Source organism: Salinivirga sp., from assembly GCF_055145285.1.
Genome location: NZ_JBSRDC010000070.1, coordinates 1 through 57,671 on the forward strand (window position 1 = coordinate 1; position 57,671 = coordinate 57,671).

A 57,671-nucleotide genomic window follows, 5' to 3' on the forward strand; every position below is an offset into this window, starting at 1 on the left:
TAGAATAACCCATAATTGTAAATTTTAATTAAACATATCTAGTCATATAACTAGATAAAAATAGTAAAAAAAATCACAACTTCCAAAAAAAAGTCGTGATTTTATCTAGTAAAACGCCAAACTCAAGACTCCGATTTTTTCTAAAAAATCGGAGCTCAAACAGCGCAAACTTTGACGCCATAACAAGTAGATTTTCATAACGCATTTTTCTTCATGCGGCTAGCTGGCAAACTTTTTACTGCTTATCAACGACAAGACCCAAGGCGGGTTGGCCAGACCAAATTACTTGTAAACTCGTGAGGGCTAAAGCCGTTGGCGGGCCAGCGCAGGGGTGAATGTTCTACTCGAATTAATCCATAAAATGATTGAAAATCATAATTATGGATTGTATGAGAGTAAATCCGATATAGAAAATATTAGCAACTGTCGAAGGCAGTTGCGCTATATTTTCATAATCGGGGTTCAATGAATATAAAGAACATAAAAGAGGCTTGTCCAGCTTTTATATGTCATTTAATTTATTGAACAGAGCGGGGTGAAGTGTAATTTGATCTTGATTTTTGATCCTTTTCATCAAGGAAAAGGATCAAAGAAATCAATCATCATAAATACCTGGATTTATGTAACACAGTTTAATTATATTGAACGAAACAGAACGAGACACCTAAAATAGAAATATTTAAGTTGCTAATAATCAATCCCTATTTCACCATGTATCGTTTTCATGCACAAAACAGGTGAAAAGCAAAAACACCAATTAAACTTGATCGTAAAGGTCTCGCCCCGTGTGAGACCTTTACTTTTTATTAATACTTTTGAAACAAATACTTTAGCAATGTAATTGACAAACAAATGCGTCAATATCCTGTTTTATCAAGTAAATGAGTTTATTATGACAAAAGAACTAAACAAGACCATAGTTGTTACCGGGGGAACAGGTTATATTGCTTCCTGGGTAGTGAAAAAATTACTGGAATCAGGCCACGATGTCCGCACAACAGTTAGAGATAAATCGAAGAAACAAAAATACGAGCATATTCTAAATCTGGCCAGTGAAAGTACGGGTAACCTCGAGACTTTTGAAGCAGATCTTTTAAACCCAGGCAGTTTTGACGAAGTTGTTCAGGGGGCTGATGCTGTGATTCATATGGCATCACCATTTAAAATATCGGGCATTAAGAATGCGCAAAAAGATTTGATAGAACCCGCAGTGGCAGGTACACGCAATGTGTTGGAGGCTGTAAATAAAACAAACACGGTTACCAGGGTTGTGCTGACGTCCAGTGTTGTTGCAATACACGGGGATGCCATCGACATAGAGCAAACTCCAGAGCAGGTTTTTAATGAGCGTATCTGGAATGAAACAAGCACAGAAAAGCATCAGCCATATGCTTTATCAAAAACGCTTGCTGAGAAAGCTGCCTGGGAAATAAATGAGGCTCAGCAACAGTGGTCATTGGTAGTAATTAACCCTGGGTTTGTACTTGGCCCGTCCTTAACTAAGCGAAAAGATTCCACCAGTATCGATTTTATGTTAAGCCTGCTGAGCGGAAAATACAAAACAGGTGTGCCCGATTTGAGTTTTGGGGTGGTTGATGTGCGCGATGTAGCTCAGGCTCATGTAAATGGCGCATTAAAAGAGCAAGCCAGTGGCCGCCATGTTTTAGTGTCGGATACGCTGGATGCCATTCAGATAGCTAAAAAATTACGACAGGCTTTTCCTGAGAATAATAAAATTCCGAAAAAGGTACTACCTTCATTTTTATTGTATCTGTTAGGGCCTCTGCAAGGTTTTACATGGAAGTTTTTAAAGCGAAACCTTGGTATTAAATTGCGTTTTGATAATAGTTACAGTCAGAAAGATTTGGACATAAATTACACAAAGCCGGATGATACCCTGCGAGATCATGGTAAGCAGTTAGAGGAAGATGGCCTGCTGAAAAAATAATGATTATTTTTCAATGATCATGCTAATAGCTTTTGCCCAGTCATCTGAGTCATTTAAGCTTTCGACCATTTCTAATTTTTCACCGCCATGCTGTTTGAAAAGCTCTTTGTAATCATTTCCGAGCTCGATGGTGGTCTCCAGGCAGTCGGCTACAAATGCAGGGGCTGCGATTAAAATGCGTTTTTTGCCTTCTTTGGCCAGTTCAATTAGTGTTTCGTCGGTAAATGGGCGTAACCAGTTTTTCGATAATCTTGACTGATATGACGTAGTATAGTCTTCTTTGGAAAGATTCAGCTCCCGGGCCATTAGCCTGCTGGTGTGGTAAGTTGTGGCTTTGTAGCAATATTGACCATGTACAGGAAGTTCTTCAACACACGGGCATGTTTCACTTTTTATGCCGGGATGCATTTTATCTACATGTCGCAATGGTAAACCATGGTACGAAAAAATAATATGGTCATATGTTTGTGGTTCGTATGCAGCTATGCGTTTGGTGAAAGACTGAATAAATGCCGCGTGATTGTAGAATTGCCTTACAAAGTGAATATTTGGCTGTTTCTTCCACTTTGGAAGTACCTGATTTACAATATCAGCTACTGATTCGGTAGTAGAAGTGGCATATTGCGGAAAAAGCGGCATGATGACGATTTCTTCATACTTCTTTTCTTGCAGGCTGTTTAATAGTTCCCTGAAGGCGGGGTTTCCATATCGCATGGCACCATACACATCGTATTGTTTACCGATTATTTGCTCTACTTTTTTTGTCAGTTTTTGTAAATGGATGAGTAGCGGTGACCCATTTTCTGTCCATAGCTGTTGGTAAAGTTTAGTCGATTTTGGAGCTCTAAAAGGAACGATGATAAGGTTTACAAGAAGTTTCCGGAACAGCCAGGGGATGTCGATAACTCTTTTGTCGTTCAAAAACTGAAAGAGATATTTGCGTACGGCCGAAACTGTGGGTTTATCAGGTGTGCCGGTATTGACGAGTATCAGGGCTTTGGGTTTTTGATTCATGACACAAGTTTTTTGCTTAGTTCCACTGCTTGTTTTACCCGGTCAGCCATACCAATGCCATCGCGGATATTTCCAGCCAGAATAAGTCCCGGGTATTGTTGTTCAAGGCTTTCAATAGCTTGTATTCTTTCAGGGGTTGTTTCAGTGTATTGAGGTATGGCATGTTCATATCTGAAAATATGCTTCATCTCTGGTTGATTATTGCTGTTTAATGTCTCTTTTACAGTTTTTTGAGCAAGTGCAAAGAGTGCTTCATCCGTTTGTTCAATAATTTCCGGATGCCGCATGCCTCCCATAAAAACTGATAAAAGTGCTCCTGATTCCGGTGCACGGTTTTTAAATATGGATGATGGGAATAGTATTCCAAGTACCTTACGTTCCTCCAACCGAGGAATTAATCCGCCAAAAGCATCAAGTTTTCGCCCATCCCATTTGTTAAAACCAAGGACTACCTGCACAACTTTGGCATATGTGAGCTCTGTAATTGTCTTTAACTTTTGTTTGTCGGCAAAGGCAAAAATCTTATCAATTGAAGGTGCAGGTACTGTTGACACTACCTTGTCAGACGTAATGGTAAGTGTTTGGTTATTTTGGCTCCACGTGGTTTTAAAACCATTTTCAAGGGGAGCAACAGAAACGTTTTTTGCATCAAGTTCTATATTGTCGTAACCAATATTTTTCGCAATGGCTTCTGTGAGGGTTTGTAACCCATTGGTTGCCGAAAAAACTTCTTTGGTAGCCTTTAAATCACGCGCTGTTTTCGGTTCCTTCTTTTTTTGCATTGCACCACGAATAAAGCTGCCATAATTTTGTTCCAGGTTGTATAATTTGGGCAATGCATATTTGGGGATAAGCTTTTCAGGATCGCCGGCATATATTCCTGATATGAATGGGTCTATTGCATAATCGAGAAATGATTTGCCCATTCGACGTCTCACCATATCCGCCAGTGTTTCATGCGGATTTTTTCCGGGTTTGCGCCAGGGTTCTCGCAATATTCTGAATTTATCTTTTAGCGAAAACAAAGGCGTTGTAACTCCCGATGTCAGGCCTGAAGGGAGGGCATAGAAATGGTTGTTTTTGAGTATCCATCTGTTCTTAGCATCGGCATTGGCGGTTTCTAACTCAGCTTCTTCATTGTCTTCGAATAATTCTACCAACTCCGGATTGGTGAGTACGCCGGTATTAGGGCCGCTTTCATAGAGGAATCCATTTTCATGGTGGGTTTGAATAACACCGCCAACATGATTTGCCTGATCTATAACAGCAACATTTTTGCCTGCTTTTTGAAGATAAAAAGCTAATGTGAGGCCGGTAATGCCTGCTCCAATAATTACAATGTCTTTGTGTTTGTTTTCTTTCATACCCTTTGCACTTTTCAGACGATTCATTAAAACAGTAAACCAAATTTTTCTCAGCTACTCGTAATAATACCTTAAACCGATTTGGAATATTTTTGTTTTTGCTCTTTATAGGCTGGGTCTAAAGCGGCTGCAATATTGCGAATAAATAGAGCGCCCATTTCAGTCACCTCAAATCCATTGGCTTTGGGGTTAATAAGTTTGTCTTTTTCAAACATACTGAAAGCAGCTTCATCCGGCTGTACAATGGTTTTCAGTTTTTCTTGTGTAATACCCAGTTTATCAGCCATTTCCTGCCAATCGAACTCTTTGTTGCACATTAAATGGGTAATTACTTCGCGCACTTTAATTTGTTCTGGACTCACATGCATCCCTTTTACTGTGGCATAGTGCCCGGTTTCTATTTTATCAATATAGGTTTTTGTGTCTTTTTCGTTTTGGGCATACCCGTTTTCGGTCTGGCTAATTGCAGACATGCCAAAGGCGTATACCTGGCCTGTGGTGCGACGAGTGGCGTAGCCCTGAAAGTTTCTGTGCAGTTGTTTGTTTTGTAAAGCAATATACAGCTCATCGTTTTCGCGCACATAATGATCGAGGCCGATGGCATGGTATCCCGCATGGATAAGAAAATGGTATGCTGCAAGAAACATCTCCATTTTTGTTTCTGTAGATGGCAAACCTCTCTTTTCCAGTATTTCTTGCTGTTTTTTAATCCACGGCACATGCGCGTATGAAAAAGTCACAAGCCTATCGGGTTGAAGCTTTACTGCTTTTTCCATGGTTTCGACGAAACTTGCCGGATTTTGCAAGGGTAATCCGTATATAAAGTCGAGGTTAATTGCAACTTCCGGGTTATCACTGCGCATCAAGTGCATAAGTTCATGCACGGGCATTCTTGCAGGGTCGCGGTTGACCGCTTTTAAAACATCAGGGTCAAAGTCCTGAATGCCCATACTGAAACGGTTAAAACCAGCTTTTTTAAGGTCTGTTATATATTTTTCATCCAAATGACCAGGGTGTGCTTCTATGGCAATTTCGGGTTTGTCGATAAACTCAAATGTATTGAAAAGGTATTCATTGATTTCTTTTATAAATTCAGAATTAATGGAATTGGGCGTGCCGCCGCCATAATGTATTTGTGCTACTTTGCGGTTTTTTTCCAAATGGGCCGCAACCATGGTGATTTCTTTTTTTAAAGCCTGAATGTAAGGTTTTATAAGATGTTTGTCGCCGGCAAGACACATATTACAACCACAATAATAGCACATCTTGTTGCAAAAAGGGATGTGAATGTATATGGAAATTAGCTCCGGCTGGAGCATATTGGATTCTATCAAGAGATCTCCGTAATTATTGCCATTAAAATCGTCGCTGAAATGATTTGCCGGGGGGTAACTTGTATACCTCGGCACGGGGACGTTATATTTTTTTAGTAAACTATCCGGAACTTGCATAATTCTGATTTTTATAGAGTACGTAAAACACCGTGAGAAGGGCGATACCGGAAAAGGCTGCTTCAATTGAAAACAGACCGGTGTAACCTAGTAAATCGCCTATTTTACCACTAACTACGGCAAAAATGAGGCCACTAAGGTGCGTAATAACGATTTGTACTGTAAAATCGGTTCCTTCATAACCTTTTCTTACCATATCCATTGATGTGGTGTAAATTACTATGGTTGATAGTCCATAACCACCCCAGAGCAATGCTATACCAGTGTATAATGCGGCTAACCCCGGTGTGCTAAGCGACATAAATACAAACCAAATAGCGGTTAATAGATTTATGGAGGCAAATAAAAACAGTGCTTTTCGTCTGCCTATCTTTCGTTGTAAAAAACCTCCGACAAACGCCATCAGGGCGGCTACTGAAGTGCCATATATCCCAGACATGAGACCAATTTCTTTGATTGTATACCCTAAATCGACCATGTAAGGTTTTAGCATGGCAAGTGTGCCAATGATTCCTGAGTAATAGAAGATTAGTAATAATACACGTTTGTGCATGCCTTTTCGGGCAAAGAATCCTTTTATGGCTGCCGGTGTAACGGTTTTAACTTCAGGTTTTTCTACCGGGTTTTTACGCCTGTAAAATGGAAGGGGAATTAGGGCAAAAAGCACAAATGAAGCCAAAAGCCATAGCAATATCTGCCAACCAAAGTAGTAATAGGCAATGAGCAATACACCTGTCCCCATCAGGCTTCCTACAAAACTACCGGCCGATTGCATGCTGTTGCCAAGGCTTCGCTCATTCTTTTTGAGAATGAGAATGGCAAAGGCATCTGTAGCAATATCCTGCGTAGCAGAAGCAGTAAAAGCAACTACCATTAATACAACAATTAAGCTGAATGAGGTTTGTAAATTAAGCCAGCCTATACCAAAGATAATGATGGCATAAAAAATCTCCGAAACAATTATCCATTGCCGGAGTTGCCGGCTGTTATGGGTTTTGCTGTCGATTATGGGTGCCCATAGAAATTTCAGTATCCATGGTAATTTTACGAGTTGGAGCAGGCCTATGGATTCCAATGAATAGTTTTCCTGGCGCATTATTACAGGAACAACCGTGGAAAAAAAGCTCATCGGGATAGATTGAGCTATGTAAAGACTAAAAAGTAATGGGAATTTATGCCAGTTCTGTCCATTCATTGCAATTACTGTTAAAAAACGCTGAAAGTTACAATAAAAGAGAAATCTACAGCAAAAACCCTGCAGATTTCCTCTTTTATGATTGTTAAAAGTTATAAGTCATGCTTACACCGTAACGCGATGGTGTGCCAGGTTGCACATATTGGTTACCCAAAGCGTCGAAAGCAAATGAATGGTATTTTGTTTCCAATAGGTTTTTGCGCCAAAAGTTTAACGCAAATTCATCCTTGATAAATGAGATCTTTGTGGAGAATAGACTGTAAAAATTCTGACTTGTACGGTTGGTTTCGTCCCAGTATATTTTACCAACTCCGGTATAGAGCAGGCTAATTCTGACTTTGTCCAATACATCTGTATGTTGCAATTGATAGCTTTTACTGAAGCGGGCAGAAATAGTGTGTCTTGGGGCATATGGGATAAAATTACCATTGTAATTAACTGAATCGTTAACTACGTAGCTTTCAAACGTGGCATGATTGTACCCATAGGTAATTGTAGTAACATAACCACAGAAAGGGACCGTTTTTAATGTGAGTTCTATCCCTTTACTAATTGATTGTCCGGCATTTGTAAGGTGGCTGCCTCTTCCGCTTGGGTTGGTCTCATAAATTTGTTGCTGATCCCAGTCGATGTAATACAAAGCAAGATCGGCATAAAGCTGCTTGTTAATCAGGCTTGTTTTTACTCCTACTTCATAATTCATGCTGTATTCTGACTTGAATTCCATGTGTTCCGGATAATTTTCATCAAAACTGGAATTAAATCCGCCTGTTTTATATCCCCGGGCAATGGTTGCATAAATATTGGTACCATTAAACCTGTAGTTGGCTGCAATTTTAGGCAAAACCTCAAAGAATTTTCTTTTTGCTGTGGTGTCATCAACAGGGGTAGTTGTTCCAGCCATAACTCTGTCGTAAGTGTAGTCTTGTTTGTCTTTTTCAAAGTCTATACGTACTCCACCTGTTAAAGTCAGGTTCCCCAGGGTTAACTCTGATTGATGGAATATTGCACCACCCATAATCCGATGATCATAATTTTTCAAAACAGTCATGCCGGGATTGTGAATCGTTACATCCACTGTTTTATCAAATTGCTGCGAAAACTGAAATGCCCCAAACAGCCAGTTGTAGGTAGCATTATCCTTTGAGCGTATAATGAGCTCGTTGGACTGCATGTGTTGCAATTCTTCCTGTTCCACAAAATATAAGGAGTCAGGTGTAAAGTCCTGGTCGATCTCTTGCTGGCCATCGAGCATCTGATACGAAGAGGTGAGTTTAATATCGAATTTTTCTGCTTCATAATTAAAAACAAGCGCTTCTGAAAACATATCACGGAGATATGAACTGTATTCGTTGTAGTTTATGGGCATTGCTTCGCCTTCCACGCTGTCATAAATCGCATAAGGATAACCACCCTCGTCGCTGTGCTCGAAAGACGCGATACTGCTTATAGTTAAATTGTCGATAGGTTTCCAAATTAGTTTGTTCCTAAAACCGATTGTTTCTGATTCATCCACCTGATTATCGGTATATTCGTTGGTGTAAAACCCATCTTTTTTATTGTAAATGGCCGTTAAAGAAGCGGCGAATTTTTTATTAAACTGATGATAAAATCCTGCATTGGCTTCATACTGGCCATAAGAACCAATTCCTATTTTGGCCTTCGCACCGTTAAAATCCAAAGGCGAAAGTGTTTTTATATTAATAACCCCACCAATGGTATTACGTCCATATAGCGTACCCTGAGGGCCGCGTAAAATTTCAATTCTCTCAATATCAAAAAAGTTAAAGTTAAAAGCCGATTTTTCAAAGTAAGGTACGTTATCGACATAAAGCCCTACCCCAGGGGCATTGATTCTTGAACCAATACCACGAATATAAATCGGTGAAGTGAGCTTCGATCCGTAATCGGGCATAAAAACTCCCGGAGCAATAGCCGTTACATCTGGCAGGTTGTTGATGTTGTCGTCCTGGATGGTTGTCTGAGTCATTAAAGAAACTGAGGCTGGCAAATTTTTCAATTTCATATTGTTTTTCGACCCGCTTATTACAATTTCGCCCAGTTCAATACTGGGAACGGTTGTGGTATCGGGTTTGCCAATTGACATCAACTGGGAAAATAAAGTCAATGGTGCAATAGTAAGTATGAGTAGTGTAAATATAGTGCGCATAATAGATTAAAATTAATGTTTTACAATGGCAAGCATTGAAACAGTGATTTCTTAAAATACCAGTAATAAAAAAGATTTGGATTAAGCCATTGTAGGAGGAGGGCGCGAAAAATGGAAATTGTATGGGGAATAAAAATAGATTTTTAAGCAAGGCAGAATATTTTTGTGCGCCCTGTTTTTATCAGTGTAAGTGAATCTCTGATGGTCATTATCGACCAATTGAAACTGTTCAGCTGAAATGTCTGAGAAACTTATTGTAGAAGATTCAGCAAAAGCATGCTCAGTATCTTCGGTGGCAGTTATGGTTTTAACTACTTGTGCTTCAGGTTTTGTGTTCTGCACATAATTAAAGCCCAAATAAAACACAGATGCCACGAAGAATAGCAAGTAAGGAATGTAAGATGATAGTATTCCGAAATAAAACATGTATTAATTTCCCTTTGCTCAAAATAAGTTATTGATTTCTTAATAGCCAAATTTGTGCCACATTAAATAATGTTGATTGATTACTATTGGAGAGTTGATGTAAATCATTTTTGTTTTGATCTTATAGTTTTTAGATATCTGTATTCATTTTTAAGGATTTTCAGACACCAGGTGTAAAGATGCTTCCGCGATCATAAAAGAGTGAATTTGAATGAAAAATGCCAATTATTATAAATGTCAGTTAACCAATGCTGTGTTGTATATTTGTTATTCATATAACTTGTTAATTGCTGATTCACAGTTAATTTAGACTTTTTATAAATTAAGGTGTTAAAGTGTGTTTTTTTGTCTCTGGCTCAAATAATTCATATATTTCTTAGAAATTAGTTCTACTTAAAACTTACTAACATGCATAAAATTTTTATTTCTCTCATTGCTATGCTGGTTTTTAGTTTTACCAATTGTATTCAAACCAATTCAAATGACCCTGCAGAAAATGAATCTGCTCAAATAAGTCCAAAAACCGACGGTATGTTTGTGCACATAAGTACAAATGAGGCCAGAAAAGTTTTGATGGGACTCTCGATTGCCGTCAAAATGGAAGAAAGTAAAGATGTTATCGTATCTATCGATGCTGAAGCAATAAATGCAATAATAAAAGGTGGAGATGTGTATGACATGGAGGGGTACGAAGGAACATCTTCAGCAATGATTAATAAACTGGTGCAAAAGGGGGTTATTGTAATGGCTTGTCCAATGTGCCTCAAGTCTTATGGTAAAACTGAAGCCGATTTGCTGGACGGCATTCAAATTGCTCAGAAGGAACAGTTCTTTGGATTTACTGAAGGCAGAATACTTAAGCTTGATTATTAACTATAAAATATTCAAAATGAAAGTACTTAGCATAATTTTACTTACACTTACAATTTTAATTGGCTGTAATAACAAAGAAAAAGACCAAAAAGCCAATGCGCCAGATATTCAGGTAGTTGAAATGAGTATCGATGGAATGACGTGTAATGGCTGCGAGAAAACTATCGAGGCCAATGTAATGAAACTTGATGGTGTAAAAAGCATTAAGGCTAATCATGAAACGGGCAAAGCATCAATGGAATATGATGCTGCCAGCATCGAATTGGAAAAAGTAAAAACAGTGATTACCGAAAAAGGTTATAAGGTAACCGGCATAAATTCAAAAGAAAAAGTTTCAAACGAATAATTTATGGAAAAAGAGCAACCCAAAAACGGCAAAAATCAACAAGAAGATAAGGGAAGACAATCCCGCCGTGACTTTCTCAAGAAACTTGGGTTAATTGGGACTGCATCTGTGGCAGGAGCAGCGGCCATGTATACGGGTTTTCAATATGAACAATCCAAGGAGAAAGGTGATAAGGTAAAAGTGCTAACCTCTGATAATAAGCTTGTAGAGGTCAATAAAAATGAGCTGAAAGATGCAAAACCCAATCTTGAAGCCCTCCAGGAACGAGGGCGGGACGGAATTCCGGGTAAACGTTGGGTCATGGTTATCGATCTCTCAAAATGTCGTAACGCCAGACAATGCGTAAAGGCATGTCAATCTGCTCATCGGCTTCGACCTTATGAATATCATATCAATACCCTGCAAATGCAGGAGACTGAAAATACACCACCTTACCATATGCCCAAGCCTTGTCAGCACTGCGACAATCCACCCTGTGTATCAGTATGTCCGGTTGATGCAACCTATAAACGTCAGGATGGCATTGTGCTTATAGATAATGAACGTTGTATTGGCTGCCGGTTTTGCGTGGCTGCCTGCCCTTATTCTGCCCGTATGGTACAATGGCAAGAGCCGAAATATGCCAAACAGGATAAAGGTAAAACTTACGATGTGGAGCTCAATGTGCCCCAGAAAAAGGGAACCATTTCAAAATGCTTGTTTAGTGCCGACCGCCTAAGAGATGGAGAGTTACCTTATTGTGTCTCGGCGTGTCCTAATGGTGTTTTCTACTTTGGTGATGAAAACGAGGATGCTGTGACAAACGGCACCACCAAGGAAACTGTGCGTTTTAGTAAATTGCTTCGCGATAATGCGGGATATCGCCTCATGCCCGAATTGGGAACTGAGCCAAGAGTTTATTATTTACCTCCTAAGAGTCGTATTTTCGATTTTCCCGAGAAAAGCATCTTAGATGATACCGATCACGCTTAAATTATTGTATTATGTCTTCGAATTCTGAACATCAAATAGCCCGGCAGGAAACAATTGATAAGGTTGCTGCAGATGCTTTGCGACCTGTAAATATTGGCTGGGCTTTTAAGATATGGTTTGCAATTTTAGCAATTGCCCTTGGCGTATGCATTTATGCCTATTCTATCCAATTGCGCGAAGGATTGGGTGTAACGGGTCTCAGAGATTTTATCAGCTGGGGAATGTATATCGCAACTTTTGTGTTTTTTGTGGCTGCCAGCCTTATTGGAATGCTTATTAGTGGTGTACTGGGACTTATTGGTTACGATTGGATAAAACCTATTGGACGAATAGCTGAAATTATCGCAGTTGCATTCGCTGCCATTGCAGGTTTAGTTATTGTTTCCGACATGGGGCGCCCCGACAGGTTGCCGTATGTGTTTATGTACGGACGCTTTCAATCGCCCATACTGTGGGACGTGACTGTTGTAACTACCTATTTTGCCCTCAGTTTATTGCTATACTATGTGACGCTTTTGCCCGATTTGGCCATAAGTAAACACAAGCTCGAAGGACGACCGAAATTTTTACGTAAAGCTTATGACATTCTCTCGATTAAATGGCTGCATAAGAATGAGCAGTATCGCATTTTGTATCGCATAATCCGTATTTTGCTAATTTTAATTATCCCAACAGCTTTTGCGATTCATACGGTTACCTCGTGGTTGCTTGCAGTGAACCCAAGACCAGGTTGGGACAGTACGATTTTTGGCCCTTACTTCCTTTCGGGTGCTTTTGTCGCAGGTGCCGCTGCTCTGGTTATCGCCATGTACTTTTTCCGTCATAATTATAAATTGAAAGAATACTTAACATTTTCACATTTCGATAAAATTGGAAAACTTCTTGTTTTGGTATCCATTGTATATCTTTATTTCAATATCAACGAGTTTTTGGTGCCCGCCTATAAACTGAAAAAATTTGATGCCATTCACTTACATGCATTATTTGTTGGTAAACATGCACTTACATTCTGGTTTACACAAATTGCCGGTTTAATATTACCAATCTTTTTATTGTTCTTCAAGAAAATGCGAAGGCCCCTTCCCTTAACAGCAATATCGGTGTTCGTGTTAATTGGTGCATGGCTGAAGCGCTATCTTATAGTGGTACCAACCCAGGAGCATCCTTATTTACCTATTCAACATGTACCGGAAGTTTTTAAAGTATATACACCAACGCTTATAGAAACTGCTGTTACTGCTGGGTCATTTATTTTGGTAATTATGATTATTACCGTGCTTTCAAAATTGTTTCCAGTGATTCCTATTTGGGAAGTAGCAGAGGATATCGATAAAAAGGCCTTAAAACAAAATGCTGAAAAGGTATAAATTATGAAAATCATTACAACGATATTAGTCACAGTGCTAAGTTTCACAATATTAACAGCCCAGTCAGAGAGTGAATGGGTAGTACCTGCTGAAGATTCTGCCAAATTAAGTACTTTTGCTTTTACAGAGCAATCTGTGGAATCTGGTGAAGAAGTTTATATGGCCAATTGTAAATCGTGCCATGGCAATCCGGGTGAAATGAACTATTTGAAACTACAACCTGAACCGGGCGATATTACCACAGAAAAAATTCAGCGCAACAGCGATGGAGAGATACACTACAAGGTTGTGAATGGTAAAGGTGCCATGCCTGGTTTTGCTAATGCGCTCACGGAAACTGAAATTTGGAATGTGGTAGCATATATCAGAAGCTTCAATGATGCGTATGTGCAAAAAGTGGCCACGAAAGTTGCAGAGTCGGCATTCGAGGGGCAGGGTATCTCAATTGCACTCGAACTTATCAAAGAGAAAATGGAAATTTTGGGCTATGTACAAGGTCTCAAGGAGGGCAATGAGGAAGCGATTGCCGGTGCTGAAGTTAAGCTTTTTGCTAAACGTTATTTTGGGAAACTCCCCATAGAAAGTCCAAAGAAAACAAATAAGGAAGGTGAAGTTGTGTTTGCATTACCCGATGATTTACCCGGAGATTCTTCCGGTCTGGTTAATGTATTCGCAAGTCTGAGTAATCAGGAATTATATGGAGAAGTATCCATTGATACGACATTAGCATTTGGAGTTCCTACACGTAAGCCTGGTTTAACAGAGCAACGGGCTATGTGGAATGTGGCTTCGAAAGCACCCATTTGGCTTATTTTATCCTATTCTTTTGGCGTATTACTGGTTTGGGTTACAATTTTTTATGTGCTGTTGCAATTGCGCCGCATTTATTTGTTGGGAAAGAAACTGGAAGACTCATGAACCATTACTGTTAATTGACTGTTAGTGGCTTAAATACTAACTTAAATCTAATCCTTATGAACAAACTTACAATGATCGGCCGAATCCTTTACGCATTGCCTTTCGCGTTTATGGGCATTAATCATTTTGTAATGATCGATTTTTATGCCGCTATGCTTACATCTTTCATGCCTGGTGGAGGGTTTACTATTATTCTTGTGGGAATTCTATTGCTTGCTGCCAGTATCAGCATAATTACAAAAAAATTCGTGCAATTGTCTTCCTACATCCTGGCTGGGCTCTTGTTCCTTTTTATTGTAACTATCCATATACCACATTTGTTTACTCCCGGGGATTTAGACGTGAACTTTGTCGTTTTTTCTATGGTAAAGGATGTGTCGCTGATGGGAGGTTCGTTAATGATAGCTGGTGCATGTAAATCTTCAAATGAAATCAATGAAGCCGAAAATTAATATAATATACGCTAAGGTTCTAATAATGAGATTTTAATTTGATGTAAAACAAAAGAAAAGTAAAACAGCAATATGAAATATTTATTTTTAATTATATCTGTTTGTGTGTTTTTTGTTAGTAAAACAACTGCACAAGATAAAACCGTAAACATTGAAGTTGGAATCATTGAACATCTTGGAGATACCATTCCCATGGACCTGGAGTTTCTGAACGAGCACAATGATACTGTTACTTTGGGGCAGCTTATTGATAAACCAACGGTCTTTTCATTTGTATATTTTGATTGCCCCGGACTATGCAGCCCCCTTTTAGATGGCCTGGCCGATGTGGTTTCCAAAACCGAATTGCAAATAGGTAAAGACTACAAAGTGATCACTATTAGCTTTAATACTAAAGACACGCCGGAAAAAGCCAAAGAGAAAAAGAAAAATTTTGTGCAAAAAATTGGTGAAGAAAACCGCGATGCATGGAAATACCTGACAGGAAAACAGGAAAATATAAAAACCATAACTGATGCTTTTGGGTTTAAGTATAAACCGCAAGGTGTGGATTTTGCGCACCCTTCAGCAATTATGGTCGTTAGCCCTGATGGTAAGATTACCCGTTACCTCTACGGTATTGATTTTTTACCCTTCGATTTAAAAATGGCTGTTAATGAAGCCCAAAAAGGTGTTGAGCGGCCAACCATTAATAAAGTTTTGCAGTATTGTTTTTCATACGATCCCAAAAGCCAGGGTTATACGCTGCAAATTACAAAGGTGATGGGGATATTTATTATTTTTATTGCCGTACTCACTTTTAGTATTCTTTTAATCCGTCGTAAAAAATCTGATAAAAAATCCTGACATGGAAAGTTCCGAAGTTACAAATCAAAAGAGTTATTTAGAGCACAAACCTTACAAGGGTATACTGAATTGGTTATTATCAACCGATCATAAAAGAATTGGATTACTATATCTCTATTCCATAATGGTGTTTTTTCTGGTAGCAGCTGTTTTTGGCTTGCTCATGCGCATTGAGAAAATTGCACCCGGCGAAACCATAATGGATCCGCAAACCTATAATGGTATATTTACCCTGCATGGTATAATCATGATTTTTATTATTGTGATACCGGGTTTGGCAGCCGTTTTTGGTAATTTTTTCCTGCCCATTTTAATTGGTGCACGAGATGTGGCGTTTCCAAGACTTAATTTACTGTCATGGTACATCTATATTGCCGGAACTATTTTAGCAATATTTAGTCAATTCGTGGGAGGAGGCGCGCCAGATACCGGATGGACCTTCTATGTTCCATATAGTGCCGAATCCTCTACCAGTGTAATATGGGCGCTTACCGCAGCTTTTGTGCTCGGGTTTTCGTCCATTCTTACCGGGCTTAATTTTATTGTAACCATACACCGTTTGCGTGCGCCGGGCATGACATGGTTTAAAATGCCACTCTTTCCCTGGTCACTTTATGCTACTGCCTGGATTCAGGTTTTGGCTACGCCTATAATTGGCATTACCTTACTTATGGTCATTGCGGAGCGAACTTTAAATATTGGCTTTTTCGATCCTGCCCTGGGTGGCGATCCCGTGTTATTTCAACACCTCTTTTGGATATATTCCCACCCGGCTGTGTATGTCATGATTTTGCCTGCCATGGGAGTGGTTACAGAAATATTTCCCACATTTAGTCAAAAACCCGTATTCGGATATACAGCCATTGCATTATCCAGTGTTGCCATTGCTGCCGTTGGATATTTTGTGTGGGGGCACCACATGTTTACTTCGGGCATTGGCTATTGGTCAAGGTGGTTTTTCTCATTCCTGACCTTTATTGTGGCTGTGCCCAGTGCCATTAAGGTATTTAACTGGGTTTCGACCATGTACGGAGGATCCATAGATCTGAAGCCACCGTTGCTCTACGCCATATCATTTATCTTTTTATTTATGATTGGCGGGCTATCAGGGCTGGCTCTTGGAGCGCTTGCAACAAACGTTCATTTGCATGATACCTCATTTGTGGTTGCCCACTTTCATTACATAGTATTTGGCGGGATGGGATTTGGATTTTTTGCCGGACTACACTATTGGTATCCGAAAATTTATGGTCGTATGTACAACATTAAACTGGCCAACATCGCATGGGGAGTAATTTTTGTTGGTTTCAATATTCTATATTTTCCACTTTTTGTGATTGGATTACAGGGAATGCCCAGAAGATACTTCGATTACTTTCCTGAATATCATACCGGACACTTCATTTCTACCATAGGTGCATTTATTTTGATTACAGGTATTGTGATGATGCTGTATAACTTCTTTATCCATGTGAAACGTGGTGAGAAAGCACCGGCCAACCCCTGGAAAGGTGTTACGCTGGAATGGAAAATTGCATCGCCACCACCACACGAAAATTTCGATGAGATACCGGTCATTACCGAGCGACCATATACGTTTAAAACAACTGAATCTGATAGTTAATCCTACTTGCATATGTCACATGATATGAGAGATGATATAGGTTCTAAAATGGGGATGTGGATATTTATTTTCACAGAAATGTTTCTTTTTGGTGGCCTTTTTTTAGTCTATGCTGTTTTCAGAGCAAAGTATTCAGCCGACTTCCATGTTGCCGCTGAGGAACTGAATGTTTTTGTGGGTACCATGAATACTGTAATATTGCTGGCAAGTAGTGCTACGGTAGCTATGTCTATTACCGCTATTCAACGGGGAAATAAAAAGCACGCCATGCGCTTCATTATAGTTACTATTTTACTTGCAGGCATCTTTATGGTGAATAAGTATTTTGAATGGGGGCATAAATTTGAGTATCAGCTTTATCCGGGTTCCGAAGTGATGAAAAATATGGAGCATGGCGAAATTCTTTTTTTTAGCTTATATTATATGATGACCGGCTTGCATGCCCTGCACGTTATTGTAGGTGTAATATTGCTTGCAATTGTATTTTTTAGAGTGAAACAAGGAGTTGTCAATAGCGATAAATTTATTTTTCTCGAAAACAGCGGCCTTTACTGGCACCTTGTCGATTTTATCTGGATATTCCTGTTCCCTTTATTGTATTTGGTAACTTAAAGCACATTCATCATGAGTGATAACAAGAAACATCATATTTCAACATACAATTCCCATTTAATTGTACTAATTGCACTTTTAGTGCTAACCACAATCACAGTACTGATTACGCAAATTAATTTTGGCGCATTTTCAGTAGGAGTTGCCCTGGCAGTTGCCATGATAAAAGGTGGACTTGTATTGACCTATTTCATGCATCTGAAATATGATGAGATGGTTTTCAGGATAATGGTACTGCTTATTTTATTACTGTTTGCTATTGTGGTAGGTATTACGTTTATTGATTATTTATTACGCTAAAAACACTGAATTATGTTTTCAGGAGCTTCAAATTTTGTAGAAGGTGTCGACAAGGCATTTGTATTTATTTTTGCCATATCGTTCTTTTTCATCATTGCCATTACGGCTTTTATGATTTACGTGGTTATTCGTTATAAAAGGAAAAAGAACGACAAACCCCAGCAATTTCGCGGTAGTGTGAAATTGGAACTGTTATGGACCATTGTGCCTCTGATTTTAGTTATCTTAATGTTTTATTACGGTTACATGGGATTTGCCCCTATGCGCAATGTCCCGGACGATGCCATGGAGATTGATGCCGTCGGACGTATGTGGGAATGGGAGTTTGTGTATGAAAATGGCAAATCATCCGGGGATTTGGTGATCCCGGTAAACCGACCGGTAAAACTTAACCTGATTTCGGAGGATGTAAACCATAGTTTGTTTATTCCCGCATTCCGGGTAAAAGAAGACGTGGTTCCGGGATATGATAACTATATGTGGTTCACGCCTTACTATATTGGTGAATATGAAATCTTGTGTGCAGAGTATTGTGGTATGTTACACTCCGCAATGACCACCGAAACCCGTGTGCTCGATTCCGCTGAATTCGATACGTGGTATGCTGACCTTACCCAGCAAAAGGAAGCGGATAGGCCAGAAGGTTTTGACGTAGTCAAATCCAACGGTTGCTTTGCCTGCCATTCCAGGGATGGAAGTAAGCTGGTGGGAAGTAGTTTTAAAGGTTTGTATGGTACTGAAAAAGTTGTAATTACCAATGGTGAGGAGCGGAGAATAACGGTGGATGAAGCATATTTGAAAAATTCTATTCTCAACCCTGATGAAGATGTAGTGAAAGGTTTCAGCAAAGGCCTCATGCAGTCTTACGAAGGTGTGATTGATGATGAGGATATTGATAAGATTGTGGATTATCTGAAAACAATGGAATAAACGATTTGAATAACACACTTTTTATATTGACGCGGCTCATTCGCATTAAGCTTACTCTTGCTGTAGCTCTGTCGGCTATAATCGGTTATGTTTTTTCCGGGGCAGATGAGTTAGGGCTTGCTGCTTTGGTGGCAATGGGAGTAGTGCTCTTATCGGGTGCATCATCGGTTTTGAATCAGATACAGGAACGAGATGAAGATGCTTTGATGGAACGCACAGCCAAACGACCCATACCTGCCGGTCAAATAACCATTAATAAGGCACGGCTGGTTTTTATTGTTTTATTGGTTGCGGGTTCACTATTGCTTTGGTTGGTAAATAATGCATCAGCCATCATTGGTGTGGGAACAATATTGCTGTATAATGGAATATATACACCCCTCAAGAAGCATACTTCACTGGCCATTTTTCCGGGGGGCCTCGTTGGTGCTTTGCCTCCTGTTATTGGTTGGGTTGGTGGCGGGGGAGCCATTACAGACCCTGCTATCACAATGCTGGCCGGTTTTATGTTCTTGTGGCAAATACCGCACTTTCTTTTACTTGCTGTGAAATATCGTGAACAATACCGCCGCGCAGGTTTTAAAGTGTCTGTTGGGGCAGTAGCCTCACGACAAACACGTCTGCTTTTGCTTTTATGGGTAGTTACCACATCATTTGCCGCTTTGTTTTTTCCATTTTTTGGTTTGGTACAAAACCCGGTAATTGTGGCTGCCATCATATTGCTCAATAGTTTGCTTATTTTTGCATTTTTTCGTATTGCTTTTATTAGAAGAGAACAGGTGTTAAAAGATCAATTACAACACTTTGTGAGTATTTATATGGTGATATTTTTATTATTAATAGCAGCCGATAGCCTGTTGTTGGGTTTTTAAGCCTAATTTATAAGGGTAATGGCAAATTTGTGATAATTTTCAAATACGTTATTTTATAGTCTGACCAGATTGTTGTATTTTGCAATGCACAAAATAGATTTAGAAAGGAAATAAAATGAATACACTTCTGACCATATTACTCGGTATTATTGGCGGTCCCGAATTAATCATCGTTGCCATTATTATTTTGGTATTATTTGGTGGACGTAAAATTCCTGAACTGATGCGTGGCCTTGGCAAGGGAGTTAAGGAATTTAAGGATGCCAGTAATGATGGCACTGATAGCACTGAGACTTTCGATAAGGAACAGGAAGATTCAGAAGATTCTGTAAAGGGTAAATCTGACAAAAACAAAAAATCCTGAGACCGCAATAGTTGATCGCTTTTCGCTAAAATCTACATTCTATGTTTGGTCTGTTCTCCCGTAATAAAGCTTCTGATGAGGAAATGTCGTTTTTCGATTATATCGAGTTGTTCCGGGTTACCATTATTCGCTCTATTGTAGCCATTGTCCTATTTGCTGTAATTGCATTTTTATTTAAAGATTTTATTTTCAATACCGTAATACTGGGCCCACAAAACGCCGATTTTATTACAAACGAATTGTTTTGTCGGCTTGGCAACCTAATCGGATCCGAAGCAATTTGTATTAATCAGCAACCTGTCAAAGTAGTTAATTTTGAAATTGCAGGTCAATTTAAGTCGCATTTAGTTATTTCACTGATAGCAGGCGTTGTAATAGCAATGCCATGGATACTCCGGGAAATTTGGAATTTTGTGAAACCTGCTCTAAAACCTGGTAGCCGAATGGGGTATCACTTTTCATTGTTCATGTCTTCATTTCTGTTTTTTCTTGGCGTGAGCTTTGGTTATTTTCTATTGAGTCCAATCACGATAGATTTTTTAAATACATATGAGCTCGATTCCACCATCGAAAATCAAATCCGTATAGGTTCTTATGTGCGTATTATTGCAATGCTATGTCTTGCTACTGGCATTGCTTTTGAAATGCCTTTAGTGGTTTTGTTCTTAACTGCCAACCGGATTGTGACAGCAGCATTTTTAAGAAAATATCGTAAGCATGTGTTGATATTCTTTTTTGTTATATCAGCTGTTATTACGCCACCCGATGTTATTAGCCAATTTTTGGTAGCTATTCCATTGTACCTCCTTTTTGAGCTGTGTATACGTATTGCAGAACGTATGGAACGACGACTGATGCGCAGAAAGCAAGAAGTATAATTATTATATTTTGCCTGACGTTTTTTTGCCCGAGATATAATAATTTTTGTTATAAAAACCGCCTATATTTTATTATCTTTATTGCTGTTCCATTTAGTCTTAACCTAAATTGCTGTTATGAAAAAAATATTCCGTTTCACAATTATTGGGTTTATACTTACCCTTATTATAGCAACTGGTTGTCAAAAAGACACCAAAAACAATACAAATGATCTTTCACTCAACGAAATCACCATTACTGAGATGCAGGATGGATACGAGTCTGGTGCATTTACTGCTCAGGAGGTAGTTAAATATTATCTTGATCGCATAAAACAAGTAGATAAAGATGGACCGGAGTTAAATGCAATTATAACCGTGAATCCCGATGCAATGGATATCGCTGCCCAGTTAGACGAAGAACGGGAAAATGGTAAAACACCTGGTCCTTTGCACGGAATTCCCATTGTGTTGAAAGACAATATCGACACGCATGACAAGATGCCTACAACTGCGGGTTCACTTGCCCTGGAAGATTCATATCCTCCGGATGATAGTTTTTTGGCGCAGAAACTCCGTGAAGCCGGAGCTATTATTTTGGGTAAGGCCAACCTCAGCGAATGGGCCAATTTTCGTGGTGAGCTATCCACAAGCGGTTGGAGCGCTGTGGGCGGACAAACAAAAAATCCTTATGTACTCAGCCGTAATCCATGTGGGTCAAGTTCCGGGCCAGCTGTAGCCGTTTCAGCCAATTTGTCGATGTTGGGCATTGGCACTGAAACCAACGGTTCCATCGTGTGTCCCTCTCATGCCAATGGGGTGGTGGGCATTAAGCCAACCGTCGGACTGGTAAGCCGCGACGGCATTATTCCCATTTCTTTTACGCAGGATATAGCAGGACCTATGGCTCGCACAGTAAAAGATGCGGCCATTTGCCTGGGAGCGCTCACCGGTGTCGATTCGGCAGATAGTAAAACTTATGCTTCTGAAGACAATAACTACAAAGATTATACACAGTTTCTTAATAGCGACGGACTGGATGGTAAACGTATTGGCTTCTACACAGGAGCCAGCGGTAGAAATTTTAAAGTAGATACGCTAATGGCTCAGGCTATTGAATTTATGAAGTCACGAGGAGCCGAAATCATAGAAATTGATAAAATTGAACAAGATGGCACTGGCGCTGCATCTTTTGAGGTGATGCTTATTGAATATAAAGATGGGCTAAACAAATACTTCTCTTCTTTGGGAGATGATACGCCAATTAAAAATCTGAAGGAACTTATTGATTTTAATAAAAATGACTCTGTTGAACTGATGTATTTTAATCAGGCGTATTTAGAAATGGCCAATGAAAAACCCGGATTAAACTCAGCTGCTTATAAAGAGGCATTGGCCAAACTTAACAGAGGCAGCCGTGAAGAGGGAATCGACAGGGTAATGCATGAACACGACCTTGATGCTATAGTGGCCCCAACAGGTTCACCCGCCTGGAAAACCGATCATGTAAACGGCGACAGTTTTCAATTGGGGAGCTCATCGCCGGCAGCGCATGCCGGTTATCCAAATATTACGCTGCCCATGGGTTTTGCCGGGGATTTGCCGGTTGGTATTTCGATTTTTGGTCGCGCATGGAGCGAACCCGTTTTGTTGGAAATTGCCTATGCCTACGAGCAAGGTACAAAACATCGTAAAGCTCCGGAGTTTAAACCTTAGCTATTGGGTAATTTATGTTTAATGTGTGTTTTTACTTGTGTTATTTGAAAAGATTTTATCTTTTTTTCCTGGTTATCTTTTTTTTTCTTGCTTGTAATAATGAAGGTAGTATAATAACTATTGAAGTAACAGGAGATATTATCCTTGACCGTGGAGTTAAAGATCAGATAGAACTTTACGGATCTGATTTACTTGATACCTCGATTGGAAACATTAAGCAGGGGGATTTTTTACTCGTAAATTATGAAGGTACTTTTACTTCCTCCAGGAAAGCGCAGACCGATAAATATAATTTTAGAGCCAAACCCAATATTGCTAAAATCTTATATGCTGCAGGTGTTACTCATATATCTTTAGCCAATAATCATAGTTTTGATTATTGGCAAAGTGGATTTGATGAAACCTTGCGAACAATCAGGGAAAATAAAATGAAACCTGTGGGATATGCCTGCAAGACTGAAATCATCAGTGCGAAAGGCGTGAAAGTGGGGTTAATATCTGCATCTTTAGTGACCTCGAATAAGCACCTTTGTATTACTAACAAAAAAGAGTTGAAAAATCATATTGTGGCATTTATACGTGATAAGCCAAATATTCCTCTGTTATTGTATTTACATTGGGGGCACGAATTACAACCCTCACCGGAACAATGGCAGCGTGACCTTGCTGCTGAGTTTATTGATTTGGGGGTAGATGGCATATTTGGACATCATCCACATATTATTCAAACAATCGAATTTATTGACAATAAGCCTGTTTTTTATAGTCTTGGGAATTTTATCGCTGATGCATATCTCCCAAAGACAACAACCGGACTGGTTGCGCATTTAGAAATTACTCAGGACGCCATTAAGACATATTTAAATTTTATAAAGCTATACAGATACTTTCCACACATCGCTGATAGTTTAAATTTATATATAAAGGCCTATCAGAACAACTACTTTGCTGATAATGTATGTGTTATTCCATGTCAAAACAAGTTGATGTTGAAACCAGTCAATAATGTGAGTTTTAAAGCATCGTTTGACGAATGGTATTTTTATGGCCAAGAAGCACTAGTTATGGTTAAAAAGTTTTCCGAGGATCAATATCTATTTCGGGTTATTCAACAAGATGATGCTTCTAATGCTATAACAGTTTATGGTAAACTGTCTGAGTTGGAAGTAACCGACATTAATAACGATGGTTCTTTAGATATTTTGTTAGGTATAACCAAAAAGGTTAATTTTGATCCTAATTTTAATAAGAGAATACAAATTTATACTTTGAAGAATAATATATTGCAACCACTTTGGTTGGGGACTAAATTTATTGATGAAGTAATTTCTTTTGAGATTGAAGATAATGGAGATATTAAATATCTGAAAATTAAAGAGAAAAACAGAAATGGGCAGATTCTTTTTCGTGATTATATTTGGGAAGAATTTGGGTTTGCTTTAAAAAATTAGCATGATGAAAACGAGCATTATTATTTATTTATTGGTTTCTCTATTGGTAATATTTTTCAGCTGCAATAATGAAAAATCAAGTGCTGAAAAGTCTCACCCTGAGAAGAGTGCAGAATCTGCGAAAACAAAACTAAAAAAGAAAGAAAAAAAGGAACTGGAAATAGTTTTTAGTGAAGACAAAGCTTATTTGGAAGCATATTATGAATTACCTCATATTAAAAAATTCTATCAATGGCAGGGTTTGAAATATATAAATCCCCGAGAATTAAGTATTCCTGAAGATTTGACAAAATTACAATATGATGAACTACGATTACTTAGAAACGAGGTTTTTGCAAGGAACGGCTACCTTTTCGAGGATGGTTTTTTAAGAGGATACTTCAATAGGTTTAAATGGTACTTGCCCATATTTAAGGTAGATTCCTTTAAGGTGAAGTTGAATCAAATGGAAAGGAATTTAATTAATGACATTCTTGAAGAAGAAAAAGCTAGAAAAGATAGACGTGTTGTAGATAAAAAGGGCTTACAATTGTATAATTCGCAATTGGTAGTTAACTATAAACAATTTTCAAATATTTCAGATACCCTCCTTAGAGATCTTGAGGAACGCAATTTTTCTATTCTTGATGCCAATAGAGGAATGCCTTTTTATATATATGATAAAAATGCCTATCAGTATATTCCACATTACATAACGATAGATCTCTATTTGTTTATAATGCATAAATATTTTGCAAGATTTTTAGAAAAGTTAGAAGAAAAGACCATGTTCCCATTATTGGCTGAATTTGTCCAAAAGTTAAGTTTAAAAACAGACAAGTATCGTAACCAAAAAGGTGCTAAAATAGAATCAGCAGCTGAGTGGGCAAGGGTTTATTGTTCTTTAATACAGGCTGCATTAGGAGAAGAAATATTATCTGTTCCACAAAGGTATAGAACTGTTTTCGATAGAGAAAAAGAGCAAATCGAAAAAGAAATAGGGGCGCCATTATTTATTAAAAATCAACTTTTATGGTATAATGACCTAAAACCAAGGGGGCATTATACTAAGAGTGATAGTCTGAAAAAGTATTTTAAGGCACTGAGATGGGTTACTAAGAACGGAATACATTTAGATAATGAGCAGCAACTTCGAGGTATGATTTTAATGGCTTATGTCATTAAAAATGATATAGGCCTAAGAAAAAGGTATAACGAATATATTGGCATAATAGAAAAAATTGCAGGAAGAGAAGATAATTTGTCTTTAAGTGATCTTATGCAATATTTAGAAATTGGTAATATGTCAGATGCATTATCTGATAATAACTTATCACATATTAGAGATGAATTAAAGTCATTAAAAAAGGAAAAGATTAAAGCAAAATTTGGTGAATCATATAATCCAGAAGAGGCGAAAATTAAACGATTGTATCTGTTTTCCAGTACATATTCTATAAGTGGCGAAATTTTTTCTAAACTTATTCATATTGATGAGCGTGATTCAAAAAGGCCTTTCCCCAAGGGCCTGGATATTCCTGCTATATTTGGCAACAAGCAGGCTGAAAAAATTCTTATGGAAGAATATGGCGAGGCAAAGGATTGGTCTGGCTTTAAACCGAAATTTAAAAAATTGCAGAATCAGTTTAATAGTTTTAATGATTGGAATCATAATTATGGATTTAAGGGTTTAGAAACTGCCCTAAATGCTAGTTCAGAAGACGCAAGGTATCCGGATTATATGAAAACAGACTATTACAATCGTAAAGAGTTATCAACAACACTTGCATCGTGGGCACATATAAAGCATGACCTTATATTATACCAAGAAAAACCTTTCGCTGCTGAGGCAGGCCAGGGTGGGGGACCAAAGCCACCTAAACATTACAGTTATGTTGAGCCTAACCTTAAATTCTGGGATTCGTCTATAGAGCTGGTAAAATGGCTTGAGGAATTAGCTGTTCATCAGGATATTTTTATGGACGAATTAAAAAGAATTAAGAAGTTGGGCCTATTATTGAAACAAACAGCTCATGACCAAGTTGATGGCAAAAAGATAAGTGATGATGCTTATAACGAACTTCATTATGTTGGAGGGAAGATTGAATATATTTTATTGGGACTTTTACAAACTGATCATTTACCCGAGCGTGAAAAATCAATGGCCATAGTAGCAGATGTATACGAATATAATGGTACAAATTTAAATGTAGGGATTGGACACGCTGACGATATTTTTGTTGTAGTACCCATGCAAGGTGAATTCTATCTTGCTCGAGGATCTGTTTTTTCTTATTATGAATTTAAGGGAGGTACATTAACAGACGAGCAGTGGAAGCAAAAGATTATTAGTAATGATGAACCGGCGAGACCTAAATGGCTGCAACCAGTAATTCGCTACATTGAAAAACCAAATGGAGTTATGCAATTTAGATAATTAGCTGTTTTTAGGGTTAGGTTACAAAAACACAATCAGCACTACAAAAGTTATAATCGACAACAGAATGCCGATTTTGTTGATCAGACTGACTTTTTCGCGGAAAACCCACAGTGCAATGATTACCGAAGTGAATACCACACCGGTATTGTTTAAGGCAATTACAATTGAGTTATTAATAACCAGTGCGTTGAGGGCATTTATCAGGAAAAACAATGACCCGAAATTTGCCAGTCCCATGAGCGTACCGCTAATAAGCGCTTTAGGTTTTAGAATGGTGATGCGGTTTTTTTGGAAAAAGATAAGCACAATACTCCATAAAGCTGAGAATCCAAAGAGCAGAAACGAAAAAATAGATGAAGCGTTGGGGTTTTTGATGTAAAATGTTTGTGAAAATTTGATTAATGAATCAGCCAACCCTAATAACACAAAGAGCATAACGGGCAGCAGCATAATGAAAAGCGATTCAAGGCTTTTTCTCCGTTTTCTGAATACGGTAAGAAACACAGCTACAATGGCCATAATAAGCAAAATAAGTTTAGTATGTGTGTAATGGTCATTATCGTCGATGAGGATGGAGAAAAACATCGGAAAAACGAACGACATTTTACTGGCCACTGTAGTTAAGGCAATGCCCGCCTTGCGTGTAGTAAGCCCCATGAGAAAGAACGTAAAAACAAAAATGCTCCCGATTATTGCAGCCGGCCAAATCCAGTTCAGTGGAATGTTGGCTACATCGGTTGGTGTGAGACCTGCATTGAAATATCCAAAACCACTGGCAATAAAGTAATTAATGATGATTGGGTGGATGATGGGAATATCATATTTCTCCGTTACCTTGAAAATAATCAGGATTACTACACTGGAGAGTATGCTGAGCAGTAGAAAAAGCATCTTTTTGCCGCAAAGATAACAATGCCTTTTTTATAAATACCAAATCTGGTGATTTTGTTCAGAAACGGACACCCACAACTATCATATCGTCGATTTGCTCGTAATCTTTCATCCAGCTTTCAATGGTGTCTTCCATGGTCATTTGCTGGTTTGGCATGTTCTGATCCTGAACAGACAGAAGTTTTTCCTGTAGTTTTTTACTGGTAAACTTGCGGTTTCTGGGGCCGCCAAACTGGTCGGCATAACCGTCGGAGAATATGTATATGGTGTCTCCCTTTTCAACCTGAATTTTATGGTTGTAAAATGGCTTTTCTGCTTTAAGCTGGCTGCCACCAATAGACCTACGGGTTACTTTATATTTAGTGAGTTCTTTATTTCGGATGTGATAAAGCGGGTTATAGGCTCCTGAAAATGTTAATTCATGGCTTTCTTCGTCAATGGCGCAAAGCGCTATGTCCATACCGTCGAAAGTATCGCTTTTACGCCCTTTTTGGTTCAGACTTTGTTTAATTTTTTCGTCAAGTTCATTCAAAATTTCAGCAGGGTCTGTTATTCCTTCTTCCGATACAATCTGGTTGAGCAGGTTATTCCCAATAATCGACATAAAAGCACCTGGAACCCCGTGTCCAGTACAATCGGCTGCTGTAAATATGCGGGTTTTACCTTTTTTCATATACCAGAAAAAGTCTCCGCTAACTATATCTTTCGGTTTAAACAGCACGAATACATTATTAAATTCTTCTGAAAACTCGGTAATTGAAGGGTAAATAATAGCTTGTTGTATGCGCTGGGCATATTGTATGCTGCTTGTAATATCGAGGTTTTTCTTACGGAGTTCGGCGGTGCGTTCAGCCACTATTTCTTCCAGAATACGCTTTTCACGCTTTAACTTTCTAGTTCGGATTCGTATATATACCAATACGCCAATAACAGGAATAATTATGTACAGAATATACGCCAGCGTAGTGCGCCACCACGGGGGTTTAACCCTGATATGTATGGATACTTCTTTGCTGTCGCCTGATGGCCATACACCTTCACTATTGGTGGCTTGTACTTTAAATGTGTATTCGCCATCCTGTAAGTCCGGGAAAGATGCAAAGGTGCGTGTGCTGGGCTGGCTCCATTTATCACTTTGCCCGATCATTTTATACTTGTATTTGATATTGCCCTGGTGGGCATAATCGAGTCCGACAAATTCAAATGATATGAAGTTCTTGTGCCATGGAATTACTACTTGCCGTTTGCTTGATGGGAGTGTATCACTTTCCAGTTCTTTGTCCATTACTTTAATGGATGTAAGCCTCACCGGAGGTTCATATTGACGGGGTTTTATCTGTTCCGGGTCAAATGCGTAAAATCCTCCAGTGCCTCCAAAATAAAGTGTACCTGTACTGGCATTGCGTAAATAAGCACCCTGACTAAATTCGAGGCTTTTAAGCCCTTCGTTTTTCTGGTAGCTTTTTATGGCAACGATGTTGGAAGCTGAGTCAAGTGTAATCCTCGCAATACCGCTGTTGGTGCTTAACCATAAATTATTTTCTTTGTCCGGCAAAATGGCCCATACGTTGTTGTTGGGTAGCCCATCAGTGATATTGTAATTAAGGAACTTGCCGTTTTGTGGGTTAAACCTCGATATGCCCATTTCTGTGGCAATCCAAAAATATCCGTTTGGGTCTTCGTGTATATATTTTACTACATTGTTTGCTATGGTTGTGGTGTCTTTGGCATCATGCTGGTAAGACGTGGCTTTCATTGATTGAATATTTAGTTTAGCGAGCCCACCACCGCGTGTGCCAAGCCATAAGGTATCCGGATGATTGCTGTATATGAAAAATATGGTATGGCTGTTTAGTCCTTCAATATTTTTATAGCGTTTGAACTTTTCAGTTTTAGAATTAAAATGGTTTAAACCATCGAAAGTACCGATCCAGTAATTGTTGTTTTTTGCCGGTTCCATACAGATAATGGTATTGTTGCTGATTGAATTCGGATCATCGCTTTTTTCTTTGTAATTTTTCACCTCACCTGTTTCTGGATTGAAGTATTGTAACCCGCTTCCCCAGCTACCTAACCATATATTGTTGAATGTCTCTACGTGTATGGCTGTAATTTGACTGCTTAATTTCGAATGGAATATATTGTAATTATAAAATTTTTCTGTCCATGGGTTAAAACCATCGAGACCACCACCAATGGTCCCTATCAGGATTTCATTGCTGTCATATTTAGCAAAGCTGAAAACTAAGTTATTTGATAGTGAATTTTCATTAGCCTTAGTGCCGTAATGCCTGAATTTTTGCTGTTTATTGTGGATTACATTTACGCCATTCTCTTTATTACTGATCCATATGCTTCCTGATTCATCTTCAAATAAATCAACCAGCCAATTGGACCGTAGCGTGTACTCCTTGTCTTTTTCAGCAATAAACCTGTACCAGGTATTTGATTGGTATTTTAGCAATCCGTGGTTGGTCGTTACCCAAATAATTCCATCTCTGTCGCGCAAAAAATCTCTGACCCTGAGCACCTCTTCTTTTTGCTGAAAAAGATGGTCGGGCGTAATATTATTTATTTCACCTTTTGACTGGTCACACTCAAAAATACCATTTTCAGTGCCAACCCATCTGAGTTGATCGCTAATGCGCAGAAAAGCATTTATCTGGTTTACATATTGTGTTTCTTCGTCATGGTCGATGAGCACCTGACGGGCATTCAATGTTTGAGGATTGAGCATATAAAAACTATTGCCATGGGTTCCCAGGAATATTCTCTCGTCGATGCAGGTAATATTTCTTATAAAATCAGGGTTCTCTTCCAACGGCACTTGTTTTATTTTTCGGGTATTAAGGTTCATTACATTTAAACCGCCTCCATGCGTCCCTATAAATAACAGTGAATCCTGACAAATGTCCAGGCTACGTATCTCGTTGTCAGTTAAATTGGTGGATGAGTCTTTAATATAGGTTGTAAATTTGCCGGTTATTAGGTTGTAAGAGTTTAAACCGTAACCAGTAGCAATCCAAAGTCTGTTTTGGTTGTCTTCTGTAATATCCCAGATTTTATTACTGCTTATAGAAGTGGAGTCGTTTTGGCGGTTGCGAAATATTTCAAAATTATACCCATCGAAGCGATTTAGCCCATCTTCGGTTGCCAGCCATATAAATCCCTTGCTGTCCTGAAAAACTTTGCGCACTTTACCAACCGAAATACCATCAGATGTTCCATATCCGAAAAAACGCAGGTCATCGCGCTCAGCAAAAGTGCTATTGCCAATTAGGAGGAATATGATGATTAGGATGGTGCGCATGCCTATTTTTTGTATTATAAAAATAAAAAATTTTATGGAGATAGCTTTTTATTTACAATTGTTTTTTTCAAATAAAAATAAGATAAAGGTCCCTCATTGAACAACAAATCGATTATGCTGAGGTTTTCAATAAAACCAAATTTTTCAGTAAAAAGTTGATGATATGATACAGGTTTATAACAAATATCATTTTTCTTGTGTTGAGGTTTTGGATGTACAATATCTCTCAAATCGGTTTGGTATGAATGTTTATAATCAGCAGATGGCGTAATTTTCGTGTCAATTTCGAGTATCTCCAATGCTTTTTCTAAAGTTCTGATATTAAGTTCAAATAGACCCGGAATTTTAGTGTTAAAAAAGGGCATGAAATCGTCAATGTAGAATTCATAGAATGGCGTATTATGGTAGGCCGTACGAATACTTTTAAATATCTGATCCTGCCAGTCTTTATCGTAATTGATTAAAATATCTTTCATTTTAGTTTTAGATCCGTGTGGTTTTATCACAGGAATACTTAGATTTTGTAACCCGTTGGGGCCTGCTATTTGCAGCCGGTTACGGAAAGTTTGCTTGGCATAAGTGTCATGTTGCTCTACAATCACCTGTTTATATCGCATAATGTGTGAAATTTGCTGAATGGGCGGAAAGTATGTAGATTGAATGGCAACGGTACACATAGCAATTGATTATTGACCAGGGTTTATTGTTTAAAAGTTAAAGACATTTCCGCTTTTGACAAATTTAACCGGCAATTTCTGCCGCATTGTACTGATGACTTCAGGAGCTGTACAATGTGATGGAAATAAAGCTTTTACTTCGCGTTTTTTAAAGAAATTAATGGTTTCCTCAATGCGCGCATCTCCCGGCTTGAGGTGAAACCCGCCCATTACTGCATAAACAGGTTTGTCTGGTAGTATTTCCATTGCTCTTAAAACAATGTTGGTAATACCGCTGTGTGCACAACCACTAATAATAACGAGGCCCTTCTGTGTTTCTATTACCAGGCCTGTGTCGTCTGGTACGGTATCCGGAGATTGGTCTTTGAGCACAAAATCTTCATGGCCTGAATCCCGGGTATTTGTCCGGGGAATTTCTCCCAGGAACCAGGTGTTGTCTGAAAGTTGCAGTGGAGCCTTGCTGTATATTACTTCAAATTTGTCTTCAATATCTTTTTGGGGTATATCAAGCCCTATACTGCGCCCATTGCTTTTCTTATAGCGTTTTCTGTGAATTTCCGGATGGGCTATTAATTTGCCTCCGTTCAGGTGCTCCAATCCATTGCCATGATCATAATGACCATGGCTCAGCACGATCATATCTGCGTCGTTAGGGTCTATTCCTATTTTCTCTGCATTTCGAAATGCAATATCCGAAGGCCCGGTATCAAAAAGTGTTTTTTTGTCTGTATTGATAAACCACGATAAACCATGAGCTGCTTCACATATGCCGCTGGCAATATTGTCGTTTAGAATAGTAATTTTCATAAGCTAAGCTTTATGTACCATTGCAAATGTAGGAAAAAATAAGGTTGCGTATGCGAAAACACCTGATATTAAAGCTTGCGGGAAAATATGAAAAAAGTCCCGGGGCATTACCCCAGGATTTACCTTGTTAGTTTAGACTAAAGCGATAAGTTGCTTTCACAAGAAAAACATTATACGGTGATACATTGAACAGGTCTCCAGTGTTTTGAGAAAAATTAAATATCACTTTATCCAAATATTCACTGCGGTTTTGAGTCCATACTAGATAAACAGAAGAGCCGGGGATGTATTCCCAGCGTATAACCAGGTTAGAAATAAAATCCATTACATTGAAATCGGGCTTATCAAACGAATAATCTGTTGTATTATCCTGATTTTGATCAATTTCATATGTGTCGCCCACTAAGTTAATTTGTTCTTCAGTAAAGCTTTGAAAGCGGTTTTCATATTTATCTGCACGGGCATCCGTAATTCGTTTTAAGTCTGTGTATTTTCCTGCACTGATAAATGGTTGACCCCAATATTGAATAGAAAGTGTAGGGGTTATACTAAAATTAACTCGTAACGACATGCGCAATGTGGTTTGCTCAATATGGCCCATGATGTATTCATTATTATTGTTAAATTCGGTGGTAGCTACATATTGTAAATTGTTTTGTCTTTGCGTAAACCGCGGAAATACCTGTATGTCGAGCATTTTATGCGGTCTGTATGAAATAGAAGTCCATACATTATACATATCTTCTGCATTTTTTGCTGCAAAGAACTGGTTTCCTCCAAAACTGTACCGGAACTTTTTTCTATGGTCACTATTGACTGATATCCAATGGTTCATTCCGGGGTTTAAAAGCAAATAGGGCCCTCCGCGGAGCGCGGAATTTGACATACGAAGGATGTTGCCGTTCATGCCATAATATACACTCCAGTAATTTGTGAAGTCCATGCCGATACTGTAATTGCCACCGGTTAGTAAACGTGTTCCGTTAAAATCATGCACATCCCATTGGTTTACATTGAAGCTAAAACGCCTGAAAATGCCTTTTGGTTCGAGCGTTCGGTACTGTATCCAGAAAAGCTCTGACATGTGATCGGCCTCGCGTTGGTAGCCCATATCGTTCATCTCCAGTTCGGGCGACTTAACATTCAGGAATAATGCATAGACAATGTTACTATTGCCTGTTTTCCCGAGCATCAGGCTGGTGCCTGTGCCTGTAAGTGATTGACGCGTAGAATCATAATATACATGGTTGGCATCGGGCCGGTTGAAATAGTGTGCCGAAGAAAGCTGGGTTTCCGAAATAGCCTCTGTACTACCCTTAACATGGCTGAATACACTATTTACCTGGAAAATATAAGTTTTGTCATCCCACTGGTGTTTAAAGTTGAAACCGCCGGTGTACGCTTCCCTGTGAAGGCTATTGAACTGACTGGCATCCAGTTGCCGGTTTGTAGCAGTTATTATGCCACCAACTACGGTATTCCCATCATTGAAATCGCGTTCTATACGACTGATGAAATAGTTTGTCATAGGTTCTACAGCCACATTTTTGGAGTTATTACCATTGTCTATTTTGGCAAATTCTTTTTGTGTAACTGATTCCAATACGCCGATAGACCAGCCGTGTTTGGTTTTTCCGGTGAGTTTCATTGCCCCAAGAATCGTAGTATTTTGCGGACGATCCATGTACTCATCGTCTGCTAAATCAGGATAATGGTGCGGATTCCTGCCAATTCTTCGAGAATAGAATAGATTGTCTGCCATAAAGTTGCCCATGGGCATCAATCGAAAATTAAGAATGTTGCTTCCTTCGATGAAAAAGGGCCGTTTTTCATCGTAAAAAGTCTCATAAGCGGTAAGGTTTACCTGCGAGGGGTCGGCCTCCACCTGCCCAAAGTCCGGATTGATAGCCAAATCAAGTGTTAAGTTATTGGTAATGCCAAATTTACCGTTCAGTCCGGCATTTAGGCCGGCCTCATAGCCATCTTTCTTAAACGGGTCCGCTGCATCTTTTTCAAACTGATCGACAGACGCTACCACAAAGGGTGTCAGTGAAGCCTCTTTTTTGGGGTCGATATCATCCATGCCGGTCAATAAGCCAAACTGACTCACATAACCGCCGGCATCCTGAGCAATTAGTTTCCACTGGTTGGTTTCCTGCAAACGGTATATGTACCGTTCAATCTGTAACCCCCATTTTTGCTCACCTGCCTTACTGAAGCGTAGTTGCGTTAATGGAATTTTTAATTCTGCTGTCCAGCCCTGCTTGTCGATTTGGGTTTTTACATACCATATGGGATTCCAGTTATTGTCCCGCTCGTCACCATCGTTGCTTATTACCGCGTCTTCTTTTACACCTGCAGCACTAACTGAGAAGCGGAAAGCTGTGCGTTTATCGAAGTAACTGTCGAAAATAATACGAATATAGTCTCCATTTAGGTTGTCACGCCGGGATAGTTGTTTCTCTATTTTTTCTGGCTCGTCGTCATAGGCTCGCACAGCTACGTAAATGAAGTTATCATCATAAATAATTTTAAAAACTGTTTTTTGTGAGGGTGTTTTGCCTTCGTAAGGGGCATGTTGCACAAATTCATTGATCCACCGGGCTTGTTTCCACGCCTTGTCGGTAAGATTCCCATCAATGTGGGGCGCTTTTTCAATGCGGACTGTACGATAGTTTTTTTGAGCTTCCAGACCAATGGACAAAAATATAAAAGTAAATAGCAGTAATGTGAAAATTGGGTTTTTCATGGTTTAAGGGTTATGGGTTATTTATGTTAATTCAATTGGTATGCCATGTATGTGTATCTTTTTGTATGTGAGTTTTTTATGTGTTTGGTCCTTTTTGTTTTTATGTTCGTATGCGTACACAAGGTGTCACAAAACATTTATATTATGACGAAATTTATTCATCATTGTGGCAGACTGGAACCTTTTTTGGAGGGATAGAATTGTTTTATAAGCAATTAATTAACGGCAGGAATTTTGAAGCATCGGGAATTAGTTGTTTATTTGCGCAAGTTAAAATATAAAGATTAACAAATTATGATGATTGAAAAGAACAAGGTAGTTGAACTTACATACGAACTTAAAGACCAGACTGCCAATGGTGAAACAATTGAAAAAGTAACAGAAGAGCGTCCTTTGACATTTATTTTTGGCGCAGGCCTGATGATTCCAACATTTGAATCCAACATCGAAGGTATGAATCCCGGTGAAGATTTTGAATTTGAATTGAAAAGTCAGGAAGCTTACGGTTCCAAATCAGAGGAAATGATCATGGATCTTCCATTGAACGTTTTTGAAGTAGATGGTGCAGTGAATTATGATATCGTTAAAGAGGGAGCCATGATTCCTATGATGGATAAAGCCGGTAACCGCATTAATGGCGTAGTACTGGAAATTGGTGATGAGGCCGTTAAAATGGACTTTAACCACCCCATGGCAGGGAGAGATCTGCATTTTAAAGGCAATGTGCTTAACGTAAGAGAAGCTACAGATGAAGAACTTTCAGCCATACAGCAAGATGAAGATTGCAGCAGCTGTAATGGTGAATGCAGTGAATGCTAATCAAAAGAAATTAGGATAAATGAAGCGTCTTCGGCAGGAGGCGCTTTTTTTATTGGTTGTAATTTCCTATCATTGTTCTCTGATTTTTGAATTAGCGAAGCACTATGAAGAGAAAAAAAGTAGCCTTGCATTGGCAAATACTGGGAGGACTGGCTTTGGGTATTGCCTATGGTTTTCTGGCATCGACAGTCGGCTGGAAAGATTTTACCATGGACTGGATAAAACCCTGGGGCACAATATTCATCAGAATGCTTAAACTTATTGCTGTTCCCCTGATATTCTTTTCATTGGTACAAGGCATCGGAAGCCTTCAAAATATTTCCAAGCTGTCGCGAATGGGACTTAAAACCCTTCTGCTATATGTGGCTTCTACGGTTATAGCCATAACCGTGGGGTTGGGACTGGTAAACTTGATTAAGCCAGGGTCAGATTTTCCCGAAGATAAAAAAGCAGAATTTCAGGAAATTTATGGAGGAGATGCCGACTCAAAAATTAATATTGCTCATGGAAGTGATGAAGGTCCCCTGAAATTTTTGGTTGACATTGTTCCCGATAATATTATTGGCGCGGCTTCGAATAATGTCAATATGTTACAGGTAATCTTTTTTGCCATTCTTTTTGGTATTGCTTTAGTGTTGCTCGAAAGACATAAAGTAGAAACAGTACATAGATTTGTTAGTGGTGTAAACGAGATCATTATTGCTATGGTGCGGCTTATTATGAAATTTGCACCATATGGTGTTTTTGCGCTTATGGGTAGTTTAATGGTAGAACTTGCAGGCGACGATCCGGCGTCGTCACTGGGGTTGCTCCAAAGCCTTGGAATGTATGCCTTGGTAGTTATTGGCGGGCTATTATTCCTGGTTGCTTTTGTTTATCCCAGCTTGCTGGCCATGTTTACCAAACTAAAATATGGACAGTTTTTAAAGGGGGTGCTGCCGGCTCAGCTACTTGCGTTTAGCACAAGCTCGAGTGCAGCAACCTTGCCAGTTACTATGCGGCAGTGCGAAAATGAGCTCGGTGTAAGCCGGGAGGTGAGTAGTTTTGTATTGCCCGTGGGTGCAACCATCAATATGGATGGGACCAGTCTTTATCAGGCTGTGGCTGCAGTGTTTATTGCTATTGTATTTGGTTATGATTTAACGCTTGGGCAACAACTGACCATTATACTCACAGCCACGTTAGCGTCTATTGGATCTGCAGCAGTGCCGAGCGCCGGAATTGTTATGTTGGTCATTGTACTGGAATCTATCGGTATACCCAGTGCCGGTATTGCGCTGATTTTTGCCGTAGACCGCCCATTAGATATGTTCAGAACTGTAGTAAACGTAACTGGTGACTCCACCATTGCTTCTATTATTGCTGCCAGTGAGAAAAAGTTGCATCCGGAAGATCTTGAGGTTAATAAAACCTGATAATCTGTGGATAGACAATGGGGCTATTTTATTATGGCTAAAACAATATTTTATGAACAAAGAAAATCTGGTGCACAAAATTATGCCACTCTGAACGTAGTATTTGTAATATCTGGCAAATTATTTTCTTAACTTAGTAGCTATTTATCACACTTTAAATTTTAGAATCATGTCAAACAAAAGAACAGTAAAAAAGAAGATTAAAGACGAATATCAAAGACTCGAAGAAGATATTCTGCATCACATGTCAGTTAATAAAGCACAAGAAGACACCAAATCGCGTGAGTTGCTGTTGGAAATGAAAGAATCGCGTAAAGCTTTTATCAGTGAATTAAATCATGCAGAAAAAATTAACAGTGAGTTTGTCAACGATTTACAAAAAAAGGTGGTGGATGATGTTGATAAAAAATACAAAGCGCTAAAAGGGCTGGTAACAAAAAAATAAATTGAAATTTCTAACGAGAAATCAATCATTATGCGCTGTGCTCTTTTTTTTATCGGTTTTTTAATTGTTGTTAATGTTCATGGTCAACAAGAGCGGGTTAAAGTTGGTGGATACCAATTGACACCGGTTGTCGACCTTGATGCTACGCCCATTAAAGATCAATATCGTTCGGGTACCTGTTGGAGTTTTAGTGGTATCTCATTTCTGGAAAGCGAAATTTTACGCATGAGAAATCTTGAAGTCGACCTGGCAGAGATGTGGCTCATCCGGCACGATTATCACGAGCGAGCCATTGATTATGTGCGTTTTCATGGAGCCATTTCTTTTGGTCCGGGCGCAGAGTCTAATGATGTGATGGATATGATAAAACTTTATGGTATTGTGCCAGAAACAGTTTATCCGGGACTTAATTATGGCACAGATATGCATGTGCATGGGGAGTTCGACAATGTACTTGATGCCATTGTAAATGCCGTGATTGAAAACAAGAATCGTAAGTTAAGTACCGCATGGATTAGGGCTTTTGATAATGTGCTGGATGCCTATTTGGGTGAAGCGCCTCAAAAGTTTGAAAGGAGAGGAGTGGAGTATACCCCAAAATCTTTCCAGCGTGCTATGAATATTGTACCTGACAATTATATAGAGTTGTCCTCCTTTACGCATCATCCGTTTTATTCGAAGTTTATTATGGAAGTGCCGGATAACTGGGCTTTTGGCGAAGTTTATAATGTGAAGCTGGAAGAATTTTTTAATCAGGCAATTTATGCGCTGGACAATGGTTATACGCTTTTGTGGGGATCAGATGTAAGTGAGGATGGGTTTTCGAATCGGCATGCCATTGCTCTTGTTCCTGCTACTGAAATTGATGAATTGAGTGGTAGTGAAAAAGAGAAGTGGGAGACTATGATTGTTGCAGAGCGTGAACAGAACATGTATAGTTTTTCAAAACCCATTCCCGAAAAACATATTACGCAAGCGATTCGTCAACAGGCTTTCGACGATTACCGTACCCAGGACGATCATGGAATGCATATAGTTGGGTATTATAAAGATGCAGCTGGCGACATCTTTTTCAAAGTAAAAAACACGTGGGGCGAATCCAATGACCAGGGCGGATTTTTCTATGCATCAGAAGCATTTTTTAAATATAAGTCGCTTAGCATTATGCTCCATAAAGATGCCCTTATGCCCGGTATTAAAACCGAACTGGGTATTTGAACATATAGCCGGCCCTGGTTGCTGTAGGGTGATAATTGTTTTATTTTTTATTGCCTGAGATAGCTATTTATCAGCATTTTGGAATCCCATTATATGCCTGATATGATTGACATTTGCTTTTGAAGTCAGCAATTCCAGCAAGAGCAAAGCTACATCAGCTGCTGTTGATGGGTTCCATGAGGTTATGATTTTATCATCCATTACAATGGGTTCATTCACCACATCGACGCCAAATTTTCTTAAAGTATCCTGCCTTTTTGTTCCTATTTTGTAAGTTGTTCCTCTTTTTCCTTTCAAAATGCCGCTTTTGCCAATTGGTAATGCCCCAACACAGACCGAAGCAATAATCTTATGCTGTTTGCTGAATGCGCGTATTAAATCCAGAAAACGGTTATCAAAGGCATCATTATAAAAACCATACTCTTCAAATCCGCCTGGGATGGCCAGGGCATCAAATGATTCAATATCGATTTCATTAAATAGATAGTCGACAATCACCTTTTGACCGAATGAAGTTTTTATTTCTTTTTGCAAACCGCAAGTGTATAATTTAGTTGACCCGTCTCCATCTATGAGATTCCAGCCTATTACATCTATAAAAACGCTGGCCTCATAGGTCTCAAATCCGTTGGCCAATAGTAAAAGTACTTTTTTCATAGTAAGTAAAGTTTGGCACCAGCATGCAAATCTCCCATTCGCCCCTGGTTTAGCATACGGGCTGTGGTTTCTTCTTTTCTGGCAATTTTATCGCTGATTCAGCAATTATAAGGCATTGTTTTACTCAGGCCATATAATGGTTTCTTCATCTTCGAATAGCGGGCCCCACTGGATTTCAGATAATACGCCATCCTCCATCCAGAAATTAATGCTTAGCTTTTCGGAGAAAACTAATTCCTGCTTAATGTGGTCCTCTGTTGCCCAATCTTCAGTTTGTAAATCATCAATTTCTAAGGCTTCGAGCTCTTTAAGCAGGTCTTGTTTCGGCAGTCCAATTAGTTTCTTGCTTTTGAACTCATAGAATTCACCTGATACTGCAATGGAAAAGAGTCTCAGGTCATCTATTTCTTCAAAACTGATGGATAGTTCCAGGTCATCATAATGCCACGATTCAGTTATCCCCTCTTCCTCTTCATTATCGGTGTGGGTGTCAATTTCATCGGGTTCACCAAGAATGTTTTGAAGGTCTTCTCTATCCATTCCAAATTTAATATCATCAAGCCCGACGCCTGCTTTTATTTCTTTTAGTGCTTGTTTCATCTTATTGCGATTTAGTTTTATACAAATCTATAGACTTTATCTGAAAAAAACACATTAGTTGAATTTTTCTATGTTTTAAACTGATGTATAACGTTTTGCGGTATTAAATGGCCGGGGATTTTGGAGCTACTTTGCTATTATCTTAAATGCGCAATAAATAATTAGAGAAAATCGGGAAGCCATGTAAAATAATGTTTGCAAAGCTTGCCCGATTAAATATTTCTCACTTATTTAGATGAAAAACATCACGTTTTATTGTAGCAAAACCATAATCAGTGGTATATCATAGAATTTTTGTGATTATGGTTTAATGTAACAATTTACTATTTCAAGGTCTTACGTTGTGTTCTGAATTGTGAAATAAACCGTGGGCAATGAAGACAGCTGATAAGGTTTAGAAAAGTAATTGAAGCGAAATTGGTGTGGTTTTTTGAAGAAAATTAAATTAAGCAGCAGAAATTTCTTTATTTAATAAAAACCTATTTTTACTGTAACTTAAATGTATAAACGCAAATAGTATATAAACAATAGATATGTCAAAATTTACCTTAACAAAAACAGCTTTTACAACCGGGGATTACTATAAATCGATGAACAAAGCCTTAAAAAAAATTAATGGTGATCATCATATGCTTCATTATCCTCTTTATAAGGATAATAAGGATATTTTTAGTCAGGCTCAGAATAATTTAATAGAATATTGTATCGAAAAGTTTTCTACATTAACAGACAAAGATTTATTAGATGTTGGTTGTGGGAATGGAGTTGTTGCATTATATGTTGCAGATAATTATTCGGTTAATAGTGTAATAGGTGTAGACTTAAATTCCAATAACGTGAAAATCGCCAATGAAGAAAAGAAAAAAAGAAATAAAAACAATGTAAATTTCATTGAAGGGGATGCCCAGAATTTATCGCAGGTTAAAAGCAATAGCATTGACATTATTATAAATATTGAAAGTGCGTTTCATTATCCTCACAAAGAATTATTTATCGACGAAATACATAGAATATTAAAACCCGGGGGGCAATTTGTCATAGCCGATATACTAACCACTGCAAAAGAGAATAAATTACTGAAGAGTTGGAAAAAAAAGATGAATTATTATCATTGGACTTTTGCAAAATATCAGGATGCTTTCAACCGCTCCAATCTGAATTTACATTCTAACGATGATATAACCGACAAGGTAATTTTAGGTTTTAAAATGTATAAGAAATATTTCAACGAGTTCAGTAAAAATGGTTATTTACGCGATACGGTTTTAAAACTATTTTTTATAATTAATGTAAAACTTAACATACGATTATTAAAAAGGAAAAGGAGATATTATATTTTCTTTGGCGAAAAATAATTATAACAGGTTTGCCTGACCAAATATTTCTTATTTAGTGCCTCTAAGAAAAGACAAGATTTTTCTAAGAAGCACTATATAGCCAGCAAGAAAACTACCTTTTTTTAAGTCTTTGATAAGAAAGCGTCAAAGACAAAGCATCGCCTTTGCATAGCTTTAGCGTAACACCTGCGGCAAGCCTTTGGCGACCGAAGGGTGGTGCAGGTTTTTGAATCCAAGGAGTCCCGATTCTCGGGATGACTGATTCAAAAACAAGAATAACGCAGAAATAAGCGAAGCGATTCACGCATGCCATAAATAAAATCTTCATGAGTAATTTGGCGTTTGGATGACGCTTATAATCGTTGTTTCATGTCCCCGGGGCGTTGATGTTCGTTTGCAAATTTACGGTTATTCGAAATCGTTCGCCGCATAAGCAGAGGATTAGAAGTCTTGCATTTTTATACTGGTATTGACTTTTATATTTTTCACCTGGCTCCCTGTCTCATACTGATCTTCTTCAATCATTTTTCGGTATTCTTTAAGCTTGCCTCCTGCCATTTCTTCTACCATTTCTCTTTGCGATTCCGGCATTTCTTTCATTTGTTTTTCAAAATCTTCTAATCCTTTTTTTGCTTGTTTGCGTTCTTCGTCAGAAAGAGTTAAGCCTTTTATTACAGTAACAGTTTCATAGGGAATCAGCATTCCTTCGACATTTTTAAAATCTCTGTTTGTAACTACAGGAGAAATCTCGCGCATTTCTCCATCTTTTGATTGAGATTTTATTGTGAATTCCATTTGTCTAATAACCAATCTGTCAGAGTCAATATACAAAAAGATATCTTTCATCGTATTTTCTGTATTAAAATCCTCTATTTTCATTTGATCGATGTAAATCACATGAACCTCATTGCCATCGACCTTATCAGTTCCCTTGTAAGTTGCTTTTTCTTTTGCCTCGGAAAATTGCGAATAAAGGTCTTTATTCGCTGCTGAGGCTGATTCCATATTTTCACTATACGTTCCCTTAATTTTGGTTTTAAAGTAAGGGCTGCCATCTTCGGTATATGACTTTTTGTAATAGATAGTATGATCTTCTTTTTCCATGATATAGTTATCTATATCCTCAATGGATTGTTCATACTTCTCTCGCATAGATTCTAGTATCTCTACAGCCTTTTGATTCTGGCTGTTGGCTGTATTTGAAAGTAATATTATAATCGTGATAAGTAATAAGGTTAATCGAGTCATAATTATAAAGTTTTTTGATTCTAATTTAACTTTAATTTTCACGAGAAAGCTTATTCTTGCTTAGAAAGCAGCCACAAATCCCACGTTAAATTTGTTGTATTCTCCCAGGTTGTTATCATCCACCAGCGAATATTCCGCGGCCAGGCGCACGTTCCTTCTCAACAGATAACCTGCATGAAATGTGTAGGAGCGATATTTTGCCTGATCAAAGTCACTCTGAACGTCATTAAACATGCCCATCATATACCAGTTGCTGTCATCGCCTTTGGGCATGAACAACAATTCAGCCATTAAGCCGGTGGTTTCAATGTCGCTGATGGTTGCAGTTGCAAGGCTGTCTCCATGGGGGAAAACCTTAGAATCCATACGTGCGAGGTACTGCGCATTGAGTTCAAACATTTCAGTAATCGACAAAGTAAGGTCAGGGCCCCAGATGAAAACATCGTTGGTTATTTCATCCTCAAAAGTATTCCATTGTTTTTCACGGCCTGTGTAGGCAAAAGCACCTATCCGGAGAAAATCCCCGATGTCCTGCGATATTCGCCCCACATAGTTCTTGTACTTGTCCTTGTCATACCAACGCTCGTCGGTTTCTGGTATTCCGTTTCCGTTAACAACTTCCAGTACGAACGAGGTGCCGGTATTCAACCCCAGGGTAACCATAACCCCCTTATCATATTTTAGGTTGATGTCCGAAATCCCGATCTGAGCCCCATAGAGGTGGTAGTCTTCCAGTGTGAGCCGGAGTTCCCGCTTAAACAGGGGGTCTGAAACCTGGTACTGACCGAGGTAAACATCCAGGTCAATGTTGAATAGGTTATTATACATAAGAAAAGCGTCTTCCACACCGGCTACTTCACCTCTTTCATCCATGAAGAAATAAAAGTAATAAGCCAGGTTATCACTCAACTGTCCGCCTGACAGCAGCTTGATGAGGTAAGGCGCCTGGAAGTCACTTTTTCCACCATTGTCAAAGTCGTACCTGATAAAGCCATCCATTCTTACAGCCAGTGGGAAGTTTCGTATCAGCGACAGCTTATCATCACCGGCAGGTACGAAATAGCGCGGCGCTTCTTCATCTGAAAGCTTGAAACCGTTACCGGCAAAAGTATCGCCATAAGGTTTTAGCTTTGGCATAGAAGGAGTATGACAGGTTTTACAGCTAAGCCGGTATTTCCTGGCAAAGGCAGGTATTGCAGAACTTTTTTCAGCGATAAATCCAAATGCAACACACATCAATAAGGTAAAAAGTAGTTTGCGTTTCATACTGATTATTTTTTTATGGTAACACTGTTATTTCTGTAGAATGACGGTTGATTTCATGAATGGCATATTCCTCTTCAGGAACATTCAGCAATTCGCCTACGGGTTTTACGAGCAGCCGGTAGTTCAGCACGGCTGTTACTTTAAGTTTGCCCGGCGCTACTTCAAAGGGCAGGTTGAAAGTAAAAGTCTCCAGCTTGGTTTCCCTCGGGCCGATACGGTAGTCCACGCCCAGCGATTTGGTATTCCACTGCATCAGGGTCATTCTGCCCTGCGGATCGAAATACGGCATACGGAAAATGCGATCTCCTACCGGAACATCCTCACGTTTCACGCCTTTAAAGTCAGGTTTTTGCAATGGAACAGCCATATCCTGATAAGCCAGTTCATCGCTGGCAATGGTATATTCTTCACCTTCAAATTCTTTTTTATCCACTTTTAGATGATATGTATTTCCCTTTTCATCCTCTGCTTCCACGTGCAACCATACAATTCGGTCTTCTACCGAGCCAGTGGGGAATTTGTGCCCGGTTTTCTGGTTGAATAATGCCACGGTAAAAACGGCTACTCCTCCGGGCACTGTTTCCTTCATGTCAGGCTGTACGCGCAGTTCGATTACCCCGTTGAGTTTACCGGGATCGTGAGCGCCGTGGAACAAATGTAGTTTGGCATCAGGATATTTTTCACCCATTCGCGCTGTGCGGGTATTTGCTTTGGTCATATGGCAATCCTGGCACTGTACACCTTCCTTTGAATAAGGGCCTTCTTCCCATTCCAGTTGCGTGGATTTCACCCAGGCACCAAAGCCGCTTTTTTCATTATGGCAAGCGCCGCAGAATTTCGCGGTGCTGTGCAGTTCTGATTTCATGATCTCATGTTCCGGCGAATTTGTAGTTCCTTTGCGGGAGCTGTATTTGGTATTGCCGCTGGTCATGATGAAGTTGTGATTGTAGGCCGTATCGCCATCGATTCCTTTGATGAGATGACATACCTCGCATGAAACCGCCTCGTTGGCTCTTGATCCTTCCTCGGGCTTTGGCGGGGGTACGTCACCGGAGAGAAAGGCCATTGGAGTATGGCAGCCGTTACAACCTTCATGAACTTTGGCCATAGCCGGGTCGTTTTCTGAATGGGCTACCGCGAGCTGAAAGTATTCTATTTCGTCCCAGTTGTGGGTATATGCCTTCGACATCATGGACTGTTTCCATTGCTGGTAAAAGGCATTATGGCAGGTTTTACATTTTGTCGGCTTGTCAAAATCGTCATATTTGAATTCGCCGACCTGATCTACCCTGACTTCGCTGGCCACGAAGCTGGAAATTATGATAAGAAGGGCAGAAAGAAAGAGTATAGGTTTGAGTTTCATAGCAGCAGTAATTAATTAGTTGTTAACTAATGTACAAAAAAAAATGTAGCAACACAAGTCATTAGTCTGTTTTACAGCGTATTTATAATTGTTATAAATTACAGGAAGTATGGAAAAATATTATCCAGGCATAAGTAGGGGAGCTCAGCCTTTTTTGGTTTTGACCCTTGCGTAAAATACCAGAATCAGTAGGGCAGCCACCGTAATATAAAGCATAGCAGGCACCGGTACAGGGTTGCCACCGGCATATGAATGCAGTCCCGACAGGTAGTAGTTCACGCCGAAATAAGTCATCAGGATTGAGCCCAGACCAAGCAATGCCATGGTATTAAAAGCGAAAAATGAACGGAATGCCGGTATTTTATGGGAATGTATGATAAAGCTGTAAACAATAATGCTGATCAAAGACCAGGTTTCTTTCGGATCCCAGGATTCATTGGCCCAAATGGCTCCAAGAAAAGTTCTTCTCCAAAATATCTTGTAATGCCTCCGCCCAGGATGATGATAATGAAAGCCAGGTGAAAAAGCATTACACTGATCTTTTCTTTCCGGTACAACTTGTCAATGATAAGTCTTCCTGCAAGATTGATCATGGTAAGCACCAGCAATCCTTCAAACCATACTGAGCCGTATATCAGCTCGAAAGCAGCCCGGCTGCCGTGATCGTTTTCTATAAAAGTAGCTGTGGCCATAGATGTTACAAAGAGAGCAAACAGCATCCCCATAAACCGGAAAGTAAAAATAAATTGTAGATATTTTCGCATAAGAATTTAGGAATTGCTTTTTGTTTCTCCGCTAAGCTTTTGGCCTAATGGCAGCCAACTCGATTGGCGCCAGTTAATTGTAATTTCCGAATATTTTGACCTGAAAATTATCAACATATGCCTTTTGTTTGTCTATATTCCACAAGAATACTTTTATTTTTGAATTCTCTTTTATATCACTTTTTTTGATGCTTAATTCATGTTTTATATTCCACCAATTTGAATAGGCTTTGATGTATTTATTTATTTCCACACCATCCCAGATATAAGCTCCTTCTTCATTTTCGATGGATATTACAAGCTTTGAAGTTGTTTGATCCTGATAATTACAATAAACGCTACAGCTTATAAATATTCCATTCATATTCTCCAAATCTAATGAATCTATGTAATATTCAAAAGTTGAAGAAAATTCAATAACTTGAAGTGAACTATTTCCCTCATATTTGATTTCACTCGTAAGATTTTCACTATTTTGGTTCCAATTATCCGCTGTGTCCTCAAAGTCGTTCATTGATTGCAACAATAGTTTACCAGTTTGTTCAGGAATGGAAAAATCCTTCATTTCGTAAATTGCAATGTTTAAATCCTTATTTTGATAGAGCAATTTATTTGTTGCTGAAATATTCTTTGCATAATATGGTAAATCATGGTTTTCCATACTAGATAAGTGTCTTGTATACCAATTTAGGAATAAGATTTTCTTTTTGTTTCTAGTCGAATCATATTTAAATTCTTTATAATTTAAAATGGTCGTTCTGCTGTCATTCGTGAAATTATTATAATAATTCCCAAAGCGCTTTTGAACATCATTTGTTATTACAATACTGCTATCATTGGTTTCCAATGCATGCTCACTAAATATTTCTTTTTGCTTCCCATAATCAATTTTTTGTGCATAATTGACCAGTGAAAATGGTTTAATTAACAATATTGCAATAAAAAGAGCTATGAAAATATGTTGATATAATCGGTTATTTCTAACAAACAGGTACGTTATAAGCAGCAAGGATAGAGGAAAATAAAGTAACCAGAAAAAATTCCCCTGTAAAAAAACAGAAATAATGGTTATCAGTGTAGTTAAGACAGTAATTGGTACTTTTAAAGCTTTTGTTTCGATAAAGTCCATAATAATTATTGATGCTGGTATTGAGACAACTGGAATCAAAAACAAATAATGTCTTGGGTCAAGACACATGGGAGAATATGAAGTTAGCGAGATAGACATGAAATTTGAGGTTAACAACAATATTAATGATGATGTTGTCCAAAAGGAGAATGAATCATTCATTTTAAATAAGCGAAATGATTTTACTCTCGTCAAATACGCAAGGACAAAAATAAATCCTATCGCCATTCCCTGATTAATAATCATTTCGAAGAAGCCAAATCCAATCCTTTTAAATAAAATCACAATGGATTGTTTGTCATAACTACAAAGATTTAAATAGCTATTACTTGTAATTGCCTCAAAACGTTTAAGAAAATCCCCTGTAAGCCACCAAATAATTAAAAAGTAAATTGAAAACATTACAATGCCAATAATTACATTGTATGTCCAAAATTTAATATTACGTTTTTGTATAATGTCAACAAAAAAATAATAAATCAATAGTGGAAGAATCAAAACAATTGTTCCCTTGGACATGAAGCCAAAGAGTAATGAAAGATTTAATAATATAGAATACAGAATAATTCTATTGTTTTGTATTCTAAATCTAAATTGATGAATCGCAAATAAAGCAGAAATAACTGCAAGGGCAATATAGATGTCAGGCATCAGTTTATCGGAATAAAAAATAAACCAATTGGATAGAGTTGTTAATGACAAACCTATAATCAATGTCTTTTTGCCTTTTTCTTTTAATACGTTGAAGATAAAGAGTAAAATTACTATAGAAATAAAAATGGTAGGTAAGGACGATGAGAAGTCGGAAATGCCAAAAACCAGATAAGATAATGAAGTTAAAATAATGATTGGTGTTCGAAAAGAGAAATGATCATCTAAATCAATAATTCCATTGTTAAAATCATTAGCCAATTTGGCATAATGTAAATCATCATAACCATAATGACCTATATAGCCAAATATATGATAAGCTATAATTACTCCAATAAAAGCCACTAAGATTAAGATTTGTTTTTTAGTTTTCAACTTCATGTTATGAATAGTTTATAATATTGGTTAGGTATAATTGGTGCCAACGTTTTTCGGCTATGAAGCGTGCGGCCTTTCTTGTAACGGTCTCAAAACTAAAGCATGGCCAAGCTCATGAATCACCGTCAGGTGATGAGTAATTTGCCCCGAAGCCAAAACTACGTTTTACAATATTACAAATTTTATGAGCAAAACGAACTTTTACTCACAATATAATTTATTTTCAATGATGCTCCCCGACAGAATTATCGGGATCGGCTATGAGCTATAGGTAGGAGGGGGAAGAACCTGACAAACTTCACTTAGCCAAAATCTTCAATTTTGTTAGCAATTCGAGGACGCGCGTAAAGTTACACAAATCAAAGATTTGTTATTTTGCGGAGCCCGCGAAAACCACTGGCAGCCTTTGCTTTATTCCCCGCTGTTAGGTTTTGTTTTTAATCAACAAATGTCTCTTTTATCACTCCTTTGACTTCTTTAACTTCTGGTTTTGAAAGTCGTCCTAATTGTCTAATTAATCTTTGTTTGTCAATCGTTCGCACCTGATCCAAAACAACCCAACCAATCCTATTGTCATGTTTAATCTCAACTCGTGTCGGGTAGTTTTTAGAACTTGTAGTCATTGGAGCTATCACGATCGTCTTTAAATATTTATTCATCTCGTTGGGCGATATCACCACGCAAGGTCTTGTCTTTTTTATCTCACTTCCAATTGTCGGGTCGAGATTAACAAGAAAAATATCATATTGATTTATTTCCATTCTTCCAAATTTTCGTCTTCAAAAACGTCGTCAAAATACAACTTGTCATCCCCATTTTCAGCCATTTTTTTGAATGCTTTTTCCCATCCTTTCCGTGGTTTTGAAATCGGCTTTAAGATTATTTGTCCTTTGTCCAGAATCATTTCTACTCTGTCCTTTAAGTTGTATTTCTCAAGAATTGTTTTACTAAGTCGAATCCCTTTAGAATTACCTATTTGTACAATTGATACTTCCATAATTTCAGTTTTTATTTGTAATTACGAAGTTGCCACAGAAATGTTCAAAAAACAAGGGTTTATTTTATTTTTTTTTGCGGATGAATAGCAGTGAATAAAACTTACGTTGCGGTGATGAAGCGAAGGCCTTACTTGAAAAGACCGACCAAACTTCATGGAGCCAAAACTTTGTTTTACAAATGTACAACTTTTGCCGTCAAAACGAAGTTTTGGCGGTGTTAAAATTATACCCCAAACCCACGAAAACGCACGTACTGCCTTTGCTTTATTCACCGCTGTTAGGGCCTGTAAGTTTTAATAATTGATTCTACTCAAAAGCACATATTTTTTTTCTTTCCTGTTTTTTATCAACATATTAGTCCTCGTTTGAGTTCCAATTTCAAATTTATATCCAGATTCAATTAACTTTAAATCGTAACCGTTCTGTTCAAAATCGTCAACTAGAAGGGTGTCATTTTGTTGATTCATCAAGATGAACTTTTTTTCAGGAGTGAATATCCAAATATTATTTAAAATCTTGTCCTTAAATCCCGATTGTTTTATCGTGTCCGGCTCCCAATATCTATATGTTGTATTCCTCCATACCCTATTACGAAACATAATGTTTTGATTTGAGGTAGATTGAGTCAATGTATCAGGAATCTTTAAGTCAGTACAGTTCGATAGTGGTGTTAAATCGGTGAAGAGATAATCCATATTATTGATTATTAGCTCGTCATTTGGTAAGATTTGACATAATGAAACTGCACCAATCTTTAAATCAACGTCAAATACAATCAGGTCATACAAATCTGGTTTCAATTTTACTCCGATGAAATAATTATATGATAAATCATATTTAGAATAAATTGTTGTATCAACAGACACGTCCAAACGAAATACTTTATCTATCGTTAGAGCATCAGAATCAAAATCATAGGGTTTTAAAAACTCATCTATAATATCAATACAATTTTCGTCAAGTTCAGAGTATGAATTAATAAAAGCTCTATCTAACTCTTTATCGGTTGATTTATTATTACAACTAAATAATACAATAAAAAAAATAAAAGCTAAAATGTATCTCATGCGTTTCATTTTATAGGCCCTAACGTCCCGGCTGTATGCGGCGAGCCGCTTTACCTGCATAAAGTTACAAAAAGCACACAAGTTCACAAAAAATCTGTGCCCTTCCACTTTTGCTCTATGCACGGCATGCCGCATCACATGCTGTTACCCAACGTAATGAACTAACTGCTTTGTTTTTAAAAAAAATTCGTCCGCTTCTCGGTAAATAATCAAATAAATCAATCCCTCAAGCAACGGACAGAAAAACCATTTTCCTGATAGTCGTTGTAGCTGTAGACATTGCTGCCATCGTAGTACAGGTACCGGCTCCAGGCAGAGCCGGTACCGAGCTCGGTAGCACTCCACCAGTAGCCGTAGCTCCCAATGGCGTTGAACCCACCAACGATGTTACGGTAGCCTCCCGGAAGGGCTGTAAAGCCATAATCATCTGTCCCATTTCCATCGTTGTTCCAACCAGAAGTAGTTTTTAAAGCAGTGCCTTCAGCTCCACTATTTCCGTGGGAAGCAATATAATCTTCCAGGGCTGTCCACTCTTCATCGGTGGGTACATGCCAGCCGTCGGGGCACAGATTGCCGGTTTCCACGGCGTACCAGTTGTACAAAGCACCATACGTTTCAGCGTACTGAGCCTGGTCATTGTCGTACCAACAGTATGCTCCGGTGGTGTTGTTTGCCCAGTCTGTGTCGTTTTCAACGAGTGCTATGGATGTACCATTGTTGTACGTGGTGGTTTTCAGGTTTTCGGCCATCCATTCCTGGTCACCAATAATTACAGAAGTATAATTATTACCATCAATATCTGTTACTCCATTTCCCCAATTTATTGTTTCGTCATTGGCAAGGTCGTCATCTTCGTCTTTTTCACATGCAGTAAAAATTAATAATGTGCTTGCTAAAGCCAGCATTAAAATGGCTAAAAGTTTTTGTTTTTGTAGCATAATTTGAAATTTTTAAGGTTTATAATTTCTGTTTGTTTCTGTGTTTGCTTTTTCTATTCTGACTAACGTTAAAAATTGTAGTTGGGAGTCAATGAGTTACCAATTCCAATTTCGTCAGGTTTTATGTCAAATTTAGCCATTTGTTTTTTAATTCTTTTTGCCATTCCCATCTTTCTTTTTTGGTCGAGAAACAGGTATTCTGTGGGTGGATTGTAAGGTACATTTTTAGTCACCATTGTCCAAATAACTGTTGCCAGTTTTCTTGCTGTTGCACTTACAGCTGCTTGCCTTCCTTTTCTATAAGCAATACGATTAAAAAAATTAGACATATGCGTATCCTTCAAATTTCCTATGCCATTTGCTGAATGACGAAGTGCTATTTTTAATCTGCCACTCCCTTTGGGTATTCTATTGCTTAGCATTTTTCCACCAGATATCTTATTGTTGGGCGCCAATCTTAACCAGGAGCAGAACTCTTTTGCTGATTTAAACTTTTTAAAGCCATCAATTCCTACTTCACTCATGATTGACATTACTGTTGCATGACTAACTCCTTCTATAGCCATCAAGTCAACTCCACCAAAATATTGAAAAGCAATTTGATTGAAGTTTTTTATATCAACCGCATTTTTATTTATGCGCTTATATGGTTTTTCTGTTGTTTCAAGCTTTTGTTTATCAGGATTCTTCCGGATCTCTTTTTTTATTAATTTCTCAATCTCTTTATCACACGCCTTAATTTTCTTTTGAAAATAATTATAGCTATCAAACTCTTGCTTTAACCCAAACAGATAGTCTTGTCTATTATTTCCATGCAAAGCCTTTGCTATTTCCTCTTTGGGCTTCCTACAATTGTAATGTCGGTGTTCTGCTAAAGAGTATGGATCCAAATTGCCATTACAAATATCGGCAATGATTTTCATTCCGGTAAGTCCGCAAATATCATTTACTACCACATCTAATCGAAAATTCAAAAATTTGAGATATTTTGCCATCTTATGAGATGCGCTTGAAGCCATGTCAATCCAATTGGCTCTTTGACGACAATATGTACGAAGTATTTCTGTTGTTTCATCAGGCAAAAAACTCCCTGATAATAAACCTAATGAATGAAGCTTTTGTATCCAACGACTGTCTTTCACATCGGTCTTTTTACCTTTTGCATTTTTCGTAAACTTTCCATTACATAAAACAACTTCAATGTCATGTTTTTGCAGCTCGACATATAAATTTTGCCAATAATCGCCTGTAGATTCAATTGCTACTGTTGTAATACCATATGATAGCAACCATTCACAAAGTTCTACGAGGTCTTCTGCATAAACACCAAATTCTTTTACGTCATCCAAAGATTGCCCCACGGCAGCAAAGTGTGATTTACTTCCAACATCAATTCCTGCTGCATTGTGATTTACAATTTCCATGTCAATTTTCTTTTTCCTTGCCATAATTTCTTTTTTATAATTAGTAAAAATGACTCTAAGGAAATGTATCTTTGAATCGAGAAATATTCTGAACGGGGTTGCCAAAATTGGCACCACCACTGGATTTATCAACAGGCCTCTGAAATGCATCTTTCAGGGGCTTTTTACATTTCAACCAGAATGCGTCACGGGCTTTTAAAGCACCATTTAAAAAGTCGGCCATGCATAGAGTCGGCTCAAAATTAGCAGAACTTTTAATTCGAAGACGCTCCTCGTTAGCAAGAGGATTTAATCTGAACTGGAGGAATAGATAACTTAATCTTAAATCTATTCTGGAGGTTCTTATGTGGGGAATGATTGGCAACGTACTGCAGCTATCAAGTGTTGGCGGTCTGACGTCACCCAGAAAGCCTTTATATAGCTGAACTTTTGTTTTACAATATACTAATTACACAACAAAAACAAAGTTCAGCGACCCCACTTATTACCCCGAATTCTTCTGGGACTAAAATAACCGCCAATAATTGATCAGGTGCATGTTGACTGCTGTAATTTGTTTTTACGTGAACCGTATTTCTCCATGAAAATGACACGTAAAAACTTCTAAGTCTCGAATTACACCGAATTTCCTTTATCTCTGATATGGGAAGTTCGGGGCGAGCCGTGAAACACTATTGTGCCTGGGCAGGTTTTGGAGCTGCTTTCGGGCCGATAATTATCCTGTCGTTATACAATAAGAATATTTCTGCCGGTGGAGCTTTGGCCGGAATGATTACCGGAGGAGCTACCGCATTAATCTGGAAACAATTAGAAGGCGGACTTTTTGATTTATATGAAATATTACCGGGATTTACTTTTGCTTTAATCGCTATTGCTATTTTTAGCAAACTATTTCCTGTTAAACAAGAGCAAAAAAATCAATATTTAAACATACGGGCAGACATAACAAAAACACCACACGATGCAATCGTGCGGTAGCGGAGTTTTTAGAAAAAAGCTTTAGTTACTTTTGCATAGAATTGTCATAGTTTGGTCATTAGTATTCTGCTTATAATTCTTATATTAAGGATCTCGTGAGCCGATAATTAAAATACCACGCGATATAATCGCGGTAGCGGGGAATTCGAATAAATATGACCCTATCCTCCACAAATAAGCTACACATTTGAAAGGAAAGGTTAAAACTGCTTGCTCTGATAGGATTTTTTTTAATTTTGACACTATTCAAACAAATGTGAAATTAGCAGGATATTAAATGACCAGGATTGTAGAAAAGTTCGCGGAACTGCCAAAATTTTTAAGAAAGCCTTTGTGGCAGTGGTGGCATAGAACAATGAATAAGTACGACAGCGATAATGCGGCCAACTTTATGAACTATGGGTATGAAAGTCTGAATGGGGATCCGCGTCTGGAACTTACAGATGAAGATGAAGTTGACCGTTATTGTATTCAACTTTATGATCATGTTGTAAATAAAGCCGACTTAAAAGGCAAAAAAGTCCTCGAAGTAGGCTGCGGAAGAGGTGGAGGAGCATCTTATATCAGTCGCTACTATAAGCCCGAAATTTATATTGGCATGGATATCTCGGAAAGCAGTATCAACTTTTGCAACGAGCATTACAATGTTGATAATCTAAGCTTTATCCATGGAGTTGCAGAATCGATTCCATATGAAAATAATTCATTTGATTTTATTATTAATGTAGAGTCGGCTCGCGTTTACCGTGATATACAAGCCTTTTTTAATGAAGTATATCGTGTACTTCGGCCCGGAGGGAAACTGCTGCTTGCAGATATGATCTACCCACACGAAATCGAAAACTTTAATAAGCGAATCGATAAAGCGGGGTTTAAGCGTATCTCAGAAAAAAATATCTCGAGTAATGTTGTTGCAGGCCTCGATAAAGACTCAGAAAGAAGGGAATATCTTATAGACACAAAAATACCAAAATTCCTGCGTAAATCATTCAAGACCTTCGCGGGTACGGTTGGGACTTCACGTTACAATAATTTTGCAAGCGGAAGGTTTCAATATTGGAGCTATACACTTGAAAAATAACAGATTAAACTCCTATTCCGCATCTTTTCTCAATTCATTATTCAACCTTTATTCCTGCTCCAACTCTTTGACCGGCGTTGGAGCGGGATGGCCTGAAAGGTTCTTTATTCGTAAAATGATAATTTCCAATGGGCACTGAGCCCGGCTCAGCTCCGGCTGGCAAAGCCTGGTTTTAGTTCAGGTTTTGCGGGCTTTACCAATGGGCATTGCAACAAGCTTCAGTGTATGTTTAGTTGTATACATACATTTTGCTCACCCAATTTTTCAGGAAATCTTTCTCCAGATTCTTTATTCTCTATTATGTGGATTAGATACTACAAGCTTTTTCGTGACCTTGTTAATGCAAAAAGGATGACTAACTGAATCAAATTTTCAATTTGCTTCAGTTAGTCATCCGGCTTTTTGAGTAATTATGCTTGAAGGTTCGTTTTAGTCCATACTTTTCAGGTATTTGTATAGTTCGTTATCGGTTGAAAGAATAATGGTGGTGGTGGAATCGAACGTATTTTCAAAAGTTTCCATACTTTTAATAAAGCTGTACAGTTCTTTTGACCTGCTTGATTTATTGTAGGCGCTGGCATAAATACTGGCAGCTTCAGCGTCTGCTTTCCCTTTAATTGTTTCAGCCTCCTTGTATGCTTCCGATTGTATCTGATTCAACTCACGTTCTTTCTCTCCGTTAATCCTTGAAGCTTCGCCCTCACCTTCGGATCTGAATTTGTCGGCAATACGGATTCGCTCGCTCTTCATACGGTCATAAACCCGTTCTCTGACATCCTCGACATAATTGATTCGTTTAAACCGGAAATCAAGTATTTCGATGCCCAAATCTCTTGTCTCTTCATTAGCTGTTTCCTGAATAATATTCTGGATTCTTTTTCTGCCCACCTCGATCCTGGCAAGAGAATCTTCGATCATTTCACTTATTTTAGCTGTAGTGTCGGCCTCCCGGTTGGTGTTCCTTACAACCTCTTCCAGGCTGTGGCTGGCTACCTGGTCGCGGGTTTCGCCATCAATAATATCATCGAGCCTGCTTTGGGCGCCTCGTTCATTAGTAAGTCGTTTATAAAACTGCAGTGGATCGGTAATATGCCAACGGGCATAGCTGTCAACGAAGATGAATTTTTTTTCCTTCGTAGGAATCTGATTGGGATCGCCGTCCCATTCCATATAACGTTTTTCAAAAAAATTTGCTTTTTGAACAAAAGGCGTTTTGAATTTCAAGCCGGGTTCGGTCACGGCATCGCCGATTGGTTTCCCAAATTGAGTTATTACAACCTGTTGGGTTTCATCTACAACGTAAATACTTTGAGATAAAACAATAATGCCGCCAACGATAATTGCGGCAATCAGTAATATTTTATTTTGCTTTTTCATTGTCATTCGTTTAATAAATTGATGTTTTGCAGCTTATTTAATTGTCTTTTTAAGTAAAGGGATCATGCTGTTGCCATCCTCTGAAGTAATAATCTTATCTCCCAGTTTAGGAAGAACCAGCTGCATAGTTTCAAGGTAAATTCTTCTTTTGGTTACTTCGGGCGCCCTGATGTATTCGTTGTAAAGGGCGTTAAATCTGGCCACTTCTCCCTGGGCATTGTTTACGCGCTGGGTTGCGTATCCCTCTGCCTTTTGAATGGTTTCTTCAGCCTCCCCCCGGGCCCGTGGAATTACTTTGTTGTATTCCGACTTAGCCTCGTTTATCAGGGTTTCTCTTTCCTGTTGTGCTTCGTTTACTGCATTGAATGCCTGTTTTACCGACTCCGGGGGATTGATATCCTGAAGTACTACCTGGGCTATTTCAATACCCAGTGAATATTCTCTGCCCATTTCCTGCAGCAAAACTTTAACCTCACTGGCGATTTCAGCCCGTCCAATAGTCAATACTTCGTTAACAGTCCGGTCGCCAACAATTTGTCTTGTAACAGCTTCGGAAAGATCACGAAGGGTGTTGTCGGGATTGCGCACCTTGAAAAGGTAATTGTAAGGATCGCTTACACGGTATTGCACAACCCACTGAACATTTGCCAGGTTTAGATCGCCGGTTAACATTACGGCCTCGTCTTTAGTGACGGAACCTGTGCGACTGTAAGTTGTTCTTACACCGGCTTGCTGGGTGCGAAAGCCAAATTCTTGCTTTTTTTGTCGTTCTACAGGCACCTTATAAACTTTTTCCATAAAGGGTAATTTCATTTTTAAACCGGGGGTAACCGTCCGTACATGTTTACCAAAACGGGTTACTACAGCCTCTTCTTCTGTACCTACCTGAAAAAATGAACTAAATCCAACAATTAAAAGCACTATTACAATACCTACTGTCTTGTAATGCTTTTTAACTAATTGTTGTATTTCATCTACATTGAATTCTTGATCTTGCATATGTTTATAATTTTGATTTTAGTTGTTAGACCCGCCTGCCTTAGTAGTACTGCGGGCAGGTAAAGCTCGCCATGTTGAGTTTAATACCCGGCCACACATGCTTTTCAGTTTTATTATAATCATGCGGGTGTACTTCGACAGGCTCAGCATCAACTTCGACAGGCTCAGCATTAATGCGTCAAATTTTTAGTCATGGCTCGGTTCATAAACTAATTATTAAATATTATTATTTGTAAATTTACAACTAATAACATGGTTTGGCAATAAATTGCTATTATTTCTTAATATTTCGAAAAATAGTGCAGGGAAACCAAGGGTTGGGCTCCCTTCGGCCGGAAGGTGGAGCTTATTTAAATCTTCGAACTCTATAACTCACCACTGCTGCAGAGCGTATTAATATTTACTTTGTAGTCTTCCGATTCAAAATTAATCATTCCTGGCGGATGAATCTATATTACACACAATATAAATAACAGCACCTGCACTTTCCCATTGTCTTTAGCCGTCTTAATGAAGCGAGATAAGCGCAGGTTTCATGTTCGTTTATAGGATTTTGTAAACGTTTAATAAACGCCTAACGCAATCAATCAAATTTAAC

At 38.5% G+C, this 57,671-nt stretch carries 51 protein-coding genes; 25 read left to right on the forward strand and 26 right to left on the reverse strand.

The features are described from left to right. Positions 1-892 precede the first annotated feature (892 nt). Entirely contained in the window at positions 893-1,948 is a 1,056-nt protein-coding gene (locus ACTB0Y_RS14655) for an SDR family oxidoreductase (protein ID WP_463207577.1), read from the forward strand. Positions 1,949-1,951: 3 nt separating this feature from the next. On the opposite strand, the gene hemH is transcribed toward ACTB0Y_RS14655, so the two are convergent. The 6 genes from hemH to ACTB0Y_RS14685 all read right to left on the reverse strand — a co-directional run bounded on the left by hemH (position 1,952) and on the right by ACTB0Y_RS14685 (position 9,568). Beyond that, positions 1,952-2,962, reverse strand: coding sequence for a ferrochelatase (gene hemH, locus ACTB0Y_RS14660; protein ID WP_463207578.1), 1,011 nt, complete (start codon positions 2,960-2,962; stop codon positions 1,952-1,954). Further along, positions 2,959-4,353, reverse strand: coding sequence for a protoporphyrinogen oxidase (hemG, locus tag ACTB0Y_RS14665; RefSeq protein WP_463207579.1), 1,395 nt, complete (start codon positions 4,351-4,353; stop codon positions 2,959-2,961). The genes hemH and hemG overlap by 4 nt, the downstream gene beginning before the upstream one ends. Positions 4,354-4,397: 44 nt before the next feature. Continuing rightward, a complete protein-coding gene (gene hemN / locus ACTB0Y_RS14670; RefSeq protein WP_463207580.1) occupies positions 4,398-5,777 on the reverse strand; it encodes an oxygen-independent coproporphyrinogen III oxidase in 1,380 nt (459 codons plus the stop codon). Then, a complete protein-coding gene (locus ACTB0Y_RS14675; protein WP_463207581.1) occupies positions 5,761-6,972 on the reverse strand; it encodes an MFS transporter in 1,212 nt (403 codons plus the stop codon). The genes hemN and ACTB0Y_RS14675 overlap by 17 nt, the downstream gene beginning before the upstream one ends. Before the next feature lie 85 nt (positions 6,973-7,057). Beyond that, positions 7,058-9,142, reverse strand: coding sequence for a TonB-dependent receptor (locus tag ACTB0Y_RS14680; RefSeq protein ID WP_463207582.1), 2,085 nt, complete (start codon positions 9,140-9,142; stop codon positions 7,058-7,060). 81 nt (positions 9,143-9,223) lie between these two features. Then, positions 9,224-9,568, reverse strand: coding sequence for a hypothetical protein (locus ACTB0Y_RS14685; protein WP_463207583.1), 345 nt, complete (start codon positions 9,566-9,568; stop codon positions 9,224-9,226). A gap of 408 nt (positions 9,569-9,976) precedes the next feature. Between ACTB0Y_RS14685 and ACTB0Y_RS14690 the strand changes: the two genes are divergently transcribed. The 17 genes from ACTB0Y_RS14690 to ACTB0Y_RS14770 all read left to right on the forward strand — a co-directional run bounded on the left by ACTB0Y_RS14690 (position 9,977) and on the right by ACTB0Y_RS14770 (position 26,484). Further along, on the forward strand, positions 9,977-10,441 hold the full coding sequence (locus ACTB0Y_RS14690; RefSeq protein ID WP_463207584.1) for a hypothetical protein: 465 nt from the start codon (positions 9,977-9,979) through the stop codon (positions 10,439-10,441). 16 nt (positions 10,442-10,457) lie between these two features. Next, positions 10,458-10,787 (forward strand): cation transporter, encoded by a 330-nt coding sequence (locus ACTB0Y_RS14695; protein ID WP_463207585.1) that lies wholly within the window; start codon positions 10,458-10,460, stop codon positions 10,785-10,787. 3 nt (positions 10,788-10,790) lie between these two features. Beyond that, entirely contained in the window at positions 10,791-11,759 is a 969-nt protein-coding gene (locus tag ACTB0Y_RS14700) for a 4Fe-4S dicluster domain-containing protein (protein WP_463207586.1), read from the forward strand. Positions 11,760-11,770: 11 nt separating this feature from the next. Next, a complete protein-coding gene (nrfD, locus tag ACTB0Y_RS14705; RefSeq protein WP_463207587.1) occupies positions 11,771-13,126 on the forward strand; it encodes an NrfD/PsrC family molybdoenzyme membrane anchor subunit in 1,356 nt (451 codons plus the stop codon). Between the two features lie 3 nt (positions 13,127-13,129). After that, positions 13,130-14,044: a c-type cytochrome gene (locus ACTB0Y_RS14710; protein WP_463207588.1), complete on the forward strand. Its 915-nt coding sequence runs from the start codon at positions 13,130-13,132 to the stop codon at positions 14,042-14,044. A 56-nt stretch (positions 14,045-14,100) separates the two neighbouring features. Further along, positions 14,101-14,496, forward strand: coding sequence for a DoxX family protein (locus ACTB0Y_RS14715; protein ID WP_463207589.1), 396 nt, complete (start codon positions 14,101-14,103; stop codon positions 14,494-14,496). A 72-nt stretch (positions 14,497-14,568) separates the two neighbouring features. After that, positions 14,569-15,342 (forward strand): SCO family protein, encoded by a 774-nt coding sequence (locus ACTB0Y_RS14720; protein ID WP_463207590.1) that lies wholly within the window; start codon positions 14,569-14,571, stop codon positions 15,340-15,342. Position 15,343: 1 nt separating this feature from the next. Continuing rightward, complete coding sequence (locus tag ACTB0Y_RS14725; protein WP_463207591.1) at positions 15,344-16,966, forward strand: cytochrome c oxidase subunit I; 1,623 nt, start codon at positions 15,344-15,346, stop codon at positions 16,964-16,966. A 12-nt stretch (positions 16,967-16,978) separates the two neighbouring features. After that, complete coding sequence (locus tag ACTB0Y_RS14730) at positions 16,979-17,578, forward strand: cytochrome c oxidase subunit 3 family protein (RefSeq protein WP_463207592.1); 600 nt, start codon at positions 16,979-16,981, stop codon at positions 17,576-17,578. 12 nt (positions 17,579-17,590) lie between these two features. After that, positions 17,591-17,878 (forward strand): cytochrome C oxidase subunit IV family protein, encoded by a 288-nt coding sequence (locus ACTB0Y_RS14735; RefSeq protein ID WP_463207593.1) that lies wholly within the window; start codon positions 17,591-17,593, stop codon positions 17,876-17,878. A gap of 12 nt (positions 17,879-17,890) precedes the next feature. Next, positions 17,891-18,808, forward strand: a complete 918-nt coding sequence (coxB, locus tag ACTB0Y_RS14740) for a cytochrome c oxidase subunit II (RefSeq protein ID WP_463207594.1) — start codon at positions 17,891-17,893, stop codon at positions 18,806-18,808. 5 nt (positions 18,809-18,813) lie between these two features. Further along, positions 18,814-19,680: a UbiA family prenyltransferase gene (locus ACTB0Y_RS14745; RefSeq protein ID WP_463207595.1), complete on the forward strand. Its 867-nt coding sequence runs from the start codon at positions 18,814-18,816 to the stop codon at positions 19,678-19,680. A 115-nt stretch (positions 19,681-19,795) separates the two neighbouring features. Then, positions 19,796-20,044, forward strand: a complete 249-nt coding sequence (locus tag ACTB0Y_RS14750; RefSeq protein WP_463207596.1) for a Sec-independent protein translocase subunit TatA/TatB — start codon at positions 19,796-19,798, stop codon at positions 20,042-20,044. A 41-nt stretch (positions 20,045-20,085) separates the two neighbouring features. Further along, positions 20,086-20,922, forward strand: a complete 837-nt coding sequence (gene tatC, locus ACTB0Y_RS14755) for a twin-arginine translocase subunit TatC (protein WP_463207597.1) — start codon at positions 20,086-20,088, stop codon at positions 20,920-20,922. Between the two features lie 117 nt (positions 20,923-21,039). Beyond that, positions 21,040-22,617, forward strand: a complete 1,578-nt coding sequence (locus ACTB0Y_RS14760) for an amidase (RefSeq protein ID WP_463207598.1) — start codon at positions 21,040-21,042, stop codon at positions 22,615-22,617. Between the two features lie 44 nt (positions 22,618-22,661). Beyond that, positions 22,662-24,068, forward strand: coding sequence for a CapA family protein (locus ACTB0Y_RS14765; protein ID WP_463207599.1), 1,407 nt, complete (start codon positions 22,662-22,664; stop codon positions 24,066-24,068). Between the two features lie 4 nt (positions 24,069-24,072). After that, a complete protein-coding gene (locus tag ACTB0Y_RS14770) occupies positions 24,073-26,484 on the forward strand; it encodes a DUF3160 domain-containing protein (RefSeq protein ID WP_463207600.1) in 2,412 nt (803 codons plus the stop codon). 21 nt (positions 26,485-26,505) lie between these two features. Here the strand turns inward: ACTB0Y_RS14770 and ACTB0Y_RS14775 are convergent, their stop codons facing one another. The 5 genes from ACTB0Y_RS14775 to ACTB0Y_RS14795 form a co-directional block, all read right to left on the reverse strand. Then, positions 26,506-27,378, reverse strand: coding sequence for a hypothetical protein (locus ACTB0Y_RS14775; RefSeq protein ID WP_463207601.1), 873 nt, complete (start codon positions 27,376-27,378; stop codon positions 26,506-26,508). Positions 27,379-27,436: 58 nt separating this feature from the next. Continuing rightward, entirely contained in the window at positions 27,437-30,688 is a 3,252-nt protein-coding gene (locus ACTB0Y_RS14780; RefSeq protein WP_463207602.1) for a ligand-binding sensor domain-containing protein, read from the reverse strand. 32 nt (positions 30,689-30,720) lie between these two features. Further along, positions 30,721-31,365: a WbqC family protein gene (locus ACTB0Y_RS14785; RefSeq protein WP_463207603.1), complete on the reverse strand. Its 645-nt coding sequence runs from the start codon at positions 31,363-31,365 to the stop codon at positions 30,721-30,723. 30 nt (positions 31,366-31,395) lie between these two features. Next, complete coding sequence (locus ACTB0Y_RS14790; RefSeq protein ID WP_463207604.1) at positions 31,396-32,172, reverse strand: MBL fold metallo-hydrolase; 777 nt, start codon at positions 32,170-32,172, stop codon at positions 31,396-31,398. Positions 32,173-32,299: 127 nt separating this feature from the next. Beyond that, on the reverse strand, positions 32,300-34,921 hold the full coding sequence (locus ACTB0Y_RS14795) for a DUF5916 domain-containing protein (RefSeq protein WP_463207605.1): 2,622 nt from the start codon (positions 34,919-34,921) through the stop codon (positions 32,300-32,302). A 294-nt stretch (positions 34,922-35,215) separates the two neighbouring features. Here ACTB0Y_RS14795 and ACTB0Y_RS14800 point away from each other — a divergent pair, with 294 nt between their 5' ends. The 4 genes from ACTB0Y_RS14800 to ACTB0Y_RS14815 all read left to right on the forward strand — a co-directional run bounded on the left by ACTB0Y_RS14800 (position 35,216) and on the right by ACTB0Y_RS14815 (position 38,818). Then, positions 35,216-35,740: an FKBP-type peptidyl-prolyl cis-trans isomerase gene (locus ACTB0Y_RS14800; RefSeq protein WP_463207606.1), complete on the forward strand. Its 525-nt coding sequence runs from the start codon at positions 35,216-35,218 to the stop codon at positions 35,738-35,740. A gap of 104 nt (positions 35,741-35,844) precedes the next feature. Beyond that, positions 35,845-37,155 carry a dicarboxylate/amino acid:cation symporter gene (locus ACTB0Y_RS14805; protein WP_463207607.1) on the forward strand — a complete coding sequence of 437 codons (1,311 nt, stop codon included), beginning with the start codon at positions 35,845-35,847 and terminating at the stop codon, positions 37,153-37,155. Positions 37,156-37,324: 169 nt separating this feature from the next. Next, positions 37,325-37,600 carry a hypothetical protein gene (locus tag ACTB0Y_RS14810; RefSeq protein WP_463207608.1) on the forward strand — a complete coding sequence of 92 codons (276 nt, stop codon included), beginning with the start codon at positions 37,325-37,327 and terminating at the stop codon, positions 37,598-37,600. Positions 37,601-37,630: 30 nt separating this feature from the next. After that, positions 37,631-38,818 (forward strand): C1 family peptidase, encoded by a 1,188-nt coding sequence (locus ACTB0Y_RS14815; protein WP_463207609.1) that lies wholly within the window; start codon positions 37,631-37,633, stop codon positions 38,816-38,818. 63 nt (positions 38,819-38,881) lie between these two features. Here ACTB0Y_RS14815 and ACTB0Y_RS14820 read toward each other — a convergent pair whose 3' ends face one another. Continuing rightward, positions 38,882-39,475 (reverse strand): DJ-1/PfpI family protein, encoded by a 594-nt coding sequence (locus ACTB0Y_RS14820; RefSeq protein WP_463207610.1) that lies wholly within the window; start codon positions 39,473-39,475, stop codon positions 38,882-38,884. Positions 39,476-39,595: 120 nt separating this feature from the next. After that, on the reverse strand, positions 39,596-40,075 hold the full coding sequence (locus tag ACTB0Y_RS14825; protein ID WP_463207611.1) for a hypothetical protein: 480 nt from the start codon (positions 40,073-40,075) through the stop codon (positions 39,596-39,598). Positions 40,076-40,665: 590 nt separating this feature from the next. Between ACTB0Y_RS14825 and ACTB0Y_RS14830 the strand changes: the two genes are divergently transcribed. After that, positions 40,666-41,430: a class I SAM-dependent methyltransferase gene (locus tag ACTB0Y_RS14830; RefSeq protein WP_463207612.1), complete on the forward strand. Its 765-nt coding sequence runs from the start codon at positions 40,666-40,668 to the stop codon at positions 41,428-41,430. A 423-nt stretch (positions 41,431-41,853) separates the two neighbouring features. On the opposite strand, the gene ACTB0Y_RS14835 is transcribed toward ACTB0Y_RS14830, so the two are convergent. The 11 genes from ACTB0Y_RS14835 to ACTB0Y_RS14885 all read right to left on the reverse strand — a co-directional run bounded on the left by ACTB0Y_RS14835 (position 41,854) and on the right by ACTB0Y_RS14885 (position 52,662). After that, positions 41,854-42,660, reverse strand: coding sequence for a hypothetical protein (locus ACTB0Y_RS14835; RefSeq protein ID WP_463207613.1), 807 nt, complete (start codon positions 42,658-42,660; stop codon positions 41,854-41,856). 60 nt (positions 42,661-42,720) lie between these two features. Beyond that, complete coding sequence (locus ACTB0Y_RS14840) at positions 42,721-43,926, reverse strand: hypothetical protein (protein ID WP_463207614.1); 1,206 nt, start codon at positions 43,924-43,926, stop codon at positions 42,721-42,723. Between the two features lie 13 nt (positions 43,927-43,939). Beyond that, complete coding sequence (locus tag ACTB0Y_RS14845; RefSeq protein ID WP_463207615.1) at positions 43,940-45,289, reverse strand: multiheme c-type cytochrome; 1,350 nt, start codon at positions 45,287-45,289, stop codon at positions 43,940-43,942. Between the two features lie 144 nt (positions 45,290-45,433). After that, on the reverse strand, positions 45,434-45,694 hold the full coding sequence (locus ACTB0Y_RS14850) for a hypothetical protein (protein ID WP_463207616.1): 261 nt from the start codon (positions 45,692-45,694) through the stop codon (positions 45,434-45,436). Next, complete coding sequence (locus tag ACTB0Y_RS14855; protein WP_463207617.1) at positions 45,691-46,053, reverse strand: hypothetical protein; 363 nt, start codon at positions 46,051-46,053, stop codon at positions 45,691-45,693. The genes ACTB0Y_RS14850 and ACTB0Y_RS14855 overlap by 4 nt, the downstream gene beginning before the upstream one ends. A gap of 73 nt (positions 46,054-46,126) precedes the next feature. After that, positions 46,127-48,214: an ArnT family glycosyltransferase gene (locus ACTB0Y_RS14860; protein WP_463207618.1), complete on the reverse strand. Its 2,088-nt coding sequence runs from the start codon at positions 48,212-48,214 to the stop codon at positions 46,127-46,129. A gap of 434 nt (positions 48,215-48,648) precedes the next feature. Further along, a complete protein-coding gene (locus tag ACTB0Y_RS14865; protein WP_463207619.1) occupies positions 48,649-48,972 on the reverse strand; it encodes a type II toxin-antitoxin system PemK/MazF family toxin in 324 nt (107 codons plus the stop codon). Further along, on the reverse strand, positions 48,963-49,208 hold the full coding sequence (locus ACTB0Y_RS14870; protein WP_463207620.1) for an AbrB/MazE/SpoVT family DNA-binding domain-containing protein: 246 nt from the start codon (positions 49,206-49,208) through the stop codon (positions 48,963-48,965). The genes ACTB0Y_RS14865 and ACTB0Y_RS14870 overlap by 10 nt, the downstream gene beginning before the upstream one ends. Before the next feature lie 294 nt (positions 49,209-49,502). Further along, the gene (locus ACTB0Y_RS14875) at positions 49,503-50,276 is read right to left on the reverse strand and encodes a hypothetical protein (RefSeq protein ID WP_463207621.1); all 774 of its coding nucleotides are present in this window, start codon (positions 50,274-50,276) and stop codon (positions 49,503-49,505) included. 218 nt (positions 50,277-50,494) lie between these two features. After that, positions 50,495-51,214, reverse strand: coding sequence for a fibrobacter succinogenes major paralogous domain-containing protein (locus tag ACTB0Y_RS14880; protein WP_463207622.1), 720 nt, complete (start codon positions 51,212-51,214; stop codon positions 50,495-50,497). Between the two features lie 68 nt (positions 51,215-51,282). Then, positions 51,283-52,662, reverse strand: a complete 1,380-nt coding sequence (locus tag ACTB0Y_RS14885) for an IS110 family RNA-guided transposase (protein ID WP_463207623.1) — start codon at positions 52,660-52,662, stop codon at positions 51,283-51,285. A gap of 639 nt (positions 52,663-53,301) precedes the next feature. On the opposite strand from ACTB0Y_RS14885, the gene ACTB0Y_RS14890 reads away from it, so the two are divergent. Together ACTB0Y_RS14890 and ACTB0Y_RS14895 are read left to right on the forward strand one after the other, a co-directional pair. Next, entirely contained in the window at positions 53,302-53,616 is a 315-nt protein-coding gene (locus ACTB0Y_RS14890; RefSeq protein ID WP_463207624.1) for a sodium:solute symporter family transporter, read from the forward strand. 277 nt (positions 53,617-53,893) lie between these two features. Continuing rightward, the gene (locus ACTB0Y_RS14895; protein WP_463207625.1) at positions 53,894-54,697 is read left to right on the forward strand and encodes a class I SAM-dependent methyltransferase; all 804 of its coding nucleotides are present in this window, start codon (positions 53,894-53,896) and stop codon (positions 54,695-54,697) included. A 429-nt stretch (positions 54,698-55,126) separates the two neighbouring features. Here the strand turns inward: ACTB0Y_RS14895 and hflC are convergent, their stop codons facing one another. Further along, entirely contained in the window at positions 55,127-56,074 is a 948-nt protein-coding gene (gene hflC, locus ACTB0Y_RS14900; protein ID WP_463207626.1) for a protease modulator HflC, read from the reverse strand. 33 nt (positions 56,075-56,107) lie between these two features. Beyond that, entirely contained in the window at positions 56,108-57,073 is a 966-nt protein-coding gene (hflK, locus tag ACTB0Y_RS14905) for an FtsH protease activity modulator HflK (protein WP_463207627.1), read from the reverse strand. Between the last annotated feature and the right edge of the window lie 598 nt (positions 57,074-57,671).

Coding starts and splice junctions, on each gene's coding strand:
- ACTB0Y_RS14655 (WP_463207577.1), top strand. CDS start 893: ATGACAAAAGAACTAAACAAGACCATAGTTGTTACCGGGGGAACAGGT.
- hemH (WP_463207578.1), bottom strand. CDS start 2,962: ATGAATCAAAAACCCAAAGCCCTGATACTCGTCAATACCGGCACACCT.
- hemG (WP_463207579.1), bottom strand. CDS start 4,353: ATGAATCGTCTGAAAAGTGCAAAGGGTATGAAAGAAAACAAACACAAA.
- hemN (WP_463207580.1), bottom strand. CDS start 5,777: ATGCAAGTTCCGGATAGTTTACTAAAAAAATATAACGTCCCCGTGCCG.
- ACTB0Y_RS14675 (WP_463207581.1), bottom strand. CDS start 6,972: ATGAATGGACAGAACTGGCATAAATTCCCATTACTTTTTAGTCTTTAC.
- ACTB0Y_RS14680 (WP_463207582.1), bottom strand. CDS start 9,142: ATGCGCACTATATTTACACTACTCATACTTACTATTGCACCATTGACT.
- ACTB0Y_RS14685 (WP_463207583.1), bottom strand. CDS start 9,568: ATGTTTTATTTCGGAATACTATCATCTTACATTCCTTACTTGCTATTC.
- ACTB0Y_RS14690 (WP_463207584.1), top strand. CDS start 9,977: ATGCATAAAATTTTTATTTCTCTCATTGCTATGCTGGTTTTTAGTTTT.
- ACTB0Y_RS14695 (WP_463207585.1), top strand. CDS start 10,458: ATGAAAGTACTTAGCATAATTTTACTTACACTTACAATTTTAATTGGC.
- ACTB0Y_RS14700 (WP_463207586.1), top strand. CDS start 10,791: ATGGAAAAAGAGCAACCCAAAAACGGCAAAAATCAACAAGAAGATAAG.
- nrfD (WP_463207587.1), top strand. CDS start 11,771: ATGTCTTCGAATTCTGAACATCAAATAGCCCGGCAGGAAACAATTGAT.
- ACTB0Y_RS14710 (WP_463207588.1), top strand. CDS start 13,130: ATGAAAATCATTACAACGATATTAGTCACAGTGCTAAGTTTCACAATA.
- ACTB0Y_RS14715 (WP_463207589.1), top strand. CDS start 14,101: ATGAACAAACTTACAATGATCGGCCGAATCCTTTACGCATTGCCTTTC.
- ACTB0Y_RS14720 (WP_463207590.1), top strand. CDS start 14,569: ATGAAATATTTATTTTTAATTATATCTGTTTGTGTGTTTTTTGTTAGT.
- ACTB0Y_RS14725 (WP_463207591.1), top strand. CDS start 15,344: ATGGAAAGTTCCGAAGTTACAAATCAAAAGAGTTATTTAGAGCACAAA.
- ACTB0Y_RS14730 (WP_463207592.1), top strand. CDS start 16,979: ATGTCACATGATATGAGAGATGATATAGGTTCTAAAATGGGGATGTGG.
- ACTB0Y_RS14735 (WP_463207593.1), top strand. CDS start 17,591: ATGAGTGATAACAAGAAACATCATATTTCAACATACAATTCCCATTTA.
- coxB (WP_463207594.1), top strand. CDS start 17,891: ATGTTTTCAGGAGCTTCAAATTTTGTAGAAGGTGTCGACAAGGCATTT.
- ACTB0Y_RS14750 (WP_463207596.1), top strand. CDS start 19,796: ATGAATACACTTCTGACCATATTACTCGGTATTATTGGCGGTCCCGAA.
- tatC (WP_463207597.1), top strand. CDS start 20,086: ATGTTTGGTCTGTTCTCCCGTAATAAAGCTTCTGATGAGGAAATGTCG.
- ACTB0Y_RS14760 (WP_463207598.1), top strand. CDS start 21,040: ATGAAAAAAATATTCCGTTTCACAATTATTGGGTTTATACTTACCCTT.
- ACTB0Y_RS14770 (WP_463207600.1), top strand. CDS start 24,073: ATGAAAACGAGCATTATTATTTATTTATTGGTTTCTCTATTGGTAATA.
- ACTB0Y_RS14775 (WP_463207601.1), bottom strand. CDS start 27,378: ATGCTTTTTCTACTGCTCAGCATACTCTCCAGTGTAGTAATCCTGATT.
- ACTB0Y_RS14780 (WP_463207602.1), bottom strand. CDS start 30,688: ATGCGCACCATCCTAATCATCATATTCCTCCTAATTGGCAATAGCACT.
- ACTB0Y_RS14785 (WP_463207603.1), bottom strand. CDS start 31,365: ATGTGTACCGTTGCCATTCAATCTACATACTTTCCGCCCATTCAGCAA.
- ACTB0Y_RS14790 (WP_463207604.1), bottom strand. CDS start 32,172: ATGAAAATTACTATTCTAAACGACAATATTGCCAGCGGCATATGTGAA.
- ACTB0Y_RS14795 (WP_463207605.1), bottom strand. CDS start 34,921: ATGAAAAACCCAATTTTCACATTACTGCTATTTACTTTTATATTTTTG.
- ACTB0Y_RS14800 (WP_463207606.1), top strand. CDS start 35,216: ATGATGATTGAAAAGAACAAGGTAGTTGAACTTACATACGAACTTAAA.
- ACTB0Y_RS14805 (WP_463207607.1), top strand. CDS start 35,845: ATGAAGAGAAAAAAAGTAGCCTTGCATTGGCAAATACTGGGAGGACTG.
- ACTB0Y_RS14810 (WP_463207608.1), top strand. CDS start 37,325: ATGTCAAACAAAAGAACAGTAAAAAAGAAGATTAAAGACGAATATCAA.
- ACTB0Y_RS14815 (WP_463207609.1), top strand. CDS start 37,631: ATGCGCTGTGCTCTTTTTTTTATCGGTTTTTTAATTGTTGTTAATGTT.
- ACTB0Y_RS14820 (WP_463207610.1), bottom strand. CDS start 39,475: ATGAAAAAAGTACTTTTACTATTGGCCAACGGATTTGAGACCTATGAG.
- ACTB0Y_RS14825 (WP_463207611.1), bottom strand. CDS start 40,075: ATGAAACAAGCACTAAAAGAAATAAAAGCAGGCGTCGGGCTTGATGAT.
- ACTB0Y_RS14830 (WP_463207612.1), top strand. CDS start 40,666: ATGAACAAAGCCTTAAAAAAAATTAATGGTGATCATCATATGCTTCAT.
- ACTB0Y_RS14835 (WP_463207613.1), bottom strand. CDS start 42,660: ATGACTCGATTAACCTTATTACTTATCACGATTATAATATTACTTTCA.
- ACTB0Y_RS14840 (WP_463207614.1), bottom strand. CDS start 43,926: ATGAAACGCAAACTACTTTTTACCTTATTGATGTGTGTTGCATTTGGA.
- ACTB0Y_RS14845 (WP_463207615.1), bottom strand. CDS start 45,289: ATGAAACTCAAACCTATACTCTTTCTTTCTGCCCTTCTTATCATAATT.
- ACTB0Y_RS14855 (WP_463207617.1), bottom strand. CDS start 46,053: ATGCGAAAATATCTACAATTTATTTTTACTTTCCGGTTTATGGGGATG.
- ACTB0Y_RS14860 (WP_463207618.1), bottom strand. CDS start 48,214: ATGAAGTTGAAAACTAAAAAACAAATCTTAATCTTAGTGGCTTTTATT.
- ACTB0Y_RS14865 (WP_463207619.1), bottom strand. CDS start 48,972: ATGGAAATAAATCAATATGATATTTTTCTTGTTAATCTCGACCCGACA.
- ACTB0Y_RS14870 (WP_463207620.1), bottom strand. CDS start 49,208: ATGGAAGTATCAATTGTACAAATAGGTAATTCTAAAGGGATTCGACTT.
- ACTB0Y_RS14875 (WP_463207621.1), bottom strand. CDS start 50,276: ATGAGATACATTTTAGCTTTTATTTTTTTTATTGTATTATTTAGTTGT.
- ACTB0Y_RS14880 (WP_463207622.1), bottom strand. CDS start 51,214: ATGCTACAAAAACAAAAACTTTTAGCCATTTTAATGCTGGCTTTAGCA.
- ACTB0Y_RS14885 (WP_463207623.1), bottom strand. CDS start 52,662: ATGGCAAGGAAAAAGAAAATTGACATGGAAATTGTAAATCACAATGCA.
- ACTB0Y_RS14895 (WP_463207625.1), top strand. CDS start 53,894: ATGACCAGGATTGTAGAAAAGTTCGCGGAACTGCCAAAATTTTTAAGA.
- hflC (WP_463207626.1), bottom strand. CDS start 56,074: ATGAAAAAGCAAAATAAAATATTACTGATTGCCGCAATTATCGTTGGC.
- hflK (WP_463207627.1), bottom strand. CDS start 57,073: ATGCAAGATCAAGAATTCAATGTAGATGAAATACAACAATTAGTTAAA.